This window comes from Acrocarpospora pleiomorpha, assembly GCF_009687885.1.
Classification (GTDB): Bacteria; Actinomycetota; Actinomycetes; order Streptosporangiales; family Streptosporangiaceae; genus Acrocarpospora; species Acrocarpospora pleiomorpha.
The window spans coordinates 1-41,881 of sequence record NZ_BLAF01000084.1; the positions used below are offsets into that span (position 1 = coordinate 1).

The following is a 41,881-nucleotide window of genomic DNA, read 5'->3' on the forward strand; positions in this document are numbered from 1 at the left end:
GCCCCCGCCCCCGTTCCGCCGTCCCCACCGCGACCCTGCCGCCCATCGGCCTGCACCCGACTCCCGACCTGATTTCCGCGTTCACGGACATGTCCGTCGATCGACCGGGTTCGCCCTTCCCGCGCATGTCCCCGGGATCCGCGCACGCGGTTCCCCCCTCCACAGGCTCGTCGGACCTGCTCGGCGTCGCCTCCTTCCTGCACGGGACCGTGGATCTGGGCACGTCCGGATGGCGTCGGGAGCTGGACCGGCTGGTCGCCGCCGAGCTTCCGCTCACGCTGAGCGCGGTGTGCTCGGCACCGGGTCAGCTCGCCACGCTGCGGGACGCCTGGCCGACCTCCGGCGGGGGCACACTGCTGGTGTTCGACCGCGCGCACGGCACGCCCGGGGAGCTGGCCGCCGAGGCCCGGCACGCCTTCGCGGGCACGCCGGTGCGGATCGGCGGCGGCAGCCGGGCCCACTTCGCCGAGCTGAACCGGGCCGAGGACTTCCCGGCCGACCTCCTCGACCTGGTCGCCTTCCCGATCGCGGCCCAAGCGCACCACGCGGACGAGGCGAGCATCCGGGAGACGCTGCGGGTCCATCCCCTGGTCGTCCGCCAGGCCGCCGAGCACGGCCGGCCGGTGTTCGCCGGGCCGGTCGGGCTGCTGCCGTCCTTCGGCTTCGCCGCCCCCGGCGACAAGTCCCCTTCCGCCCTCTTCCGCGCGGCCTGGATGGTCGGCGCGCTGAGCGCCCTCACCGGGGCAGCGGCGGTCAGCCTGGACGCGGCGGCCCTGGCGGCTTCGCCGGCCCACCACGTCCTGGCCGCGCTCCGCCCCTTCACCGGCGGCCGTCTCGCCGACCCCGCCCTGCCCGCGGGACTCACCGGCCTTGCCGTACGGCGAGCAGGGCGGCTGCTGGTCGTCGCCGCGGCGCTGGACGGCGGGGAGCCGATCGTCCTGGATGCCCGCGGCCAGCGTCTCACCACGATCACCGAGGCGGACTCCCGGACGGAGAAATCACGGGACACGCCCGCGCCCGGCTGCTCGCGGGAGGACGGCAGCTCGCGGGAGGACGGCGGGTGGCGGGAGGACAGCGGGTGGATCGTGCGGGAGCACCCGCGCGGTGCCCGCGTGAGCCTGCGCCCTCCCTCGATCGCGATCCTCGTCACATCCTCAAGAGTCACATCCTCAAGAGTCACATCCTCAAAAGTCACACCCCCAGGAGCCACACCCCCAGGAGGAGACCACTGATGCCTTTCAGGATCGGCCTGACCCGCGACTTTCTCGACCCGGACGGGAAGGTCGGGTGGGGTGACATCGGCCTGGCCGCGCTCGACGAGGCCGACGGCGTCGCCTGGGACTTCATCGACGTCGTCTCCGGCGACATCCCGCCGGAGGCCGTGCGCGGCTACGACGCGCTGATCGTGCTCACGCCGAGGGTCACCGAAGACACGCTCAAGGGCGCCGACCGGCTGGCGCTGGTGGCCCGCTTCGGCGTCGGCTACGACAACGTGGACGTCGAAACCTGTACCCGGCACGGTGTCGTGGTCACCATCACCCCGGACGGCGTGCGCGTCCCGGTCGCGGTGTCGGCGCTGACCCTGCTGCTGGCCGCCGCGCACCGGCTCAGGGAGAAGGACGCCCTGGTCCGGACCGGACGCTGGGAGGACAAGCTGGCCTACATGGGCACCGGTCTCACCGGCCGGGCCCTCGGTCTCGTCGGGTGGGGCAACATCGGCCGCGAGGTGTCACGGGTCTGCGCCCCGCTGGGCCTGCGGCAGCTCGCCGCCGACCCCTTCGCCGACCGGGACGCGGCGGAGGCGGCCGGGGTGACGCTGGTCGAGCTGGACACGCTGCTGGCCGAGGCCGACTTCGTGGTCGTCACCTGCGCCCTCACCCCCCAGACCCGCCATCTCCTGAACGCCTCCCGGCTGGCCACGATGAAGCCGAGCGCTTTCCTCGTCAACGTGGCCAGAGGCCCGATCGTGGACCAGGCCGCCCTCACCGAGGCGCTCACCGCCCGGCGGATCGCCGGGGCGGCCCTGGACGTCTTCGAGGTCGAGCCGCCCGACCCGGCGGATCCGCTGCTGGCGCTGGACAACGTGCTGCTCACCCCGCACGCGGTCGCCTGGACCGACGAGCTCGCGCTGGGCAACGGCCGCGGCGCGATCCAGGCCGCCCTGGACGTGGCCGCCGGGCGCGCGCCCGCGCACCCGGTCAACCCGGCCGCCCTCGACCATCCCCTTTTCCTTTCCAGAAAGGCATCCCGTTGACCATCAAACAGGCCCTCCGCGGTGGAGAGCTCGTCCTCGGCACGTTCGTCTTCGAGTTCGCGACCACCGGTATCGGCAGGCTCGCGGCCGGGGCGGGCGCCAGTTTCGTCATCTTCGACGCCGAGCACACCGGCTGGGGCTGGGAGACGCTCGGCCGGGTCGTGGCCACCACCCGGCCCACCGGGGCCGAGCCGTACATCCGGGTGCCCACGGCCGAACGGACCCAGATCTCGCGTGCCCTGGACGCCGGGGCCCGCGGGATCATGATCCCGATGGTGGACTCGGCCGGGCAGGCGCGCGATGTGGTGCGCTGGGCGAAGTACCCACCCGACGGAGTCAGGGGCGCGGCGTTCGGCGTCGCCCACGACGACTACGCGGCCACCGACAACGTGGCCTACATGCGGGCGGCGAACGCGGACACGATGGTGATCGCCCAGATCGAGACCGTCGCGGGCCTGGAGTCCGTCGAGGAGATCGCCGCCGTGGACGGGGTGGACGTGCTGTGGGTGGGGCACTTCGACCTGACCAACAGCATGGGGATACCCGGTCAATTCGAGCACCCCGGCTACCTGGCGGCGCTGGAGCGGGTGGCCAAGGCCGCGAGCGCGGCGGGCAAGTCCGCCGGTTTCATGGCCGGGAGCCCGCAGGAGGCGGCCATGCTGATCGCCAAGGGCTTCCGGATCCTCGCCTACGGCGGGGACCTGTGGATCTACCAGGCCGCGCTGCGGGCCGGACTGAGCGAGGTCAGGGAACTTGGCTGACGTGGTGGATCATGTCGATCACATCGGGATCGCCGTCCACGATGCCGACCTGGCCCTGCCGTTCTACGTGGAGCGGCTGGGGCTGACGATGATCGGTGACGAGCTGGCCGACGATCCCGGGGTGCGGCTGGTCTATCTCGACGGAGGCAACGTCATGCTCCAGCTCGTGCAGCCGTACCGGGAGGGGCCGGTGGCCAGATTCCTGGCCGAGCGCGGTGAAGGACTGCACCACATCTGCTTCTGCGTGGGGGACATCCCGGCCACGCTCGCCGCCCTGCCCGGGCAGCACGACGCGCCGATCTTCATGGGCGGGCGGGGCCGCCGGGCGTGCTTCCTGCTGGCGGAGCCGAACGGCGTACGGGTGGAACTCACCGAGCGGGACCCGGTCCGGTGACCCGCGTGATCGTCCTGGACGACGACCCGACCGGCACCCAGGCGGCGGCCGGGGTGCCGGTGCTGCTCGACCTCGATGCCGAACTTCCCCCGGACGAGTCCTGCTTTGTCCTGACCAATACCCGCGCGATGGAGGAGGATCAGGCGGTGCGCCTGATCCTCGGCCTGCGCGAGCGTTTCGGCGACGCGGAGTACGTCCTGCGCGGCGACTCCACCCTGCGCGGCCACGTGTTCGCCGAGTCCGACGCGCTCGGAGCCGCCGCCGGGGTGCTGCTGTTCGTCCCCGCCTACCCGGAGCTCGGCCGGGTGACGCTCGGCGGCGTCCACCTCGTCACGGTGGACGGCCGCCGCATCCCCGCCGCCGAGACCGAGTTCGCCGCCGACCCCGTCTTCGGCTTCACCGCATCGACGCTGACCGCCTGGGCGCGCGAGGTGGGCGACCGCTCCGCGGCCTCGATCCCCCTGGATTCGGTACGCCAGGGCGGTCTCGCCGCCGCCCTCCGCCAGGCCCCGCCGGGCAGCGTGATCGTCCCTGACGTCGAGACCGACGCCGACCTCATGGCCGTCTCCGCCGCGCTGGAGGAGGCCCGCTCGGCCGGGGTTCCGGTCGTGCTACGCTGCGCCGCGCCCCTGGCGGCCATCCGCGCCGGGAGGCCGGCCGGCGGCCTGCTGGAACGGCCCGTCCCGCGGCGACCCGGCGGGACGCTCGTGGTCTGCGGATCCCACACCGAGGCCAGCGGCGACCAGCTGGCCGCGCTGGCGGACGTCCTGGCGGCCCCCGTGCGGACCGTGTCGACCGACGCGGTCTTGTCAGGCGGTCCATCCGGGCCTGAGATTGAGGGTCGGCGGGTGGCCGGGCTGGCCCGGGGCGACCTGGCCGAGCGGGGGGTGGCTATCGTGGCAAGCGAGCGGGTCAGGCGGGCCGGGCACGGCACGCTACGGCATGGCGCGCGGGTCATGACGGCCCTGTGCGCCGCCGCGTCCGCGCTTCGCCCCCAGCTCACCGCAGTGATCGCCAAGGGCGGCATCACCTCGGCGCAGGTGGCCCGCGACGGCTTGGGCGCGGGCACCGCGCGGGTGCTCGGACCGCTGTATCCCGGCGTGGCCGTATGGGAGTTGCGGCCATCGGGCGCGGCTACGATCTCCTACGCGGTCGTCCCGGGAAACGTCGGGGACGCGCGGACTCTCGTGCGGGTGGCCCATGCCTTCGGCCTGGAAGCATCGCCCGCGACCTCGGAGTCCTCCCGGCTCGGAGTAAGGAAGGGATGACGGTAGTGGAGCCCGAAGACAGGGGCAGGCGAATGGGCCGGCCGGGAACGCCCGCCATCACGCTGGCCGCGCCCCAGCGCGAGAGCCTGGTGGTCGACATCGCCAGGCAGTTGCTGTCCCAGCTGCTGGACGGGCACCTGAGGCCGGGCACTCGCCTGCCGTCCGAGCGGCAGCTGTCGGAATCCCTCGGCGTGGGCCGCTCCACGGTCAGGGAGGCGCTGAAGGCGCTGGACGTCCTGGGCATCATCGAGGTCAGGCAAGGCGACGGCACCTACCTCACGCGGGGCACCTCCAGCCTGCTGCCCAGCGCCATCGAGTGGGGCCTGATGCTGGGCCAGCCGCAGGTCCTGGACCTCATCGAGGCGCGCAGGCATATCGAGGTGATCATCGCCGAGCTGGCCGCCGAGCGCGCCAACGCCGAGGACGTGGCGGAGCTGCGCACCCACCTGGCGGAAATGCGGGCCGCTCCAGACGCCGCGGCCTTCGTCGAGGCGGACATCGCCTTCCACCTCGCGCTGGCCAACGCGGCCGGGAACTCGGTGCTCAGCGACATCCTCGGCAGCATCCGGTCGCTGCTGCGCGTCTGGATCCGGCGGGCCATTCACGAGGCGGGCGAGACGCAGACCACGATCGCCGAGCACGCCGCCGTCCTGGCCGCCGTCGAGCGCCACTCTCCGTCGGCGGCCGGTGCGGCGATGCGCGGCCACATGGACGCCGCCGGGGGCCGCCTCCACCGCTCCCTCCAGGACGAGGACTCAGGCACGCAGGGAGCGGAGAGCTGAGGGAGGACACCGGCTGAAGGCGGCCGATTACTTGTCGATGTCGCCCACGACGAAGAACATCGAGCCCAGGATGGCGACCATGTCGGCGACCAGGTGGCCGGGGAGCATCTCGCGCAGGACCTGGATGTTGTTGAAGGAGGCGCTGCGGAGTTTGAGGCGCCACGGGGTCTTCTCGCCGCGCGAGACCAGGTAGTAGCCGTTCAGCCCGAGCGGGCTCTCCGTCCACGCGTAGGTGTGGCCTTCGGGCGCTTTGAGGATCTTGGGCAGGCGCTGGTTGATCGGTCCGGGCGGGAGCTCGCGCAGGCGTTCCAGGCAGGCGTCGGCCAGGTCGAGGGCGACCTTCAGCTGGTCGAGCAGCACCTCGAAGCGGGCGTGGCAGTCCCCGGCCGAGCGGGTGACCACCTTCACCGGGAGTTCCCCGTAGGCCAGGTAGGGTTCATCCCGCCGCAGGTCCAGGTCCACGCCGGAGGCGCGGGCGATCGGGCCGCTCACGCCGTACTGCAGGATGGTGTCGCGGTCGAGCACGCCGACGCCGGTGGTGCGGGCCAGGAAGATCTCGTTGCCCATGATCAGGTTCTCGATGTCGGGCAGGCGGCGGCGCACGTCGGCGACGGCCCGGCCGGTGCGCTCCAGCCAGCCGAGCGGCAGGTCCTCCTTGAGGCCGCCGACCCGGTTGAACATGTAGTGCATGCGGCCGCCGGAGATCTCCTCCATCACGGCCTGGATGGTCTCCCGCTCCCGGAACGCGTAGAAGACCGGGGTGATCGCGCCGAGTTCGAGCGGGTAGGACCCGAGGAACATCAGGTGGTTGAGCACCCGGTTCAGCTCGGCCAGCAGGGTGCGCGCCCAGACCGCGCGGACCGGGACCTCCATGCCGAGCATGCGCTCCACCGCGAGCACGACGCCGAGCTCGTTGGCGAACGCCGACAGCCAGTCGTGCCGGTTGGCCAGCACGATGATCTGCCGGTAGTCGCGCACTTCGAACAGCTTCTCGGCGCCCCGGTGCATGTATCCGATGATCGGCTCGGCGGAGGCGATGCGCTCGCCGTCCAGGGTCAGCCGCAGCCGCAGCACGCCGTGCGTGGACGGGTGCTGCGGGCCGATGTTGAGCACCATGTCCTCGGTGGCGAGCTCCTTCGGCACGGCCGAGGCCCCCGCGCCGACCCCGACGACGATCTCCTGTGGCTCGCTCACCTTTTCATGCTCCCACGCGCGATCGATCACGAACAGGCGCGCAGGGCGGCCAGCAGCCGATCGACGTGCTCGTCGGTGCTGCCGATCCCGATCGAGGCCCGCACCGCGCCGCCGTCCTCGTCGCAACCGCCCTCGCCCGCGCCGAGCAGATGCCGTACGAACGGGTGGGCGCAGAATTTACCGTCCCGCACGCCGATGCCGTGCTCGGCGGACAGCGTCTCGGCCACCTCACGGGCCGAGCGGCCCTCGACGACGAAGGAGACGATCCCGACCCGGGGATGGTCGGCCGGCCACAGCGCCAGCTCGTGCACGCCGTCGATGGCGGCGATCCCCGCCCGCAGGCGGCCGAGCAGGCGCTCCTCCTCGCCGATCACCGTGGCCCAGTTCGCGGCCAGATGATCGCAGGCCGCCGCCAGCGCGATCGCGCCCAGCACGTTGGGCGTCCCGGCCTCGTGCCGGGCCTCCGGATCGGTGCTCCACTCGGCCTCCTCGCCGACCGCGCGCACCGCGCCGCCACCCTTCAGGTACGGCTCCGCCTGCGCCAGCCAGTCCCGCCGCCCGATGAGCGCGCCGGCCCCGAAGGGCGCGTAGAGCTTGTGCCCGGAGAACGCCACGTAGTCGAGATCGAGCGCGGCGATGTTCAGCGGGCGATGCGGGACCAGCTGGGCCGCGTCCACCGCGATGCGCGCGCCGTGCCGGTGTGCGATATGGGCGAGACCGGCGATCGGCCACAGTTCGCCGGTGACGTTGGAGGCGGCGGTGACGACCAGCAGCGCGGGCCCCTCGATCGTGGCGAGCGCCTCGTCGGCCGCCCGGAGGGCCTCGCCGGGGAAGGCGGGGGGCGCGAGCCGTACGGGGGATGGCCAGGGGAGGAGGCTGGCGTGGTGTTCGCTGTCGAAGACGACGACCGTGGTGCCGTCGGGCAGGCTGCGGGCCAGCAGGTTCATCGCGTCGGTGGTGTTGCGGGTGAACACGAGCGCGTCGTCGAGGCGGGCGCCGGTGAAGGCTTTGATCGTGTGCCGGGCCTGCTCGTAGCGGGCGGTGGTGACCTGGGAGGCGTACCCTGCGCCGCGGTGCACGCTGGAGTAGGCGGGCAGCGCGGCGGCGACCGCCTCCTGGACGGGTTCCAGACAGGGCGCGCTGGCCGCGTAGTCGAGGTTCGCGTAGGGGACCAGCGCGCCGCCGCGCACCGGGACGTCAAGGGACAACAGAGCGGACATGTACGCCTCCAGAGGCCACGCGCTTGCCCGCCGCACCCCGCGACAGGCCTGGTCCTCACCCGGGGCACCCCGCCGCGGACGCGAGGGTTGCCGGCCAGCAAGCCGGGGCTGTGCGCTGGCACTCATGACCTATGCGGAACTATAACCCACATCCACGCGAGAACGCCGCCACCCCCTATTACGCACACCTACGCGGGGAACGCCGTCTCGCCGGCCTTCTTGGCGCGGGTCCTATAACCACGCCACGCGAACTTCCAGGCCCTCAGACGTCGTCGCCCCGGAAGCCACGCCCTGCGCGGGAGGACCTCCCGCCTAACATGTGATTTGTGAGGTTTGATCCGTGGAATCCCGCCTTCGTGGCCCACCCCTACGACGCCTACGCCGAGCTTCGTGACACGAGCCCGGTGAGTTTCTTCGAGCCCACCGGCCAGTGGCTGGTCGCCCGGCACGCCGACGTCAACGCCCTGCTCCGGGACCGCCGCCTAGGTCGCTCATATCTCCATATGGCCACCCACGAGGCCTTCGGCCAGGAGCCGGAGCCGGAGTTCCAGGAGCCGTTCTGGCGGGTGATCCGGGCGGGCATGCTCGACGTCGAACCCCCGGTCCACACCCGCCTGCGCCGCCTGGTCTCCAAGGCGTTCACTTCTCGGATGGTCGAGTCCCTGCGTCCGCGGGTCAGGAAGATCGCTACCGAACTCGCCCACGGCCTGATCGAACGCGGCGGTGGCGACTTGATCAGCGAGGTGGCCGAACCGCTTCCGGTGACCGTGATCGCCGAGATGCTAGGCGTACCAGATCAGGATCGGCCGCTGCTGCGGCCCTGGTCGGCGGACATCTGCGGTATGTACGAACTCAACCCCACCCTGGACGTCCAGCACACGGCCGTCCGCGCCGCCCAGGAGTTCGGCGACTACCTGCGCGACCTCAGCCGCAGTCGGCGCGACAATCCCGGCGACGACCTGATCTCCTCCCTCGCCCAGGTCCTCGACGAGGGCGACCGGCTCACCGAGGACGAGCTCGTCGGCACCTGCGTGCTCCTGCTCAACGCCGGTCACGAGGCCACCGTGAACGTCACCGGCAACGGCTGGTGGTCGCTGTTCCGCAACCCGGCCGAACTCGACCGCCTGCGCGCGGACAGGTCGCTACTTCCAACCGCCATCGAGGAGCTGATGCGCTGGGACACCCCGCTGCAGATGTTCGAACGCTGGGTCCTGGAGGACATCGAGGTCGGCGGCATCCAGATCCCGCGCGGCGTCGAGGTCGCGCTGCTGTTCGGCTCCGCCAACCGCGACCCCGAGGTGTTCGCCGACCCGGACCGGCTGGACGTCGGCCGTCAGGACAACCCGCACATCTCCTTCGGCGCGGGCATCCACTTCTGCCTCGGCGCCCCGCTGGCCCGGATCGAACTGATCGAGTCCTTCGGCGCGCTCCTCGACGCGAAACCGGATCTCGTCGAGGAGCCCACCTGGAAGCCCGGCTACGTCATCCGGGGACTGCGATCGTTGCGGGTGACGGTTTAGAGCGCTTTCTCGCCGCTTTCCGGCGCCAGTAGCGGCGGCGTGCGGTTGGCGATGGCGGTGACGAGCGGCTGGATCGCCCGTGCCGCCAGCGGACCGAAGGCAGCCAGGATCAGGACATAACCGGCGGCCAGCGGGCCGAGGTCGGGATGGACTCCGGCGCCCACCGCGAGACCGGCGATGACGATGTTGAACTCGCCCCTGGGGATGAGCGCGATCCCGGCGCGGACCCGTCCGGCTCGGCCGATCCCGGCCCGGCGTGCGGCGTACGCGCCGGTCAGCAGCTTGGTGATCATGCTGACCAGAGCCAGCAGCAGGGCCAGACCGGCCACTGGCAGGATCTTGGCCGGATCCGTCTGCAGCCCGAAGAAGACGAAGAACACCGCCGCGAACAGGTCCCTGATCGGCATCAGCAGGGTTCGGGTCTCGTGGGCCAGCTCACCGGACAGGGCGATGCCCACCAGGAACGCGCCCACCGCCGCCGACACCTGGAGCTCCTGAGCGATCCCGGCCACCAGCAACGCCAGGCCGATCACCTTCAGCAGCAGCACCTCGGAGTTGGGGCTGGCCACGAACTTCTCGATGAGATTGCCGAACCTGAGCGCGATCACCAGCACGACCGTGACCGTGCCCAGCGCGATGGCCACGGTGATCGACCCGGTCAGCAGTCCGGCCCCGGCCAGCAGCGCGGTCAGGATCGGCAGGTAGAGGGCCATCGTCAGGTCCTCGAAGACCAGCAGCGAGAGCACCACGGGGGTCTCCCGGTTACCGATCCACCCCAGGTCGGACAGGACCTTGGCGGTGATGCCGGAGGAGGTGGCGTAGGTCACCCCGGCCATGGCCACGGCCCCGACCGGACCCCAGCCGAGCAGCAACGCGGCGATCGCACCGGGGGCGGCGTTCAGCACCAGGTCCACCAGGCCGCCACGGGCATTGCTTTTCAGGCTGGTCACGAGCTCGTCGGCGTTGTATTCCAGGCCGAGGGTGAGCAGCAGCAGGATGACGCCCAGTTCGGCGCCGACGTGAATGAATTCCTCGCTGGTGGCGAGCGGCAGGATGCCGCCAGTCCCGAAGGCCAGACCGGCGACCAGGTAGAGAGGGATGGGGGAGATGCCGGCGCGTAGCGCGATCGCGCCGAGCACGCCGAGGGCGAGGATGACCCCACCGAGTTCGAGAAAGAGGATTGCGACAGAATCCGATGATGCGATGAATGCGGGCACGCGGCGGCCTATCCGTCGGTGAGGATGTGGGCGACGGCGGCGGTGTTCTCCTCGTCGCCTACTACGACGACAACGTCCCCGGCGATGAACCGGAAGTCGGGTGTCGGGCTGGCGTTGACCTGGCCGCCCCGGACCACGGCGACCACCGAGGCCCCCGTCCTGGTCCTGATCGCCGCCTCGCCCATCGCCCTCCCGTCGTACGGAGAGCCGGAAACGATCGGGAGCTGCACGCTCACCAGGCCCTCCACTTCGCGATGCAGGTCATTGAGGCGTTGCACGATCCGAGGCGCGCCGAGGAGTTCGACCAGCGCGTCCGCTTCGTCGTCGTTGAGCTGCACGTTCTCGCACGCGCGGTCAGGGTCGGATTTGTCGTAAATAATCAGGTCACGGCGGCCAGTGCGGTGCGAGACCACCGCGATTCTCCGGCCAGTGTGGGTGGTGAACTCGTGTTTGAGTCCGATACCTGGTAGCGCAGTCTGCTCGATCTCCACACTGTTTACCGTATCCAGGTGAGCCACCCGAAGGTACCCAGCCCTTCCCGGTCGATCAGCTCCGCCGCCGCGGACGCGGCCGACAGCGCGCGCAGGTAGCCCGCCGGATCCTGTCGTGCCAGGTCAAGCGGCGGTCGATCGCCGCGAACCCCCAGGCGCAGGAGCGCCTCGCGCTGGGTCGTCAAGGTGCCCGCGCAGGCGTCCAGCGCCACATGCGCGGTGAGATCGCACGACCCGTCCGGCACCGGCGGCACCCATGATCCGTCCCGATATCCGATCAGCGTGCCCATCGGTGGGCGATCACTCCGTACATGCGAATAATCCACGGCCACGGCCATGCCCGCGGCCAACCTGCCGATCAGCCCGGCCCACGCCTCGTCCCGAGGCCATCCGATCTCGGCCCGCTCTCCGACCGGCCACCAGCGCTCCAGCCACTCCCGATCCTTCGCGTCCAGGTCGCCCAGTCGCTCTTCCCCGGACGCGGGATCGACCAGCACCAGCCGGGGCCCTTCGGACGTCCACTCGGCGACATCCACCGGCACGTTGTCCAGCCACTCGTTGGCGAAGATCAACCCCGTCACCCCGTCCGGTACGGCATCCGCCCACCGAACCCGCTCGTCCAGACCATCCGGCCGCGAAGACAGATCGACCGCGGTCACCCGAAGGCGACTTGCCAGGTCGGCCGGCGCGCCCGCCAGAACCTGGGAGGCCAGCAGGCCGTCACCCGCGCCCATGTCCACGAAGTCGATCACCCGCGGCCGGCCGAGGCGTTCGTCCACCTCGCCGAGCAGCCGGGTCACGGCCGCGCCGAAGGCGGGGGAGGCGTGCACGGACGTGCGGAAGTGGCGGTGCGGGCGTTCACGCCGGTAGAAACCGTCCGCGCCGTACAGCGCCTGGCGCATCGCGTCTCGCCATCTGAGCCACACAACGGTTGACCTTATCGCGACACGCAGTGTAGTTGTGTGACCACGATCTGTGCATCCTTTGCGGTAACGTTGCCAGGTGTCGGCGGCTGGCCCGGCCCGCTCCCCCAGCGGGCGCGGTCCGGCCACCCCACCCGGAAGGATCTGGAAGATGAGGCCGGGTCAATCGGCGGATGACCGGCCTGTCGCGCGCGGGCTCCGGTGTCTGGAGGGACACCAGAGCCCGCGCCCGCTCCCGTTGCCATGGTTATTCACCCCTCCCCGTTACGCTGGCGAGCGGGAGGACGGCATGGACACAAGCGATCGCCCCGCACGATTGGCCGTGGGGGTGCTCGGAGCCGGTCGAGTGGGTTCCGTTCTCGGGGCCGCGCTGATGCAGGCGGGCCATCGGGTGGTGGCCGCCAGCGGGGTCTCGGACGCGTCGCAGCGGCGCGCGAGCGAAACGTTGGGTGTGGAGCTGACCAGGCCGGAGATGGTCATCGAGCGGGCCGAACTGGTCCTGCTGACCGTGCCGGACGATGTGCTGCCCGGCCTGGTCTCCGGACTGGCGTCGACCGGCGTCGACCTGCGCGGCAAGCTGCTCGTGCACGCCAGCGGAGCCTTCGGTCTCGGCGTGCTCGGGCCCGCGGTCGAGGCGGGCGCGGTGCCGCTGGCGCTGCACCCGGTGATGACCTTCACCGGCCGGGGAGACGACCTGAACCGGCTGACCGGCTGCTCGTTCGGCGTGACCGCGCCGGTGCCGCTGCGGCCGGTGGCCGAGGCGCTGGTGATCGAGATGGGCGGCGAGCCGGTCTGGATCGCCGACGCCGACCGGCCGCTCTACCACGCGGCCATCGCCGGGGCGGCCAACCACATGGTCACCCTGGTCGCCGAGTCGCAGGACCTGCTCGCCGGGATCGGGGTGGAACATCCGGGCCGGATGCTCGGGCCGCTGCTGGGGGCGGCGCTCGACAACGTGCTCAGGCTCGGAATCAACGGCCTGACCGGCCCGGTCGTGCGCGGTGACGCCGGGACGGTGCGCAAGCATGTGGACGCGCTCATCCTGGCCGCGCCGGAGGCGGCCGACGCCTACATCGCGCTCGCCAGGCTTACCGCGGACCGGGCGCTCGCCGCCGGGCTGCTCAAGCCCGAGGCCGCCGAGCTGCTGCTGGACGCTCTGGGAGGCAACATATGGACGTGATCGTCGCCGGAAACCGCGAAGAGCTGGGCAAGGCCAGGGAGGCGGCCGGGCCGGGGCGGTATGCGCTGGTGCCCACGATGGGGGCGCTGCACGAGGGCCACCGCTCGCTCATCCGGCTGGCCAGGGAGCAGGCCGACCAGGTGGTGGTCAGCATCTTCGTGAATCCGCTGCAATTCGGGCCGCATGAAGATTTCTCCCGATATCCGCGGACTTTCGAGGCTGACCTGGGGGTCTGCGCGGAGGAGGGCGTGCGGGTGGTGTTCGCTCCGGCGGTGGCGGACATGTACCTGCCCGACCGGCAGGTCGCGGTGTCGGCCGGGGCGATGGGCTCGGTGGTCGAGGGGGCGTTTCGGCCCGGCCATTTCGATGGCGTGCTGACCGTGGTGCTGAAGCTGTTCAACCTCGTGCAGCCGGATGTGGCGGTGTTCGGGCAGAAGGACGCGCAGCAGCTGGCGCTGGTGCGGCGCATGGTCGCGGATCTGAATCTGCCGATCGCGATCGTGGGCGCGCCGACCGTCCGGGAGGCCGACGGGCTGGCGTTGTCCAGCCGGAACCGGTATCTGTCACCGGCGGATCGGATGACCGCGCTCAATCTGTCGAAGGCGCTGCGGGCGGGAGCCGTACAAAGGGAGCCTGAGCGGATCAAGGACGCGGCGCGGGCCGTGCTGGAGACGGCGGCGCGGTTCGATCCGCCGTTGTTGCTGGACTATCTGGCGCTTGTCGATCCGGCCACGTTCACCGAGGTGACGGAAGATCATCGGGGTGAGGCGATCCTGGCGGTGGCCGCCAAGGTCGGGACCACCCGATTGATCGACAACGTGGTGCTCGCCCTGGGCTGACCTGGGCCGATGCCGGGGCGGGTGCCCCGGGAAGCAAGCACGGCGCGCGAGGCGTTATCGTCATGTTGACGAAAGGGGCTCGCGATGACCACCATGCCGAGAAAGCTGACCGCACCCTCACCCGGCTGGACGGTGACGGCGGATGTGGTCGTGGTCGGGTCGGGCATCGCGGGGCTCACCGTCGCCCTGCGATATACCGAACTGTCGCCTGAGGGCCGCGTTCTCGTCGTCACCAAGGACGTGCTCTCCGCGGGCTCCACCCAGTGGGCGCAGGGCGGCATCGCCGCCGTGCTCGATCCCGAGGACACCCCGGCGGAACACCTCAAGGACACCCTGCTCGCGGGGGCCGGGCTGTGCGACGAGGAGGCCGTCCGGGTGCTGGTCACCGAGGGGCCCGACGCGCTCAAGCGGCTCATGGAGCATGGCGCCAGATTCGACCGGGACGCCGACGGGGAACTCCAGCTCACCCGGGAGGGCGGCCACCGCCGGAACCGGATCGTGCACGCGGGCGGCGACGCCACCGGCGCCGAGGTGCAGCGCGCCCTGATCGAGGCGGCGGCGCACGAGCCCAGGATCGAGGTCATCGAGCACGCCCTGGCGCTCGACCTGCTCAAGGACGCGGCCGGTCACGCCTGCGGGGTCACCCTGCACGTGATGGGCGAGGGCGCCAGGGACGGCGTCGGCGCGGTCAGGGCGGGCGCGGTGGTGCTGGCCAGCGGCGGCATGGGGCAGGTCTACGCCGCCACCACCAACCCGGTCGTCTCCACCGGCGACGGCGTGGCCCTCGCGCTGCGGGCCGGCGCGGCGATCAGGGACCTGGAGTTCGTGCAGTTCCACCCCACCGTGCTCTGGCTCGGCGAAGGCTCCACCGGCCAGCAGCCGCTCGTCTCCGAAGCCGTGCGCGGCGAGGGCGCGGTGCTGGTCGACGCGGCCGGGGAGCGCTTCATGGTGGGCGTGCACGAGCTCGCCGACCTGGCCCCGCGCGACGTGGTGGCCAAGGCCATCATGCGGCGGATGGCGGAAACCGGCGCGGAACACGTCTACCTGGACGCCCGCCACTTCGGCGCGCAGAAGTGGCAGGCCAGGTTCCCCACCATCCTGGCCGTCTGCCGCGACCACGGCATCGACCCCGTCACCGAGCTCATCCCGGTCGCCCCCGCCGCGCACTACGCCAGCGGCGGCGTCCGCACCGACTTAAAGGGCGCAAGCACCGTTCCCGGCCTGTACGCCTGCGGCGAGGTCGCCTGCACCGGCGTCCACGGCGCCAACCGCCTGGCCTCCAACTCCCTCCTGGAGGGCCTGGTCTTCGCCGAACGCATCGCCTCCGACCTGATCGCGGTACGGCGCAGCCCCGGAGACCCCCACGACGACGGTCATACAAACAGTCTGATCGACCCTCGCGCACGCGGGCGGATCCAGGCGTTCATGAGCCGGGGCGCCGGAGTGCTGCGCAGCCGGGAGTCCCTGGCCACTGTCGGCCGCGCGCTGGCCGACGCCCGCTGGACGCCGATCGCGGTCGAGCCCTGCACCGAATCCTGGGAGGCCACCAACCTGCACACGGTCGCCACCGCGCTGACCGTGGCCGCCGGGTTGCGCGAGGAGACCCGGGGCTCGCACTGGCGCGAGGACCACCCCGACCGCCGCGACGACCAGTGGCTCCGCCACATCGATCTGACCCTGACCGACGAAGGGGAACTCGCCATGGAATCCACCGACGCCCTCGATATCGAGCACTTGGTGGCCATCGCGCTCCGCGAGGACCTGGCCGACGGCGAGGACGTCACCTCGGCCGCCACCATCCCGCCGGACCAGGAATCGGTCGCCGACGTCGTCGCCCGCCGCGACGGCGTGGTCGCCGGGCTGCCGGTGGCGGAGACCGTCTTCACCCGCGCGGGCCTGGCGGTCGAGCGCCTGGTCAGGGACGGCGACGAGGTGCGCAAGGGCGACGTGCTGCTGACCGTGCGCGGCCAGACCCGAGCCCTGCTCACCATGGAACGTACCGCGCTCAACTTCCTCACCCACCTGTCCGGCATCGCCACCCAGACCCGCCTGTGGGTCCGCGCCATCGACGGCACCGGGGCCAGGGTGAGGGACAGCCGCAAGACTCTCCCCGGCCTGCGCGCCCTGGAGAAATACGCGGTGCGCTGCGGCGGCGGCGTCAACCACCGGATGGGCCTGTACGACGCCGCCCTGATCAAGGACAACCACGTCGTCGCCGCCGGAGGCGTGGCCGAAGCCTTCCGGGCCGTACGCACGACGTACCCGAATATCACCATCGAGGTGGAGGTGGACAGGATCGACCAGATCGAGCCGGTGCTGGCCGAAGGCGCGGACGAGATCCTGCTCGACAACTTCACCGTGCCGCAGCTGGCCGAGGCCGTGAAACTGGTCGGCGGGCGGGCCCGGCTGGAGTCCAGCGGCGGGCTCACCCTGGAGGTGGCCCGCGCGGTCGCCGAGACCGGAGTCGATTACCTCGCCGTGGGCGCGCTCACACATTCCGCGCCCGCTCTCGATATTGCTTTGGATCTTCGTAGTGCATAATCAGGGGATGCTGCTCACCATCGACGTCAGCAACACCCACACGGTGCTTGGCCTGTTCGAGGGTGATGAGGTCCTTGAGCACTGGCGCATCGCCACCGACCCGCGCAGGACCGCCGACGAGATCGCCGTCGTCCTGCAAGGCCTGCTGTCCCAATCGCCCATCCTGAAAAATGCGGACATTGCCGGTTTGGCTATCTGTTCGACCGTTCCATCGGTTTTAAACGAGATGCGGGAAATGTCGCGCCGGTATTACGGCGACGTCACCACCGTGGTCGTCGAACCGGGCGTCAGGACCGGCGTCCCCGTCCGGATGGATAACCCCAAAGAGGTCGGCAGCGACCGAATCGTCAACGCCCTGGCCGCCACCACCCTCTACGGCGGCCCCTGCGTCATCGTCGACTTCGGCACGGCCACCTCTTTCGACGCGGTCTCCGCCCGAGGTGAGTACATCGGCGCGGTGACCGCCCCCGGCCTGGAGATCTCCGTGGACGCCCTGGCCACCGCCGGCGCCCAGCTGCACAAGGTCGAGCTGATCCGCCCCCGCCAGGTGATCGCCAAGAACACCGTGGAGGCCCTCCAGTCCGGCATCATCTACGGCTTCGCCGGTCTGGTGGACGGCATCGTGGACCGGATGACCGCCGAACTGGCCGACGACCCGGAGGACGTGACCGTCGTCGCGACCGGTCCAGGCGCGCCTCTGGTGGTCAGTGAGGCGCGGACCATCGACGAGCACGAGCCCTGGCTGACCCTGATCGGCCTGCGCCTCATCTACGCCCGCAACACAGGGTGAAAGCCCGCCCCCTCGGGACAAGGGGCGGGCTCTCGATCTATATGGATCACTCGTTCTCGGCGGTGTAGAGGTAGTTCCAGTCGCCGCAGCTCGAGACATGCTTGGTCTTGTGGTGGATCTGGCAGACCTTGAACCGCAGGCTGCTGACGCCCTTCTTGCCGAAGGCGAAGTGCTTGGCCGTGCCGTAGCCGCAGTGGGTGTACTTCTTTGTCGTGTACCAGTGGTGGCTGTACAGGTTGGAGACCTGGAACTTCACGTAAGCGCACTTGCCGCCGTGCTTGTAGTAACGGCTGTCGTCGTCCCACAACTGGCCGGTCACCTGGACGAGGTTGTTGGTCTGCTGCTGGTTCCAGGTGATGTCGATCGTGCCCTTCACGCGGGCCAGATCGTTGTGGGAGTAGTACGGGCCCCACTCGTTGGCGGGGTTGGCATTCGCGGCGGCGGGGAGAGCGAGGACCGCGGCGGCGGTGCCCGCGGCCAGAGCAACCATCGCTCGGGTCATGCGCTTCATTTCGGGTCTCCTTCTCGGGGTGTGATACATGAGTACGCCCACCCCCTTTCACGACCCCTGACGCGCGCTGTCACGGAACTTGCAATCGTGTTGCAGCGCCGTCCAATGGAGACAATCTTGTTCCGACCGGGTAAGTCCGGCCGCCGCGGTCAGCGGCCTGGCGCGGGCTTGACCCGCGAGAGCCGTCCCTGATCGGCGGGCACGCGGACTGCCGATTCCGGGGTGCGGACATGATCCAGTTCTTCACGAAGTGCTTGCCAAGTCAATGCGGCTGCTTGACGACCTTTCACGACGGCGTTTACCTTCCCGAAGGGTGGCGAAAATCATTCGTCGTGGGAGAGGGGCTCACGATGTCGTTTTCTGAGGTGGTTGCCCGGAGCGAGGTTGCCCGGAGCGAGGTTGTCCGAAAAGAGTTGGACATCGAGCGCGCCGGTCTCACCGATGACGAACTGCTGCTTCTCGCCGAGCTGGCGAAAGGTGTCACGGTGGACCGGGTAGGCCGTCGGCTGGATGTGAGCGGCCGCACGGTCCGGCGCAGGCTCCGGGGTATCTGCGATCGGATTGGAGTCGCGACCGCGATTGAGGCGGTCGCCTGGGCGGCTCGCCGCCGGCTGATCTGATCCCGCTCCGGCGGGATCAGATCAATCAGCTATCCGGACGGCGCCCGCGAACGGCCGGTTGCCGATCGGGGCCACCCGGACCACGTCGCCGGTCCGCGGCGCGTGCACCATGTAGCCGCCGCCGATGTACATGCCCACGTGGTGCAGGTCGCTGTAGAAGAACACCAGGTCGCCTGGGCGCAGGTCGTCGCGGCTGACGTGGGTGCCGGCCGTCCACTGGTCGCCGGTGTAGTGCGGCAGGCTGATCCCCACCCGCTGGTAGGCGGCCATTATCAAGCCGGAGCAGTCGTAGGAATTCGGCCCCTCGGCCCCCCACACGTACGGCTTGAGCTGCTGGGTGAGCGCCCACCGCACCGCCTGGGCGGCCTTGCCGTCGCCGACCACCGGCAGCGACAGCCGGGTGGCCCGGCTGACCTTGCCCGCGACCTGGCGGTAGAGCGAGCTCTCCGTCTTCTTGATCAGCTTGCGGATCTTGTCCTGCCGGGAGCCGATGCTTTTGAGCAGCTTCGCCACCTCGTCCTGGCGGGCCTTGGCACCCTCTCTGGCCCGCTTGGCGGTCTCCATCGCCTTCTCGACCTGGAGCACCTGCTCGCCGGTCTGGAGCTGCAGCGCGTAGGTGGTCGAGGCGATGTCCAGGTAGCTGTCCGGGTCGGCGGCGCTCATCAGGCCGAAGCCGGTCGCCGCGCCGCCCGTCATGTAGGAGTTCTGCGCGAACAGGCTGGCCTTCAGGCGGCGTTCCTCCAGGTCGGCCTCGCTCTTGGTCAGCGTGGTCTTGGCCAGCTGGGCCGCGCGCTCGGCCTCCTTGAGCCGGACCTTCTCGCCGTTGTGCTCCTCGGTGAGCGTCTCGATCTCGATGTAGAGGTTCTCCACCTCTTTGGTCAGCTCTTTGAGGGTGGGCTCCGGATCGGCTGTGGCCGAAACCAGCGGAGCGCCCACGGTGATGATGGCGAGCGCGGCGCCGAGGACGGTGAGCCGCCCAAGGATTCGAGTGCGCAAGCAATCTCCTTCTCCGGGGCCGTGGTCCCGCTGGACATTAGTGCACGTCCGGTTCGTCCTCAACCGAAACTGAGGATTCCGTCTAGATTCAGCAACCGAACGATCACGACCAGGTCACACGCGATATGCGCATAACGCGAGCGTGTGGCTACTCTGGGCGAGCTTTTCGGGTTATCGGCAGGGCCGATATTCGCGAGCCATGAGCGCCGGGCTACTACGCTTCTCAGCATGGTGGTGCAGTCGGTCGAGCAGACAGTCCCGCAATCGGTGGTGGTGCGCCGGGCCCGCACGGCCGATGTGCGGGTGATCCGGCAGTTCGTCGACTCCCACTCCGGCATCGAGCGGCGCCTGCTGAAGAAATCCACCGTCACGCTGTACGAGGACGTGCAGGAGTTCTGGGTCGCCGAGGTGGACGGGGTGGTGGTCGGCTGCGGCGCCCTGCACGTGCTCTGGGAGGACCTGGCCGAGATCCGGACCGTGGCCGTGGACCCGGGCTCCCGGCGGCTGGGCCTGGGGCACCGGATCGTCGCCGCGCTCATCGAGACCGCCCGCGAGCTCGGCGTGCACCGCGTCTTCTGCCTCACCTTCGAAGTCGACTTCTTCGCCCGGCACGGATTCGTGCCGATCAACGGCACACCGGTCTCGCCGGAGGTGTACGCGGAGCTGCTCGCCTCCTATGACGAAGGTGTCGCGGAATTCCTCGACCTGGAACATGTGAAGCCCAACACGCTGGGCAACACGCGCATGATTCTGCATCTCCGGCCGGCGGTCTGACTCGGGTTCCTTAACCAGGGGGGAATGGCGACCGTGGAATCGGCGCTGGTTAGCTTGGGTATATCTAACGTGTGCCATGCCCGAACGCGAAGTGAGGTGACACGGTGAGCACCCAGCCGCCGTACCCGCAGGACGATTCGGCCGGCGACGCGTCGGCGCCGCCCGAACGCGGGGAGCAGGGCGCGGAACAGCCCGCGCAGGAATTCGATCCCGACGTCACCATCATGAGCCGCAATCCCGCCGGAACCGGGTCGCGGCCGGTATATGGCCCGCCGGCGTCAGGGGCGTACGGACAGGCGGGTGGCACCGGCGCCTACGGCCAGGGCTACCCGCGGCAGCCGGCCCCACCGCCACCACCGCCTGGGAACGGGCAGAACGGTTATGGCCAGGGTTACGGCCAGTCCCAGCCCGGTCAGGGTTACGGGCAGGGGTATGGGCAGCAGGGATACAGCCAGGAGCAGCAGTACGGGGGTTACGGTCAGCAGGGCGGGCCGCAGCCTTACGGCCACACGCAGCCCGGACAGGCCCAGCCGGGGTACGGTCAGCAGCCCGGACAGGCCCAGCCTGGTTATGGCCAGCAGCCGGGGTACGGTCAGCAGCCCGGCTACCCGCCGCCCGGTTACGGGCAGGGTTATCCGCCGCCCGGCTACGGGCCGCCGCAGGGCTACGGCCCGCCCGGTTACCGGCAGCCGCAGGGTTACGGCTATGGCCCGGCGCCCATTCCGCCGGGCGCGCCGGCGCCGCTGGCCGAATGGTGGCAGCGGCTGGTGGCGCGGATCATCGACGTCGCGTTGTACGGCGTCGTGCTCATCGCGCTCGGAATCATCGCCGGGGGCATTTGGGCGAGCACCGACCGCTTCGACATCGAGACGCAAACAGTCACGCCAGGGACGTTCCTCGTCTACCTGGTGCCCGCGCTCATCGCGACACTCGCGCTCTTCGGCTACGAATTCCTGATGCTGAAGGAGCGCGGCCAAACGCTCGGTAAGATCGTTATGGGAATCAAGGTGGTGCGCGTGGGGCGCGGCCTTGATGGCGGTCTCGACAATGACGCCGCCTTGCGCCGCGCGGGCGCGCTCGCCGGGCCGTTGGTGTTGACGTGGATTCCGGGAATCCGGGTGATTGGCGCCTGGCTCGTGTACCTGTACTGGCTCGTGGGTCTGCTCTGGCCACTCTGGGATAAGCCGTTGCAGCAGTCCCTTCTGGACAAGGCGGCGAACACGGTGGTCGTCAAGGTCAAATAGTGACATAGAACCGCAGCAAACACGGAGCGGGGCCGATGGAACGAACCATCGGCCCCGCATTCGTGCACGCAGCGTGTTCGCATCGTTCCATCCGAAATAACACCGCAAAAGCCGTAACGGGTTACTGCTACCGTGCGATGGGACCTAGAACACCCGTCATGTCACGAGAGGTAACCAAATGAACCCGGAACCTCCCCCCGGCCAGAACCCCTATGGGTCGGCTCCCCCTCCGGGTGGATACCCGCCGCCTCAAGGCGGATACCCCCCACCCCAAGGCGGATACCCGCCACCTGGTGGATATCAGCAACAGCAGCCTGGTTATCAGCAACAGCCTGGTGGATATCAGCAGCAGCAGCCCGGTGGATATCAGCAGCCCGGCGCTTACCCGCCGGCTGGTGGATACCCGTCCGCCGGCGCTTACAACGCGCCGATGGGCATGCCACTCCCGCCGGGAGTCCCGGCGCCACTTGCCGAGTGGTGGCAGCGATTGGTGGCGCGCCTGATCGATGGCCTTATCCTCGGCGTGGTCGTCTACCTCATTATCAGCAGGATCATCCAGAGCGCGTTCTCCACCACCGAGACGATCGAGTTCCTGGGCACCAGCACAACGGTGTCCACTCCTTCCTTCCTCGGTCTGCTGATCTCGTCGATCGTCAGCTTCCTGCTGTACGCCGCATACGAGTACTTCATGACCTCGCGTGACGGCCAGACAATCGGCAAGAAGGTCATGAAGATCCGCATCGTCAAGCTTGGCGGAAGCGTTCACGGGGGTCTCGACACCGAGACTCTGGCCAAGCGGATCGGCGTACTATGGGGGCCGCAGCTGCTCGCCTTCAATTGGATCCTCAACGGTCTGGGCGGGCTCTTCAGCCTGGTGAACGTCCTCTGGCCGCTCTGGGACAAGCCGCTCCAGCAGGCGATTCACGACAAGGTCGCCGGAACCGTCGTGGTGAAGCTCTAGTCAGGCGTCGCGTTCCAATGAGTGGGGTGACCGCCCTGGCGGTCACCCCACTGCCATTCCTGGGTACGATTTTGTTCTATCGGGTAAGCGTTCTGACCACCGCAGAGGATACTTCCCGCGCGGTGGAGGCTATGGACAGGCGCACCTCGACGGGTCATCAGGCGTCGGTTCCCCCTATTTCACAGGGCTTCCGGTTGAATCCGGCGAGCAGCGGACCCCAAGGGAGTGATGAGGAATGACTGAGGTAATCTCCGCGTTGATACCGCCGCTGTTGGTCGGCGCGGCAGTCGTCTACGGCGTGGTTAAGTTGGTACGTTCGGACGCCGCCGGACTGCGCGCAAGGCGCGAACCGGGAGAAGAGCCATCCGACAAGACCTCTTCCGGAGAATACTGACCGCTCGAATTGTCATCCGGGGTAACTGGGTATATGTTTGGCTGACGAATCAAACTATGCTCTGCCGAAAGGATTGCCGGATGGCCAAGCACACGCAGGTGATTCTCATCGACGACCTCGATGGTGGCGAGGCCAATGAGACGGTCACCTTCGCGATTGACGGCCTGCCTTATGAGATTGACCTGAGCGACAGCAACGCCAAGAAGCTTCGGGAAGCCCTGGCGCCTTTCGTCTCCAGCGCCCGCAAGGGCGAAAGCGGGTCAACGCGGGGCCGTCGTCGTGGAAGCGGTGGGACCCAGCGGGCCATGACCCGGGAGAAGAGCGCGGAGATCCGCGCCTGGGCCAAGGCCAACAACCACCCGGTGAGCGAGCGCGGCCGGATTGCCGCCTCGATCGTCGAGGCCTACGACGCGGCGCACTAAGTCGCCGCTACTTCTTGATCGTGCGGTTATGCCGATCGTCGGTTCTCTGACGGCCTGCATGACCGCACGATCGCGTTATCAGGTAATAAACGTCGTTCGCTTGCGGCGTATCGGGAACACCTGGCCCCCGATCGGTAGTTGGATGGAGGGTGAACGCCCTGCGCCCGGGGAACGTCTCCTGTCATAGAAGCGGTCGCCGGGCCAGAGCTGGCATGCGGAACGACGGGGCCGGATCATCCGGGCGCGTCTGACCGCTCTGTGAGGAGCGACGAGATGTTCGAAAGGTTCACCGACCGTGCGCGTCGGGTTGTCGTCCTGGCCCAAGAAGAGGCCCGGATGCTCAACCACAACTACATCGGTACTGAGCACATTCTTCTTGGCTTGATCCATGAAGGTGAAGGCGTTGCCGCCAAGGCTCTGGAGAGCCTGGGCATCAGTCTTGAAGGCGTGCGTCAGCAGGTCGAGGAGATCATCGGCCAGGGCCAGTCGGCACCGTCGGGGCACATTCCCTTCACCCCACGGGCCAAGAAGGTCCTTGAGCTGTCGCTCCGTGAAGCCCTGCAGTTGGGTCACAACTACATCGGCACCGAGCACATCCTGCTCGGGCTCATCCGCGAGGGTGAGGGTGTGGCGGCCCAGGTGCTGGTGAAGCTGGGCGCGGACCTGAACCGGGTGCGGCAGCAGGTCATCCAGTTGCTGCACGGTTACCAGGGCAAGGAGCCGGCCGCGGCGGGTGGTCCCCAGGAGGCCGCGCCGTCCACCTCCTTGGTGCTTGACCAGTTTGGCCGCAACCTGACCCAGGCGGCCCGGGAGGGCAAGCTGGACCCGGTGATCGGCCGGGAGAAGGAAATCGAGCGGGTCATGCAGGTGCTGTCCCGCCGCACCAAGAACAACCCCGTCCTGGTGGGCGAGCCCGGCGTCGGCAAGACCGCCGTGGTGGAGGGGCTGTCCCAGAAGATCGTCAAGGGCGAGGTGCCGGAGACGCTCAAGGACAAGCAGCTCTACACGCTCGACCTGGGCGCGCTGGTGGCGGGCTCCCGCTACCGGGGTGACTTCGAGGAGCGCCTGAAGAAGGTGCTCAAGGAGATCCGCACTCGCGGCGACATCATCCTGTTCATCGACGAGCTGCACACGCTCGTCGGCGCGGGCGCCGCCGAGGGCGCGATCGACGCCGCCAGCATCCTCAAGCCGATGCTGGCCCGTGGCGAGCTGCAGACCATCGGCGCGACCACGCTGGACGAGTATCGCAAGCACCTGGAGAAGGACGCCGCGCTCGAGCGCCGGTTCCAGCCCATCCAGGTGGCCGAGCCGTCCCTGTCGCACACCATCGAGATCCTCAAGGGCCTGCGCGACCGGTATGAGGCGCACCACCGCGTCTCCATCACCGACGGCGCCCTGGTGGCGGCCGCCCAGCTGGCGGACCGCTACATCAGCGACCGTTTCTTGCCCGACAAGGCGATCGACCTCATCGACGAGGCCGGGTCCCGGATGCGCATCCGCCGGATGACCGCTCCGCCGGACCTCCGGGAGTATGACGAGAAGATCGCGAACGTCCGGCGGGACAAGGAGTCCGCGATCGACGCGCAGGACTTCGAGAAGGCCGCCGCCCTGCGCGACCAGGAGAAGCAGCTCCAGATCAAGCGGGAGCGCCGGGAGAAGGAGTGGAAGGCCGGCGACATGGACGTCGTGGCCGAGGTCACCGAGGAGCTCATCGCCGAGGTGCTCGCGACCGCCACCGGCATCCCCGTCTTCAAGCTCACCGAGGAGGAGTCCCAGCGACTGCTCCGGATGGAAGACGAGCTGCACAAGCGGATCATCGGCCAGGACGACGCCATCAAGGGCCTGTCCCGCTCGATCCGCCGCACCCGCGCCGGTCTGAAGGACCCGCGCCGTCCCGGCGGCTCGTTCATCTTCGCCGGCCCGTCCGGCGTCGGTAAGACCGAGCTCTCCAAGGCGCTCGCCGAGTTCCTGTTCGGGGACGAGGACGCGCTGATCATGCTGGACATGTCCGAATTCATGGAGAAGCACACCGTCTCCCGGCTGTTCGGCTCCCCGCCCGGTTATGTCGGGTACGAGGAGGGTGGCCAGCTCACCGAGAAGGTGCGGCGCAAGCCGTTCTCCGTGGTCCTGTTCGACGAGATCGAGAAGGCCCACCCCGACATCTTCAACTCGCTGCTGCAGATCCTGGAGGACGGTCGCCTGACCGACGCCCAGGGCCGGGTGGTCGACTTCAAGAACACGGTCATCATCATGACCACCAACCTCGGCACCCGGGACATCTCCAAGGGCATCGGGGTCGGGTTCGCGAAGAGCAACGATGTCGAAGGAAACTACGACCGGATGAAGTCGAAGGTCCAGGAGGAGCTCAAGCAGCACTTCCGGCCCGAGTTCCTCAACCGCGTCGACGACACCGTCGTCTTCCACCAGCTCACCATGGGCGAGATCATCAAGATCGTCGACCTGATGCTGGCCCAGGTGGACGCCCGCCTCAAGGACCGGGACATGGGTCTCGACCTGACCCCCGCCGCGAAGAAGCTCCTCGCCGACCGGGGCTACGACCCCGTCCTCGGCGCCCGCCCGCTTCGCCGGACCATCCAGCGGGAACTCGAAGACTCCCTCTCCGAGAAAATCCTGTACGGCGAACTCCGCCCTGGCCAGATCGTCAAAATCGACATCGAAGGCGAAGGCGACGCCGCCATCTTCACCTTCGTCGGCGAAAACAAGACCCCTCAGGTCCCTGACTCCGCCGCGTCTATCGTGGAGACGATCCAGAAGTAATTGAACCGCTAAAGCACCCCTCGCCGTTGGCTCGGCGGGGGGTGCTGCGCTTTTGCCGGGGGTTGGATCGGCGGCTGGGCGCTTGAGGGCGCGACTTTTCTTCGCGTCCCGGGGCACTTCGCTGTCTCCGCCGGATGGTATGGAGACGGGGCGAATTCCCCCATACGCCTGACGGCCGGGGCGTTGTGCGATCGAGGATGGCCGTCCGGGTTCTGAATGCTTGCCGTGGAACTCCCACCCGCCCGCCCTTTTGTGCTTGTCCGGGCTCCACCCGGCCCCGAGGTTGCCGTGGCTTTCGCCACCTACCCGTTACGGTCCTCAAGCCTTTGGGCTGGTGTCAGTGGACGGACCCTGGCGGGTCCGAGCGGCGACCGCCCGAGCCAGCGTGCGTAGCGGCGTCTTCATCGTGGCCAGGGCGAGCACCATCACGGTCGCCACGAGCAGGGTCATGGCGATCGAACTGTCGAGGAAGATGGACGGGCTGCCGCGCGAGATCTGCAGAGCGTTCGACAGGGAGCGTTCCATCAGAGGCCCCAGGACGAGCGTCAGCGCCACGGGGGCCAGCGGTATGTCGATCTTGCGCAGCACGTATCCGAGGATGCCGGCCGCCACCATGACCACGACGTTGAACACCGACCCATCCAGCGTGTACGCGCCGACCAGCATGAACCCGACGACAAGGACGTACAGGGTGGGGTAGGGAATGCGCAGACAGGTGATCCAGATGCGGACCAGCGGCAGGTTGAGGGCCAGCAGGATCACGTTGCCGACCACCATGCTGGCGATGATGCCCCAGGCCACGTCCGGGTGGTCACGGAAGAGCAGCGGGCCGGGCACCAGGCCGTTGATGATGAACGCGCCCATCATGACCGCCATGGTGGCCGAGGTCGGGATGCCGAGCGTGAACAGCGGGATCATGCCGGACACCGCGTTGGCGTTGTTGGCGGACTCGGGCGCGGCGACGCCTTCGACGGCGCCGTGGCCGAAGCGTTCCGGGTGCCGGGAGAGCCGCTTCTCCAGCACGTACGAGCCGAACGCGGCCACCGCCCCGGGCGAGCCCGGCAGCAGGCCGGTCGCGAAGCCCACGACCGAGCCCCGGGCGATGGGCAGGGCCGATCGGCGCAGGTCGTCCCGGGTGGGCAGCACCTTGCCGACCTTGATGGCCGCGGCCGAGGCGACCGAGCGCTCGATGCTCAGCAGCAGTTCGGACAGGCCGAACAGGCCCATGATGACGGGGACGAGGTTGAGGCCGTCGAGGATCTGCTGGCTCCCGAAGGTGAACCTGGCGACGCCGTTGAGCGGGTCCAGGCCGACGACGCCGAGCAGCAGGCCGAGGGAGGCGGCGATGAGCGCCTTCAGCGTCGACCCGCTGGCCAGCCCGATGACCAGGGTCAGGCCGAGCAGGGTGAGGGCGAAGAACTCGGCGGGGCCGAAGGCCAGCGCGAACCGGCTGAGCGGGGCGGCCACGACGAAGCCCAGGACGCCCACGAGCCCGCCGACGAAGGAGCCGATCGCGGCGATGGCCAGGGCGGGACCGGCACGGCCCTGTTGGGCCATCTGGTAGCCGTCGAGGGTGGTGGCCACCGACGAGGTCTCGCCCGGCACATTGATCAGTACGGCGGTGATGGTCCCGCCGTACGCGGCTCCGTAGAGGATGGCCGCCAGCATGATGATCGCGGTGACCGCTGGCAGGGTGAGGGTCACCGGCAGCAGCAGAGCGGTGGCCGCGGCCGGCCCGAACCCCGGCAGTACGCCGACGAGCATGCCCAGAACGCAGCCGAGCAGGGCGAACGCCAGGTTCTGCGGCGTGAGGATGGTGCCGAAGCCCTGGAGCAGTTGATCGAACAAGGGTGCCTCACAGTCCGAGGTGGTGCAGCGCCGGGATGCCGGCCGCGGGCAGCGAGACGCCGAGCCCGTTGACGAACAGGGCGTAACTGCCGATGCCCATGACCAGGGCGATGGTCACGACCAGCCACCAGCGGACCCGGGCGACGGTCGCCAGCAGCATGGCGATGACGGCCGACATGGTCAGCTGGTAGCCGAGCACGTCGACAAGGGTGACGAAGCCGGCGGCGGCGACCATCGTCATGACGATCCGGAACACTCCCCGGCGCTCCGGCCGGGACGGTGTCTCACCAGACGGTGTCCGGCCTGTGACGGTCATGATTGCCCACGCCAGGGCGAGCCCCGCCATCAGCACGCCGATGGCGAAGGGGAACACTCCCGCGCCGGGCCGGGCCGCGCTGCCGAAGCCGTACCCGATGCCGGCGATCGCGACGTAGGCGCCCACGACGAAGGCGGCCAGGGCGCCGACGAGGTTCCCGGTCCGGACCGCGTCCCCCGGCGGTTCGGCGGATTCCGGGGAGAGGTCCGGCTCGCGGCGCGTCTCGACGTTCACCGCCGCTCCCGCGAGGCCGATGGTGCGGCGATGGCCCGGTGCAGGTTCTCCAGGTTCTCCAGGGCGGCCTCGCACCGCTCGGGCGCCAGATGGTAGAGGGCGAGCTGGAGCGCGTAGCAGACCAGGTGCGGAACCACCTGGGTACGGAAGTCGTCATCGACGCCGCGCGGAGCGATCAGCAGGCGGTCCGGCGCCGGCGCGAACGGCAGGCCGTGCACGTCGGTGAGCACGATGCTGCCGGCGCCGACGTTGCCGACGTGGGCGAGCATCCGGTTCAGGTTGGGCGGCACCCGCCGCAGCGCGAAGGCGAAGAGCACATCGCCGTCACCCACGGAGATCAGATGCTCGCCCAGGTCCCGTTCGGCCGTGGGCGGGATCGGGTGCACGAGCAGGCCGAGCATGCGCAGCCGCCGGTCGAGGAAGGTGACCAGCGGCGCGGCGTAGTGGTTGCCGTAGATGTAGATCCGTCTGGCGTCCAGCAGTTGCCGGGCCGCGTCGTCCAGGTCCTTCTGGGAGAGATGGTCGGGTAGCTTCAGGAGTGCGGTCGCCTCGGCCTGAACCAGGGCGTTGAGGTCGTAGCCGCGCGACTCGTGCAGCTTCACCAGCCGCGCGGTGCCGCCCTCCAGGGCTTTGACATCCTCCCGAATGGCCTCGCGCAGTTCGGCGTAACCGGCGTAGCCGAGCTTGCGGGCCAGGCGGATCACGGTGGACTCGTGCACGCCCGCGGCCGCGGCGATCTGCGCCGCGGGCATGAACACCGACTCACGCAGGTCGCGCATGAGCACGTCGACCACCCGTTGCTCCGACGGGGTCAACATTCGTGGGTTGCTCAACAGCAGTGAGCGGAAGCTCATTGTCTCCCCCTTCGAGATCCTGCGTACCTGCGAGAGATTGCAGGATCGGGGCGAAGCTGTCAATAGCACAGATCTGATTCCAGAAGGAGAATTCCCTGTTAAAGGGGGGTTGACTGATTGCAGGTTCTCTTGCAACTCTGTGCACGGCCGCAGGACTGGAAGGCAGTTTCCGAGTCGGCCACGAATTCAAGGAGATCCGATGCGTGGACGAACAGGTCGCATCGTCGCAGTTGCCGGCGCGGTGGCCATGGCCGTGCTGGCGTCCGGTTGCACGAACACGTCCGCCGGTTCCGGCGAAGGGAACGCCGGCTTCCCGGCCGGCAAGACGGTGGAGGTCATCGTCCCGTTCGACGCCGGCGGCTTCACCGATGTGCTGACCCGCCTGGTCGCCACCGGGATGAGCGAGAAGCTGGGCTCACAGGTGCGGGTCATCAACCGGCCGGGTGCGGGCGGCACGATCGGGCTGACCGAACTGTCGGCGAAGAAACCCGACGGGTACACCATCGGCACGCTGAACATGCCGTCCGGCCTGACGTACCTGGACGCCAAGCGGGACGTCACGTACCGGCTGAACTCGTTCGTGCCGGTGGCCGGCCTGGCGACCAGCCCGACCGTGATCGCCGTCCGCAAGGACAGCCCGTTCGACACGCTCCAGGATCTGATCGCCGCCGCGCGGGAGAAGCCCGACACCATCAGCCTGGCCGGTGGCACCAACCTCACCAGCGATGACACCCTGACCGTGGCCGGGCTGCAACAGGCCGCGGATGTCAGGTTCAACGTCGTCACGGTGGACACCGGCGGGGCGGACAAGACCACCCAGCTGCTGGGCGGCCAGATCCAGGTCACCGTGGGCAGCCTCGGCGCCGTGCAGAGCGCGTACAAGAGCGGGGACGTACGCATCCTGGCGGTCGCCAGCGCCGAACCGAGCACGCTCCTGCCCGGCGTGCCCACCCTCGCCTCCGCCGGGTACGACATCACCACCTCGGGCGCGATCACCATCGCGGCGCCCGCCGGCACGCCGGACGCCGTCACCGGCGCGCTCGAATCGGCCATCGAGGCGGCCCTGTCCTCGCCCGACCTGGCGAGCAAGGCCAACGCCGCCGGGTACGAGATCTTGTTCCGCGACCGTGCCGCCCTGGCGACCTTCTGGTCCCAGCAGGAGGCCGACGCCGAGAAGATCATCGCCGGTCACTGACACCCTGAAAGGAGCAAGATGATCATCGGTATCGATCACATCGAGATAGTCGTCGCGGACATCGACGCCATGTCGACGTTCTTCCAGACACTCGGCTTCACCGAGGTCCGCCGCACCGACCATCACGGTCAGGCGGTCGAGATGCTCGTACCAGGCACGGAGGGCACGATCATCGAGTTCCACACGGGCCACGCCACCGAGCCCCCCGGCCTCAACCACATCGCCTTCCGCGTCGACGACTGCGCGGCCACGGTGGAGGAGTTGCGCGGGGCCGGGGTCCCGATTCCCAGGGACGCCAAGGTCGCGGCCAACAGCGGCCGGCTGGTGGCGAGCTTCCGGGACCCGATGTACCAGCGCTGGCAGCTGGCCGAGTGATGGCCGACTTCCGACGCGCACCCCGGGCGCTGCTGGACCGGTTCCGCACCATCCCCACCGCCAACATCGGCGACGCCGTGGACCGGCTCGGCGTGCTGGACGGCGGCATCCAGACGGTGTGGCCCGGCGCGAGACTGGTCGGCAGCGCGTACACCATCTGGACCCGCGCCGGCGACAACCTGGCCATCCATCAGGCGCTGGGCGAGGCCCGTCCCGGCGACGTGCTGGTGGTCAACGGCGGTGGCGACCTGTCCCGCGCCCTGATCGGCGAGCTGATCGGGGGGCGGGCCAAGGCCGCCGGGATCGCCGGGTTCGTCATCGACGGCGTGGTCCGCGACGCCGAAGGGCTGGCCGCGTTCCAGATGCCGGTCTTCGCCCGAGGGGTCAGCCCGGCCGGGCCGTACAAGAACGGGCCGGCCCGGCTGGCCACGGTCGTCGCCATCGGCGGTGTTGCCGTGGCGCCCGGCGACATCGTCGTGGGCGACGCCGACGGCGTCGTGGTCGTCTCGCTGGCCGACGCCGAACACGTCGCGAGCGCCGCCGAAGCGGTCCGCGACAAGGAGGACGTCAAACGGGCCGCCATCGCCCAGTCACTGGCCCGGTCATCGGCCCAGTCATCGGCACCGAGCGGGAGCGTCTGATGCTGACCCGGATCGACCACATCGACCTGCGCGTCCCCGTGCTCGCGGACGCCGTCGCCTTCTTCACCACCCTCGGGCTGAGGCAGGTACGCGCGTTCGGCCCCCCACGTCAGTCGGTGGAGATGGCCCTGCCAGGACCGGACCAGGTGCTGCTGGAGATCCGCGAGGATCCCGCGGTCACCGGCACGACCGTGGACCACATCGCCTTCGCCGCCGATGACGACCGTGCCGCGCTCGACGCCCTCAAGGCGGCCGGGCTGTCGTTCTCCCGGGAGGCGCATCTGGTCGCCACCACCGGACGGCGGGTCTCCAACTTCACCGACCCGCACGGCGGGAAATGGCAACTGACCGAGGAATACCGTTGATCATCGACTCACACGCTCACTACACGACCGCCCCGCCGCAGCTCGACGCCTACCGCGGGCGGCAGGTCGGCCGCCTGAACATGCAGTCCCGGGGCGGGCTGAAGATCAGCGACGACGAGATCCGGGACTCCCTGCGCGGGCACATCGAGCGGATGGACCGGCTCGGCGTCGCCAAGATGATCTTTTCGCCGCGGGCTTCGGGGATGGGGCACGAGGTCGGAAACGAGCAGACCAGCCTGTACTGGACCCAGGTCAACAACGACCTCATCGCCCGCGTCTGCGACCTGTTCCCTGACCGGTTCATCCCCGCCTGCCAGTTGCCGCAGTCCCCCGGCGTCAGCCCCGCCAACTGCCTCGACGAACTCACCCGGTGCGTCGAGGAGATGGGCTTCGTGGGGTGCAACATCAACCCGGACGTCGCGGGCGGCGGCCAGCCGTTCACCCCGCCGATGGGCGACCGTTCGTGGTATCCGCTGTTCGAACGGATGGTGGAACTGGACGTCCCGGGCCTCATCCACGCCTCGTCCACCGTGAACCCGGCCCTGCACCTGAACGGCTCCCACTACACCAACGTGGACGCCGCGGCCGTGTTCGAACTGTGCTGGTCCGACCTGCTCGACAACATCCCCGAGCTGAAACTGATCGTCCCGCACGGCGGCGGATCGATCCCGTTCCAGTTCAACCGGCTGCGTTCACTCAACCTCGGCGGCAAGCGCAAGCCTTTCGAGGAAGCGGTCAAGCGCGTCTACTTCGACACCGCCGTCTACGACCGCGACTCGATGGAGATGCTCATCCGCAAGATCGGAGCCGACAACATCCTGTTCGCCACCGAACCATTCGGCACGGCCAAGAACATCGACCCGCAGACGGGCAGAACCTTCGACGACACGATCAGCTTCGTCGACGACATCGACTGGCTCACCGCCGAAGACAAAGAGAAGATCTTCGTCGGCAACGCCCGCCGCCTCTACAGCCGAGCCAAGCTGTAGGCCGCCGGCAGATCCACGGCCACCTCGGCTGGGTGGAGTGCCGCGGGCTTAGGCGGCGAGTTTGAGGCCTAGGGCGGTGAGGTTGCGGCGGGTCCAGTCGAGGTCGTCGGCTAGGCGGGCTACCAGGGCGGCGGGGCCCTTGGTTTTGGGGGTGGTCCAGTCGTGGGCCTCGACCTCGATGTGGGCGCTGCCGTTGACGGCGCCGGAGAGGAGGGCGGTGAGGGTGTCCTGGAGGACCGGCTGGGTGCTGGGGATTTCCTGGCTGTGGTTGTGGACGTGGCCGAGTTTGACGACGGGGGCGCCGGCCATGGCCAGGCCGCGGAGGGCGGAGGCGGTCTCTTCGGTGCCGCAGGAGAGGTGGCAGGCGTCCAGGCAGACACCGAGGTGTTCGGAGTCGATGCCGCAGACACGCTGCAGGGCCTGCTCGGTGGTTTCCAGGACGCAGCCGGGCCAGGGCTCGAACCCGACGCGGATGGTCTTGCCGGTCACGCTGGAGAGACCGCGCAGCTCGCGGGAGAGCCGCTCCAGGCGGCGTGAGGCGATCGAGTGCAGGTCGGCGGGCCAGTCACGCCGCCACCCGATCGGAATCGTGGAGATGCTGCCGAACCGGACATCCTCGGGCAGCAGGAAAGCCAGGATCTTCGCGAGTGACATCGTGTACCGGTACCGCTCAGGCTTGGCCCAGTCTGGACCGGGAGCCTCCTGGTTCCGGCCGCCCGTGCCGTTGAGGCTCACGACTTCGAGGCCGCGCTCCTCGAGCGAGCGGCGGAGCCGTACCAGCTCGATCCGGTCGGCGATCAGGTGGTCGGCCACCGGAGGCGCCAGCCACAGGCCGATGCCGAGCCGGTCCACACCCAGCCGCTTGCGCACAGGCACCGCATACCTGGTCAAGTGCGCGATCAAGTTCTCCAGGTCCTCCGCGGGATGCACACCCGCGTTGTAGGCCAGGTGAACGAGCGTCCCGTCGTCGTGGCGCAGCCGCATCGATGCCTCCAAACTCCGACCCCATTGGCCCACACGACCTGTCCTGACCGCATGGGACACGAGTCCCTCCGTGCCGGGAATCCGGCCCGGTACGGCGAGCTTGCTCTCGTGCACCGGTCTACGCGTCCGCCCCGCAGCTGATTTCCCGGTAAGCCGCTAGGGTGACGTCGGCAGCGATCTCACCGTAAGAATGGCGACTTGTGATCCACTTGGGCGAGACTTGGCCGAATTCGCTCTACACAGTGTAGTACTACATCCCGTCGCGCGAACAGCTTACGTCGGCAAGGCGTAGAAATCGTTGTCGAGGAGTTCGGCGAGTCCGTCCGTGAGCAGGCCGTCGAGGGCGCGTTCGCGTTGCGCGGTGTTGGACCAGGCGGCGTCGAGAGCGCCCTTGGGCACCGGGCCGGGCGCGTCGCGGAGGACGGCGAGCAGGGCGCCGCGGCACTGACGGTCGGTTCCCGCGTAGGTCTGGCCACGGCGAGGCGGCCCGTCGTGGGCGGGTTTGCCGGTCAGCAGCCACTGGCAGCGCCCGGAAACGGGGCAGTCGGCGCAACGGGGGGCGCGAGCCGTACAGATCAGGGCGCCGAGTTCCATGACGGCGACCGCCCAGCGGGGAGCGTCCACGGGCGGGATGAGGGATTCGGCGAGTTTGCGTTCGGGCGCCGTGGTCGCGGTCGGCGGGAACTCCTCCCCGCGCACCGCCCGCGCTAGGACACGGCGGACGTTCGTGTCGAGGACGGCATGACGCCCGCCGTACGCGAAACTGGCCACGGCGGCGGCCGTGTAGTCCCCGATCCCCGGAAGCGCGCGCAACTCGTCGTACGTCGCGGGGACGGTGCCGTCGAAATCGGCCGTGATGGCTTTCGCGCAGGCGTGCAGGTTCAGGGCCCGGCGGGGGTAACCCAGGCGTCCCCAGTGGCGTACGGCTTCGCCTGGCGGTTCCTTGGCGAGAGCGTCAGGGGTGGGCCAGCGGGTGAGCCATTCCTCCCAGATCGGGAGAACCCGGACGACCGGGGTCTGCTGGAGCATGATTTCGCTGACCAGGATTCCCCAGGGAGTAGCCTCGGGGCGGCGCCAGGGGAGGTCTCTGTTGTGCTCCGCGTACCAGTCGAGGATCGGGGCATGAAGAGTCACGGTCAGACTCTAGCGGTGTGTGACACCGTACATACTCCGCATCTCGATCTCCCTCGGCGAGGCGTGATGGAGAGCGGACCACGACTCTCCATACTGTCCGTATGGATCCGGACACGTTCCGTGGTGATGTTGGAGTCGAGGGCGGTGACGTCTACTGGCGCCGCCGGGTGTCGGTGCTCACCGGCATGCTCGTGGTGGTGGCCGTCGTGGCCTGGGGGTGCGCCAGCGGCTCGGACAAGCCGACGACCACTCCGAAGGCGGGGTCGGGCGGAACCGACGCGATGGTCGTCTCGCTCCCGTCGCCCAAGGTCTCGCCACCGGCCGCGTCACCACACCCTTCCGGCAGTCCCACCCATGGATCGCCGTCCCCGTCGCCCGCCGCGCGCAAGAACGGCGAACCGTGCGTCGCGAACGACCTGGTCGTGAGCCTGAGAGCCAGCCAGGAAATCTACAAAGGCGACCAGATCCCGGGATTCCTCCTCACGGTCGTCAACATCGGCCAGATCGCCTGCACCGCCGACCTGGGCCCCCGCGCCCTCGAAATGCGCGTCTCCACCGGCGGCCAGCGCATCTGGTCCACCGCCGACTGCGTGGCCGGCGAGGGCATCGACCGCCAACTCCTGCACCGAGGCGTCCCCTTCGTCCGCTCCATCCAATGGCCCCGCTACCTCTCCGGCAACGACTGCGCCGCCGACCCCCCGACCGCCCGCAAGGGCAAGTACGTGGCCCTGGCCCGCTTCGGCACCCTGAAAAGCTCCAGAAACGTCTTCCAGCTCAAGTGAGGTGGCACTCGGTTTATACGTACCGCTCGAGGATTGAGGATTCGGCGAGGCGGGAGAGGCCTTCGCGGACGTTTCTGGCGCGGGTTTCGCCTACGCCGCCGACGACCTGGAGGTCGTCGATGCTGGCGGCGAGGAGTTTTTGCAGGCCGCCGAAGTGGTCGACGAGGCGGTCCACGATTGTGGTGGGGAGGCGGGGGACTCGGGCCAGGAGGCGGAAGCCGCGCGGGCTCACCGGGGTGTCGAGCGGGTCCGGGCCGGTGTGGCCGAGGATCTGGGCCACGCGGGTGAGGTCGAGGAGGTCCACGGCGGAGAGGTTGTCGAGGTCGTGGACGGCCTCGGAGAAGCGGCGCGGGCGGCGGGCGCTCGGGGCCGGGAGATAGTCGCGGATGGTCAGGGCGCGGTCCTCTTCCACGCCGCCGACCAACTCGTCGAGTTGCAGGGAGACGAGACGCCCGTCGGTGCCCAACTCCACGACATACCCTTCGATCTCGACGGAGATTCGGCGGACCATTTCCAGGCGTTGCACCACGGCGGAGACGTCGCGAACGGTCACCAGGTCCTCGATTTCGAGGGCGGACAGGGTGCCGGAGACCTCGTCGAGGCGGAGTTTGTAGCGTTCTAGAGTGGCGAGAGCCTGGTTGGCCTTGGAGAGAATGGCGGCGGATTCCTCCAGGACATAGCGCACGCCGTCGAGGTAGAGCGCGATGATGCGCATCGACTTGCTGATCGCGATGACCGGAAACTCGGTCTGGCGGGCCACCCGCTGGGCGGTTCTGTGGCGCGTGCCGGATTCGTCGGTGGGGATGCCCGGGTCGGGCACCAGGTGCACGGCGGCGCGGACGATGCGCAGATCGCCGCTGTTGAGCACGATCGCGCCGTCCATTTTGGCGAGTTCACGGAGCCGGGTGGCGGCGAACTCGACGTCCAGTTCGAAACCGCCGGTGCAGAGTTCTTCCACGGTGTTGTCGTATCCGAGGACGATCAGGCCGCCGGTGTGGCCGCGCAGAATGCGTTCGAGCCCGTCGCGAAGCGCGGTTCCAGGGGCGAGAGAGGCCAGTGTGGCTCGTCGGCGCTCGTCCCAGGCTTTGTCGTTGTGCACGTCAGTGACCCCCGCTGGTCGTGTCCCTGCGCCCAGACGGTCTATCCGCCTCGCGACCGTTTTGTCCGGCCTCGCCGCTGCCCAACTCAGCAGACCCATAGCACCGTCCAGCTTAACTGGGTAACGACATGCTCACCGGATGTGCGTCGGGCGCCCTAGACGTTCTCTGCTTCTGTAACGTCGAAGCCGCGCGAGAAGTTCGTGGGGACGCGGTCAGCGGATGAGTGTCAGGGCGTCCCAGACGTTCTCCGCTTCGGTGACGTCGAAGCCGGGCGAGAAGTTCGTGGTGCGGATTCCGGTGGGGCGGACCGCGACGAGATCGCCGCGGCTGGGCGCGGGGTTGAGTTTGAGGGCGTCCTCCACGAGTGAGCCGGTGGGTACCAGGGCTCGGGTGAAGCCGAGGCGGGCGGCTTCGGCGAGGCGGCGGCGCACGTCTCGGACTGGGCGGAGTTCACCGGCCAGGCCGACTTCTCCCAGGGCGACCAGGCCGTGCGGGAGGGGACTGTCGCCGAAGGCGCTGACCACCGAGAGCATCAGGGCGAGGTCGACGGCGGGGTCGGTGAGTCTGATGCCGCCGACGGTCGCGGTGAACACGTCGCATTTGCTGATCTTGGCGTTCAGGCGGCGTTCCATGACGGCTAAAACCATGGCCACGCGGTACGAGTCGAGCCCGGAGGACGTCCGGCGGGGTTGAGGCGCTTCGGTCGGGCCGACGAGGGCCTGGAGTTCGGCGGGAATCGGGCGAGTGCCTTCGATGGTGACGGTGACACAGGTGCCGGGAACCGGTTCCGGATGGCGGGAGATGAACAGGCCACTGGGGTCGGTGATGCCGGTGATGCCGCGCTCGTGCAGGTCGAAGCAGCCGACTTCCTCGATCGGGCCGAACCTGTTCTTGATCGCGCGGACCATCCTGAGACGCGAGTTACGGTCGCCTTCAAAGTGGAGCACGACATCGACCAGGTGTTCCAGGACGCGAGGCCCGGCGATCGAGCCGTCCTTGGTCACGTGGCCGACCAGAACGGTGGACATGCCACGTTCCTTGGCCAACCGGGTCAGGTTGCCGGCCACTTCGCGAACCTGCGTCACCCCGCCAGGCACACCGGTGGCATCGGCGGACCCGATGGTCTGCACGGAGTCGACGATCAGCAGCCGGGGCTGAACCTTCTCGACATGGGTGATGAGGGCTCCCAAATCGGTTTCGGCGGCCAGATAGAGCTGGTCCTCCACGGCACCGATCCGGTCAGCCCGCATCCGGACCTGCGACGCTGACTCCTCGCCCGTCACATACAGAACCGTGTCGTGCTGGGCGGTTCTGGCTGCCGCCTCCAGCAGCAGAGTCGACTTGCCGATCCCCGGCTCCCCAGCCAGCAACACCACCGCCCCCGGCACCAAGCCACCACCGAGCACCCGATCCAACTCACCCACCCCGGTCGGCCGCGCATGCGCAACCTCCGCCTTCACCTGCCCAATCGGCACAGCCGGCGCCGAAACCGCCCCACCCCTGACCACATTGACGCCCTGCCTGACCCCCGCCTCCTCAACCGTCCCCCAGGCCTGACACTCCCCACACCGCCCTACCCACTTGGCGGCCACCCAGCCACACTCGCCACACCTGTACGAAGGTTTCGCAGCTTTACTCACGCCCGGAGGCTACCGGCCCGGACCGACATTCCCACTAGAAGATCCGCCAGCGGAGAATTGTTGGGTAGGGGATTTCTAAGCCGGGGATCTCTCTGATGGCGCGTGCCGACACTCCCGGCGTGAACTCGATTCGGAGGACCGCTTCGAGGTCCGCGCGGCGCGTGAACACCATGCGGGGATCGAGTTCTGCTCGTTGCCAGCCCTGGCGGGACCAGAAATCCTCCACCGTTCGCGTCGAATACGTCGGCACCGTCGCCCGGAACCACTCCCCGAAGGATCCGCGGGACCCGTCCAGGTCGACCATGAACGCGGCTCCGCCGCGCCGTACGGCCCTGGAAAGCTCTTTGAGCCCCGGTTCACAGCCAGGCCCGAAGAAATATGCCCAGCGGGCCACGGCCACGTCCACGGACGCGTCAGGGACGGGGAGCGACTGCGCGGTGGCCACGTGGACGGCGACGTTTCGTAGCTGGGCGCAGCGGCGCGAGGCCACGGCGGCCAGGTTGGGATGGGGTTCGACGCCGATCACCTGCGCGGCGGACGACGCGTACGCGGGCAGGTGGTAGCCCGTGCCGCAGCCGATGTCGAGAACGGTGGCGGACTCCCAGGGGCGTACCGCGCGGATGGCCGTGTCGATCACGCCGTCGGGGTCGACCGCGCGGTTCTCCAGCTCGTAGATCTTGGGGTTGTGCCAGATGTTCGGGCTCGGTACGGCGCCCTTCGGAATGCGCGGCATCGCACCACGATAGGCGGCTAGCCCGCCACAGCGGTTCGCTCGCTTAGTCTGGAATGGTGAGCGAGCGAGCGAGCGTCCGGGTGGGGAGCCGGGGATGAGCCCCGGCGAGCGGACCTACATCGGCGGAGACGATCCCGCGGACGGTGTCCAGCGGGAGGACGCGCGGGTCCCCCATCCCCAGGCGGAAGTGGTGCGCGTCCCCAATGCCAAGATCGCGCTGTCGACCGCGTCGGTCTACCCCGAGCGAACGCCGGACGCGTTCGAACTCGCGGCGCGGCTCGGCTACGACGGTGTCGAGATCATGGTGGGGCAGGATCCGGTCAGCCAGGACGTCGAAGTCCTGGAGCGGCTGCGGGATCATTATGAGCTGCCCATTCTGGCCGTGCACGCGCCCTGCCTGCTGGTCACCCAGCGGGTGTGGGGGCGCGATCCGTGGGCCAAGCTGGAGCGGGCCAGGGACGCGGCGCAGCGGCTGGGGGCGGAGACGGTGGTGGTGCATCCGCCGTTCCGCTGGCAGCGGGACTACGCCCGGGATTTCGAGGTCGGGCTGGCCAGGATGCGGGAGGAGACCGACATCGTGTTCGCGGTGGAGAACATGTTCCCGCTCCGGGCCCGGGGCAACGAGGTCGTGCCGTACGCGCCGGACTGGAATCCGGTCGATCACGACTTTCCGCAGGTGACCCTGGACCTGTCGCACACGGCGGTGTCGGGGTCCGACGCCATGGAGATGGCGGCCAAGCTGGGGGATCGCCTCGCCCACCTGCACCTGGCCGACGGGAGCGGGATCACCAACAAGGACGAGCATCTGGTGCCGGGCCGGGGCAACCAGCCGTGCGCGCAGATGCTGGAGCGGCTGGCGAACGCGGGCTATGGTGGTCTGATCGTGCTGGAGATCAACACGAGGAAGGCGGTCGGCCGGACCGAGCGGATCGACGATCTGGCCGAGGCGCTGGCCTTCGCCCGGCTCCACTTCGCCGCCTCCTCAGCGAAGAGATGAGCCGCCGCGAGATGAGCCACGGCGAGAGATGAGCCACCAGGTCTTCGACGTCGACCGGGTGGCGGAGGCGTATGACGCCGCGCGCCCGGAATATCCGCCTGCCCTCTACGCGGCGCTGACCGAACTGTCCGGCATCCGGTTCGAGGGCGCGTTCGCCGTCGACGTCGGCGCGGGCACCGGGATCTCGACGCGCGGGCTGCTGGATCGCGGCGTCCGGGTCGTCGCGGTGGACCGCGCCGCCCGGATGCTCGCCTTCCTCCGCTCCCGTACGGCCGGCGCCGCCCTGCTCGCCGACGGCAACGCGCTCCCGCTCCGGGACGGCCTGGCCGACCTGGTGACGTACGCCCAGTCCTGGCACTGGCTGGACCGTACGGTCTCGATCGCCGAGGCGATCCGGGTGGCCCGCCCAGGCGGCGCGGTGGCGGGCTGGTGGAACACGGTGGACGCGCGCAAGGCCGACTGGCTGGCCGCCTGCCAGGTCAGGCTGGCGGACCTGCCGGGCTACACCGGTCCCGCGCAGCCGGGCTGGAGCATGCCGCCGATCGGGGCCGCGATGGCCGCCGCGGGACTCCAGGTCTCGGAGACGTGGGTGTACTGGACGCGCCGGATCCGGGTGGAGGACTTCCTGACCGATCTGCGCTCGCACTCGTACGTGGCGTCGATGCCGGAGGTCGCCGCCGACGAACTCCTCGACCGGGAGCGCGGCGAGATCCTTCGCGTCTTCCGGGACGGGGACATGACCATCCCGATGCGGGTATACCTCGCGGTCGGCGTGAAACCACTCACCCACCAGACCGTCCCCGCCCTCACCGAACCCGCGGGCCTCCAGGATCTCAAGCAACTGGCCGTGGGCCTGACGGAGGGCGCGTGACCCAACGATCCGGCGGAGGGCATAGGGTCGAGCCCAAGCGTAAGCAGGCGAAGAGCATATGAGCGAGTCACGCGGCCCCGGGCGTCGTCCCGGGCGTCGTCCCGGTGTTTCCGACACGCGCGGCCAGATCCTCACCGCCGCTCGTGCGATCTTCGCCGAGAAGGGTTTCGACAAGGCGACCATCCGCGGCATCGCCCGCGCGGCCGGCGTCGACCCCGCGCTCGTGCACCACTACTTCGACACGAAGGAGGGCGTCTTCGTCGCCGCGATGCGGCTCCCCTTCGATCCCGCCGTGCTCGTCCCCATCCTGGTCACCGGACCCCGCGAGGAGGTGGGCGAGCGCCTGGTGCGTTTCATCCTCACCATCACCGCCGACCCGAAGGCCCGCGAGCCGGTCCTCGCCCTGCTCCGGTCCGCCGTCACCAACGACCAGGTCGTCGCGATGATCCGCGAGTTCATGGTGGAGGCCCTGCTGGGCCGGGTGGCGGACGCCCTCGGCATCCCCCTGCTGCGGATGGAGGCCGCGTTCTCCCAGATGTTCGGCTTGGTTATGGCCCGCCATATTGTGCAGATGGAACCGATGGCATCGGCCGACCCGGAGGAGCTCGTCGCCCTGGTCGGGCCGACCATCCAGCGTTACGTCGACCCCTGAGCAATCGCTACAGAGCATTGTTCTATGGTGGTCACGTGTCGGAGATGGAGGAGCCATGCTGCTGGTAGCGATTATCGGGCTGGTCATGACGGTGGCA

At 69.2% G+C, this 41,881-nt stretch carries 42 protein-coding genes and 1 riboswitch; of the genes, 27 read left to right on the forward strand and 15 right to left on the reverse strand.

All coding sequences use genetic code 11. From position 1 onward, the window contains the following. From Aple_RS52545 to Aple_RS45640, 6 genes are all read left to right on the forward strand, one after another. On the forward strand, positions 1-1,232 hold a 1,232-nt coding region (locus Aple_RS52545), incomplete at its 5' end, for a D-apionate lactonase family protein (RefSeq protein WP_218038855.1). Further along, positions 1,232-2,254 carry an NAD(P)-dependent oxidoreductase gene (locus Aple_RS45620; protein ID WP_155351046.1) on the forward strand — a complete coding sequence of 341 codons (1,023 nt, stop codon included), beginning with the start codon at positions 1,232-1,234 and terminating at the stop codon, positions 2,252-2,254. The genes Aple_RS52545 and Aple_RS45620, both read left to right, overlap by 1 nt. After that, positions 2,251-3,015: an HpcH/HpaI aldolase family protein gene (locus tag Aple_RS45625; protein WP_218038856.1), complete on the forward strand. Its 765-nt coding sequence runs from the start codon at positions 2,251-2,253 to the stop codon at positions 3,013-3,015. The genes Aple_RS45620 and Aple_RS45625 overlap by 4 nt, the downstream gene beginning before the upstream one ends. A 1-nt stretch (position 3,016) precedes the next feature. After that, a complete protein-coding gene (locus Aple_RS45630; protein WP_246265344.1) occupies positions 3,017-3,409 on the forward strand; it encodes a VOC family protein in 393 nt (130 codons plus the stop codon). Continuing rightward, the gene (locus Aple_RS45635; RefSeq protein WP_155351048.1) at positions 3,406-4,677 is read left to right on the forward strand and encodes a four-carbon acid sugar kinase family protein; all 1,272 of its coding nucleotides are present in this window, start codon (positions 3,406-3,408) and stop codon (positions 4,675-4,677) included. Before Aple_RS45630 ends, Aple_RS45635 begins: the two co-directional genes overlap by 4 nt. Next, on the forward strand, positions 4,674-5,459 hold the full coding sequence (locus Aple_RS45640; RefSeq protein WP_246265337.1) for a FadR/GntR family transcriptional regulator: 786 nt from the start codon (positions 4,674-4,676) through the stop codon (positions 5,457-5,459). Before Aple_RS45635 ends, Aple_RS45640 begins: the two co-directional genes overlap by 4 nt. A gap of 27 nt (positions 5,460-5,486) precedes the next feature. Here Aple_RS45640 and Aple_RS45645 read toward each other — a convergent pair whose 3' ends face one another. Beyond that, positions 5,487-6,653: an NADH-quinone oxidoreductase subunit D gene (locus tag Aple_RS45645; protein WP_218038857.1), complete on the reverse strand. Its 1,167-nt coding sequence runs from the start codon at positions 6,651-6,653 to the stop codon at positions 5,487-5,489. A 26-nt stretch (positions 6,654-6,679) separates the two neighbouring features. Further along, positions 6,680-7,873, reverse strand: coding sequence for an aminotransferase class V-fold PLP-dependent enzyme (locus Aple_RS45650; RefSeq protein WP_155351049.1), 1,194 nt, complete (start codon positions 7,871-7,873; stop codon positions 6,680-6,682). Positions 7,874-7,887: 14 nt separating this feature from the next. Further along, positions 7,888-8,003: riboswitch (SAM riboswitch) on the reverse strand. Between the two features lie 196 nt (positions 8,004-8,199). Here Aple_RS45650 and Aple_RS45655 point away from each other — a divergent pair. Continuing rightward, positions 8,200-9,393: a cytochrome P450 gene (locus tag Aple_RS45655; protein ID WP_155351050.1), complete on the forward strand. Its 1,194-nt coding sequence runs from the start codon at positions 8,200-8,202 to the stop codon at positions 9,391-9,393. Here the strand turns inward: Aple_RS45655 and Aple_RS45660 are convergent. From Aple_RS45660 to Aple_RS45670, 3 genes are read right to left on the reverse strand one after another with little or no spacing between them, the layout of a single operon-like run. Continuing rightward, positions 9,390-10,610, reverse strand: coding sequence for a cation:proton antiporter (locus Aple_RS45660; RefSeq protein WP_246265338.1), 1,221 nt, complete (start codon positions 10,608-10,610; stop codon positions 9,390-9,392). The genes Aple_RS45655 and Aple_RS45660 overlap by 4 nt on opposite strands. A gap of 8 nt (positions 10,611-10,618) precedes the next feature. After that, the gene (locus tag Aple_RS45665; protein ID WP_155351051.1) at positions 10,619-11,101 is read right to left on the reverse strand and encodes a cation:proton antiporter regulatory subunit; all 483 of its coding nucleotides are present in this window, start codon (positions 11,099-11,101) and stop codon (positions 10,619-10,621) included. A gap of 5 nt (positions 11,102-11,106) precedes the next feature. Further along, positions 11,107-12,003 carry an SAM-dependent methyltransferase gene (locus Aple_RS45670; RefSeq protein ID WP_155351052.1) on the reverse strand — a complete coding sequence of 299 codons (897 nt, stop codon included), beginning with the start codon at positions 12,001-12,003 and terminating at the stop codon, positions 11,107-11,109. A 310-nt stretch (positions 12,004-12,313) separates the two neighbouring features. On the opposite strand from Aple_RS45670, the gene Aple_RS45675 reads away from it, so the two are divergent. The 4 genes from Aple_RS45675 (at position 12,314) to Aple_RS45690 (ending at position 17,374) form a co-directional block, all read left to right on the forward strand. Further along, positions 12,314-13,204 carry a Rossmann-like and DUF2520 domain-containing protein gene (locus Aple_RS45675; protein WP_155351053.1) on the forward strand — a complete coding sequence of 297 codons (891 nt, stop codon included), beginning with the start codon at positions 12,314-12,316 and terminating at the stop codon, positions 13,202-13,204. Beyond that, complete coding sequence (gene panC, locus Aple_RS45680) at positions 13,195-14,043, forward strand: pantoate--beta-alanine ligase (protein WP_155351054.1); 849 nt, start codon at positions 13,195-13,197, stop codon at positions 14,041-14,043. Before Aple_RS45675 ends, panC begins: the two co-directional genes overlap by 10 nt. An 84-nt stretch (positions 14,044-14,127) precedes the next feature. Beyond that, positions 14,128-16,584 (forward strand): L-aspartate oxidase, encoded by a 2,457-nt coding sequence (locus Aple_RS45685; protein ID WP_155351055.1) that lies wholly within the window; start codon positions 14,128-14,130, stop codon positions 16,582-16,584. A 7-nt stretch (positions 16,585-16,591) separates the two neighbouring features. Next, on the forward strand, positions 16,592-17,374 hold the full coding sequence (locus Aple_RS45690; protein WP_155351056.1) for a type III pantothenate kinase: 783 nt from the start codon (positions 16,592-16,594) through the stop codon (positions 17,372-17,374). A gap of 46 nt (positions 17,375-17,420) precedes the next feature. Here the strand turns inward: Aple_RS45690 and Aple_RS45695 are convergent, their stop codons facing one another. After that, complete coding sequence (locus tag Aple_RS45695) at positions 17,421-17,885, reverse strand: hypothetical protein (RefSeq protein WP_155351057.1); 465 nt, start codon at positions 17,883-17,885, stop codon at positions 17,421-17,423. 230 nt (positions 17,886-18,115) lie between these two features. Between Aple_RS45695 and Aple_RS56105 the strand changes: the two genes are divergently transcribed. Next, positions 18,116-18,505 carry a helix-turn-helix domain-containing protein gene (locus Aple_RS56105; protein WP_308805551.1) on the forward strand — a complete coding sequence of 130 codons (390 nt, stop codon included), beginning with the start codon at positions 18,116-18,118 and terminating at the stop codon, positions 18,503-18,505. Positions 18,506-18,526: 21 nt separating this feature from the next. Here the strand turns inward: Aple_RS56105 and Aple_RS55875 are convergent, their stop codons facing one another. Further along, entirely contained in the window at positions 18,527-19,501 is a 975-nt protein-coding gene (locus Aple_RS55875) for a C40 family peptidase (protein ID WP_155351058.1), read from the reverse strand. 228 nt (positions 19,502-19,729) lie between these two features. Here Aple_RS55875 and Aple_RS45710 point away from each other — a divergent pair, with 228 nt between their 5' ends. From Aple_RS45710 to Aple_RS45735, 6 genes are all read left to right on the forward strand, one after another. Continuing rightward, complete coding sequence (locus Aple_RS45710; protein ID WP_155351059.1) at positions 19,730-20,275, forward strand: amino-acid N-acetyltransferase; 546 nt, start codon at positions 19,730-19,732, stop codon at positions 20,273-20,275. Positions 20,276-20,379: 104 nt separating this feature from the next. Beyond that, positions 20,380-21,519, forward strand: coding sequence for an RDD family protein (locus tag Aple_RS45715; RefSeq protein ID WP_155351060.1), 1,140 nt, complete (start codon positions 20,380-20,382; stop codon positions 21,517-21,519). Positions 21,520-21,949: 430 nt separating this feature from the next. Further along, on the forward strand, positions 21,950-22,480 hold the full coding sequence (locus tag Aple_RS45720; RefSeq protein WP_170321996.1) for an RDD family protein: 531 nt from the start codon (positions 21,950-21,952) through the stop codon (positions 22,478-22,480). Between the two features lie 235 nt (positions 22,481-22,715). After that, positions 22,716-22,874, forward strand: a complete 159-nt coding sequence (locus Aple_RS45725) for a hypothetical protein (protein WP_155351062.1) — start codon at positions 22,716-22,718, stop codon at positions 22,872-22,874. 80 nt (positions 22,875-22,954) lie between these two features. Further along, entirely contained in the window at positions 22,955-23,296 is a 342-nt protein-coding gene (locus Aple_RS45730; RefSeq protein ID WP_155351063.1) for a histone-like nucleoid-structuring protein Lsr2, read from the forward strand. Between the two features lie 273 nt (positions 23,297-23,569). Next, positions 23,570-26,074 carry an ATP-dependent Clp protease ATP-binding subunit gene (locus tag Aple_RS45735; protein ID WP_155351064.1) on the forward strand — a complete coding sequence of 835 codons (2,505 nt, stop codon included), beginning with the start codon at positions 23,570-23,572 and terminating at the stop codon, positions 26,072-26,074. 318 nt (positions 26,075-26,392) lie between these two features. On the opposite strand, the gene Aple_RS45740 is transcribed toward Aple_RS45735, so the two are convergent. The 3 genes from Aple_RS45740 to Aple_RS45750 are packed head-to-tail and all read right to left on the reverse strand — an operon-like array spanning position 26,393 to position 29,290. Then, positions 26,393-27,922, reverse strand: a complete 1,530-nt coding sequence (locus Aple_RS45740) for a tripartite tricarboxylate transporter permease (RefSeq protein ID WP_218038859.1) — start codon at positions 27,920-27,922, stop codon at positions 26,393-26,395. A gap of 7 nt (positions 27,923-27,929) precedes the next feature. Beyond that, complete coding sequence (locus Aple_RS45745) at positions 27,930-28,472, reverse strand: tripartite tricarboxylate transporter TctB family protein (RefSeq protein ID WP_170321997.1); 543 nt, start codon at positions 28,470-28,472, stop codon at positions 27,930-27,932. Then, entirely contained in the window at positions 28,469-29,290 is an 822-nt protein-coding gene (locus Aple_RS45750; RefSeq protein WP_170321998.1) for a MurR/RpiR family transcriptional regulator, read from the reverse strand. Before Aple_RS45750 ends, Aple_RS45745 begins: the two co-directional genes overlap by 4 nt. A gap of 235 nt (positions 29,291-29,525) precedes the next feature. Here Aple_RS45750 and Aple_RS45755 point away from each other — a divergent pair, with 235 nt between their 5' ends. From Aple_RS45755 to Aple_RS45775, 5 genes are read left to right on the forward strand one after another with little or no spacing between them, the layout of a single operon-like run. Next, positions 29,526-30,521 (forward strand): tripartite tricarboxylate transporter substrate binding protein, encoded by a 996-nt coding sequence (locus Aple_RS45755; RefSeq protein ID WP_170321999.1) that lies wholly within the window; start codon positions 29,526-29,528, stop codon positions 30,519-30,521. An 18-nt stretch (positions 30,522-30,539) separates the two neighbouring features. Next, positions 30,540-30,896 carry a VOC family protein gene (locus tag Aple_RS45760; protein WP_155351068.1) on the forward strand — a complete coding sequence of 119 codons (357 nt, stop codon included), beginning with the start codon at positions 30,540-30,542 and terminating at the stop codon, positions 30,894-30,896. Continuing rightward, complete coding sequence (locus Aple_RS45765; protein WP_155351069.1) at positions 30,896-31,537, forward strand: RraA family protein; 642 nt, start codon at positions 30,896-30,898, stop codon at positions 31,535-31,537. Before Aple_RS45760 ends, Aple_RS45765 begins: the two co-directional genes overlap by 1 nt. Then, complete coding sequence (locus Aple_RS45770; RefSeq protein ID WP_155351070.1) at positions 31,537-31,902, forward strand: VOC family protein; 366 nt, start codon at positions 31,537-31,539, stop codon at positions 31,900-31,902. Before Aple_RS45765 ends, Aple_RS45770 begins: the two co-directional genes overlap by 1 nt. Further along, the gene (locus Aple_RS45775) at positions 31,899-32,891 is read left to right on the forward strand and encodes an amidohydrolase family protein (RefSeq protein ID WP_155351071.1); all 993 of its coding nucleotides are present in this window, start codon (positions 31,899-31,901) and stop codon (positions 32,889-32,891) included. Before Aple_RS45770 ends, Aple_RS45775 begins: the two co-directional genes overlap by 4 nt. 48 nt (positions 32,892-32,939) lie before the next feature. Here Aple_RS45775 and Aple_RS45780 read toward each other — a convergent pair whose 3' ends face one another. Both Aple_RS45780 and Aple_RS45785 read right to left on the reverse strand, forming a co-directional pair. Next, the gene (locus Aple_RS45780; RefSeq protein ID WP_155351072.1) at positions 32,940-33,875 is read right to left on the reverse strand and encodes a TIM barrel protein; all 936 of its coding nucleotides are present in this window, start codon (positions 33,873-33,875) and stop codon (positions 32,940-32,942) included. Positions 33,876-34,148: 273 nt separating this feature from the next. After that, on the reverse strand, positions 34,149-35,015 hold the full coding sequence (locus Aple_RS45785; RefSeq protein WP_281361703.1) for an HhH-GPD family protein: 867 nt from the start codon (positions 35,013-35,015) through the stop codon (positions 34,149-34,151). A 95-nt stretch (positions 35,016-35,110) separates the two neighbouring features. Between Aple_RS45785 and Aple_RS45790 the strand changes: the two genes are divergently transcribed. Then, positions 35,111-35,791 (forward strand): hypothetical protein, encoded by a 681-nt coding sequence (locus Aple_RS45790; protein ID WP_155351073.1) that lies wholly within the window; start codon positions 35,111-35,113, stop codon positions 35,789-35,791. Positions 35,792-35,804: 13 nt separating this feature from the next. On the opposite strand, the gene disA is transcribed toward Aple_RS45790, so the two are convergent. From disA to Aple_RS45805, 3 genes are all read right to left on the reverse strand, one after another. Continuing rightward, positions 35,805-36,890, reverse strand: a complete 1,086-nt coding sequence (gene disA, locus Aple_RS45795; protein ID WP_246265343.1) for a DNA integrity scanning diadenylate cyclase DisA — start codon at positions 36,888-36,890, stop codon at positions 35,805-35,807. A 213-nt stretch (positions 36,891-37,103) separates the two neighbouring features. Continuing rightward, the gene (gene radA / locus Aple_RS45800; RefSeq protein WP_155351075.1) at positions 37,104-38,531 is read right to left on the reverse strand and encodes a DNA repair protein RadA; all 1,428 of its coding nucleotides are present in this window, start codon (positions 38,529-38,531) and stop codon (positions 37,104-37,106) included. Positions 38,532-38,565: 34 nt separating this feature from the next. Next, positions 38,566-39,264 (reverse strand): class I SAM-dependent methyltransferase, encoded by a 699-nt coding sequence (locus tag Aple_RS45805; RefSeq protein WP_155351076.1) that lies wholly within the window; start codon positions 39,262-39,264, stop codon positions 38,566-38,568. A gap of 94 nt (positions 39,265-39,358) precedes the next feature. Between Aple_RS45805 and Aple_RS45810 the strand changes: the two genes are divergently transcribed. Genes Aple_RS45810 through Aple_RS45820 form a run of 3 tightly spaced genes read left to right on the forward strand, consistent with a single transcriptional unit; the run spans position 39,359 to position 41,784 of the window. Beyond that, positions 39,359-40,261, forward strand: a complete 903-nt coding sequence (locus Aple_RS45810; RefSeq protein WP_155351077.1) for a sugar phosphate isomerase/epimerase family protein — start codon at positions 39,359-39,361, stop codon at positions 40,259-40,261. A 28-nt stretch (positions 40,262-40,289) separates the two neighbouring features. After that, positions 40,290-41,132, forward strand: a complete 843-nt coding sequence (locus tag Aple_RS45815; protein WP_155351078.1) for a class I SAM-dependent methyltransferase — start codon at positions 40,290-40,292, stop codon at positions 41,130-41,132. 58 nt (positions 41,133-41,190) lie between these two features. Further along, positions 41,191-41,784, forward strand: a complete 594-nt coding sequence (locus tag Aple_RS45820; protein ID WP_155351079.1) for a TetR/AcrR family transcriptional regulator — start codon at positions 41,191-41,193, stop codon at positions 41,782-41,784. Positions 41,785-41,881: the final 97 nt, after the last annotated feature.

What these genes read in the sequence shown, in the direction of transcription:
- Aple_RS45620 (WP_155351046.1), top strand. Translation starts at nt 1,232, where the DNA reads ATGCCTTTCAGGATCGGCCTGACCCGCGACTTTCTCGACCCGGACGGG.
- Aple_RS45810 (WP_155351077.1), top strand. Translation starts at nt 39,359, where the DNA reads ATGAGCCCCGGCGAGCGGACCTACATCGGCGGAGACGATCCCGCGGAC.
- Aple_RS45820 (WP_155351079.1), top strand. Translation starts at nt 41,191, where the DNA reads ATGAGCGAGTCACGCGGCCCCGGGCGTCGTCCCGGGCGTCGTCCCGGT.
- Aple_RS45755 (WP_170321999.1), top strand. Translation starts at nt 29,526, where the DNA reads ATGCGTGGACGAACAGGTCGCATCGTCGCAGTTGCCGGCGCGGTGGCC.
- Aple_RS45780 (WP_155351072.1), bottom strand. Translation starts at nt 33,875, where the DNA reads ATGCGGCTGCGCCACGACGACGGGACGCTCGTTCACCTGGCCTACAAC.
- Aple_RS45725 (WP_155351062.1), top strand. Translation starts at nt 22,716, where the DNA reads ATGACTGAGGTAATCTCCGCGTTGATACCGCCGCTGTTGGTCGGCGCG.
- Aple_RS45735 (WP_155351064.1), top strand. Translation starts at nt 23,570, where the DNA reads ATGTTCGAAAGGTTCACCGACCGTGCGCGTCGGGTTGTCGTCCTGGCC.
- Aple_RS45750 (WP_170321998.1), bottom strand. Translation starts at nt 29,290, where the DNA reads ATGTTGACCCCGTCGGAGCAACGGGTGGTCGACGTGCTCATGCGCGAC.
- Aple_RS45675 (WP_155351053.1), top strand. Translation starts at nt 12,314, where the DNA reads ATGGACACAAGCGATCGCCCCGCACGATTGGCCGTGGGGGTGCTCGGA.
- Aple_RS45670 (WP_155351052.1), bottom strand. Translation starts at nt 12,003, where the DNA reads ATGCGCCAGGCGCTGTACGGCGCGGACGGTTTCTACCGGCGTGAACGC.
- Aple_RS45730 (WP_155351063.1), top strand. Translation starts at nt 22,955, where the DNA reads ATGGCCAAGCACACGCAGGTGATTCTCATCGACGACCTCGATGGTGGC.
- panC (WP_155351054.1), top strand. Translation starts at nt 13,195, where the DNA reads ATGGACGTGATCGTCGCCGGAAACCGCGAAGAGCTGGGCAAGGCCAGG.
- Aple_RS45720 (WP_170321996.1), top strand. Translation starts at nt 21,950, where the DNA reads ATGGGCATGCCACTCCCGCCGGGAGTCCCGGCGCCACTTGCCGAGTGG.
- Aple_RS45770 (WP_155351070.1), top strand. Translation starts at nt 31,537, where the DNA reads ATGCTGACCCGGATCGACCACATCGACCTGCGCGTCCCCGTGCTCGCG.
- Aple_RS45690 (WP_155351056.1), top strand. Translation starts at nt 16,592, where the DNA reads ATGCTGCTCACCATCGACGTCAGCAACACCCACACGGTGCTTGGCCTG.
- Aple_RS45640 (WP_246265337.1), top strand. Translation starts at nt 4,674, where the DNA reads ATGACGGTAGTGGAGCCCGAAGACAGGGGCAGGCGAATGGGCCGGCCG.
- Aple_RS45685 (WP_155351055.1), top strand. Translation starts at nt 14,128, where the DNA reads ATGACCACCATGCCGAGAAAGCTGACCGCACCCTCACCCGGCTGGACG.
- Aple_RS45790 (WP_155351073.1), top strand. Translation starts at nt 35,111, where the DNA reads ATGGATCCGGACACGTTCCGTGGTGATGTTGGAGTCGAGGGCGGTGAC.
- Aple_RS45650 (WP_155351049.1), bottom strand. Translation starts at nt 7,873, where the DNA reads ATGTCCGCTCTGTTGTCCCTTGACGTCCCGGTGCGCGGCGGCGCGCTG.
- Aple_RS45815 (WP_155351078.1), top strand. Translation starts at nt 40,290, where the DNA reads ATGAGCCACCAGGTCTTCGACGTCGACCGGGTGGCGGAGGCGTATGAC.
- Aple_RS56105 (WP_308805551.1), top strand. Translation starts at nt 18,116, where the DNA reads ATGATCCAGTTCTTCACGAAGTGCTTGCCAAGTCAATGCGGCTGCTTG.
- Aple_RS45710 (WP_155351059.1), top strand. Translation starts at nt 19,730, where the DNA reads ATGGTGGTGCAGTCGGTCGAGCAGACAGTCCCGCAATCGGTGGTGGTG.
- Aple_RS45695 (WP_155351057.1), bottom strand. Translation starts at nt 17,885, where the DNA reads ATGAAGCGCATGACCCGAGCGATGGTTGCTCTGGCCGCGGGCACCGCC.
- Aple_RS45765 (WP_155351069.1), top strand. Translation starts at nt 30,896, where the DNA reads ATGGCCGACTTCCGACGCGCACCCCGGGCGCTGCTGGACCGGTTCCGC.
- Aple_RS45805 (WP_155351076.1), bottom strand. Translation starts at nt 39,264, where the DNA reads ATGCCGCGCATTCCGAAGGGCGCCGTACCGAGCCCGAACATCTGGCAC.
- Aple_RS45760 (WP_155351068.1), top strand. Translation starts at nt 30,540, where the DNA reads ATGATCATCGGTATCGATCACATCGAGATAGTCGTCGCGGACATCGAC.